This window comes from Clostridium sp. (genome assembly GCF_051656525.1).
Taxonomy (GTDB): Bacteria; Bacillota; Clostridia; order Clostridiales; family Clostridiaceae; genus Clostridium.
The window spans coordinates 1-51,006 of the sequence record NZ_JBOGCC010000315.1 but is presented as its reverse complement, the minus strand read 5'-3'; the positions used below and the strand labels follow the sequence as shown (position 1 = coordinate 51,006).

General features: G+C 28.9%; 44 protein-coding genes. 7 read left to right on the top strand and 37 right to left on the bottom strand.

Features of this window, described 5'->3' with window-relative positions:
* Both ACRDDY_RS15845 and yjeM read right to left on the bottom strand, forming a co-directional pair.
* A partial coding sequence (locus ACRDDY_RS15845) for a BMP family ABC transporter substrate-binding protein (protein ID WP_438565906.1) occupies window positions 1-310 on the bottom strand: 310 nt, incomplete at its 3' end.
* Window positions 311-728: 418 nt separating this feature from the next.
* The gene (gene yjeM / locus ACRDDY_RS15840; RefSeq protein WP_438565908.1) at window positions 729-2,297 is read right to left on the bottom strand and encodes a glutamate/gamma-aminobutyrate family transporter YjeM; all 1,569 of its coding nucleotides are present in this window, start codon (window positions 2,295-2,297) and stop codon (window positions 729-731) included.
* Window positions 2,298-2,891: 594 nt separating this feature from the next.
* Here yjeM and ACRDDY_RS15835 point away from each other — a divergent pair.
* Window positions 2,892-3,863 (top strand): hypothetical protein, encoded by a 972-nt coding sequence (locus ACRDDY_RS15835; protein WP_438565905.1) that lies wholly within the window; start codon window positions 2,892-2,894, stop codon window positions 3,861-3,863.
* Between the two features lie 56 nt (window positions 3,864-3,919).
* On the opposite strand, the gene ACRDDY_RS15830 is transcribed toward ACRDDY_RS15835, so the two are convergent.
* Genes ACRDDY_RS15830 through kdpF form a run of 5 tightly spaced genes read right to left on the bottom strand, consistent with a single transcriptional unit; the run spans window position 3,920 to window position 9,603 of the window.
* Window positions 3,920-5,083, bottom strand: coding sequence for a universal stress protein (locus ACRDDY_RS15830; protein WP_438565904.1), 1,164 nt, complete (start codon window positions 5,081-5,083; stop codon window positions 3,920-3,922).
* Between the two features lie 46 nt (window positions 5,084-5,129).
* Entirely contained in the window at window positions 5,130-5,726 is a 597-nt protein-coding gene (locus ACRDDY_RS15825; protein WP_438565903.1) for a potassium-transporting ATPase subunit C, read from the bottom strand.
* Between the two features lie 10 nt (window positions 5,727-5,736).
* On the bottom strand, window positions 5,737-7,809 hold the full coding sequence (gene kdpB, locus ACRDDY_RS15820) for a potassium-transporting ATPase subunit KdpB (protein ID WP_438565902.1): 2,073 nt from the start codon (window positions 7,807-7,809) through the stop codon (window positions 5,737-5,739).
* A 13-nt stretch (window positions 7,810-7,822) separates the two neighbouring features.
* Window positions 7,823-9,508, bottom strand: coding sequence for a potassium-transporting ATPase subunit KdpA (gene kdpA / locus ACRDDY_RS15815; protein WP_438565901.1), 1,686 nt, complete (start codon window positions 9,506-9,508; stop codon window positions 7,823-7,825).
* Between the two features lie 17 nt (window positions 9,509-9,525).
* Window positions 9,526-9,603, bottom strand: a complete 78-nt coding sequence (kdpF, locus tag ACRDDY_RS15810; protein ID WP_438544292.1) for a K(+)-transporting ATPase subunit F — start codon at window positions 9,601-9,603, stop codon at window positions 9,526-9,528.
* A gap of 472 nt (window positions 9,604-10,075) precedes the next feature.
* Between kdpF and ACRDDY_RS15805 the strand changes: the two genes are divergently transcribed.
* On the top strand, window positions 10,076-11,350 hold the full coding sequence (locus tag ACRDDY_RS15805; RefSeq protein ID WP_438565900.1) for a DUF4317 family protein: 1,275 nt from the start codon (window positions 10,076-10,078) through the stop codon (window positions 11,348-11,350).
* A gap of 51 nt (window positions 11,351-11,401) precedes the next feature.
* On the opposite strand, the gene adhE is transcribed toward ACRDDY_RS15805, so the two are convergent.
* The 10 genes from adhE to cdaA form a co-directional block, all read right to left on the bottom strand.
* Window positions 11,402-14,038, bottom strand: coding sequence for a bifunctional acetaldehyde-CoA/alcohol dehydrogenase (adhE, locus tag ACRDDY_RS15800; RefSeq protein WP_438565907.1), 2,637 nt, complete (start codon window positions 14,036-14,038; stop codon window positions 11,402-11,404).
* 455 nt (window positions 14,039-14,493) lie between these two features.
* Window positions 14,494-14,640, bottom strand: a complete 147-nt coding sequence (locus tag ACRDDY_RS15795) for a YfgJ family double zinc ribbon protein (protein ID WP_438565899.1) — start codon at window positions 14,638-14,640, stop codon at window positions 14,494-14,496.
* Between the two features lie 83 nt (window positions 14,641-14,723).
* On the bottom strand, window positions 14,724-16,103 hold the full coding sequence (locus ACRDDY_RS15790) for an MATE family efflux transporter (protein WP_438565898.1): 1,380 nt from the start codon (window positions 16,101-16,103) through the stop codon (window positions 14,724-14,726).
* 165 nt (window positions 16,104-16,268) lie between these two features.
* The gene (gene glmM, locus ACRDDY_RS15785) at window positions 16,269-17,615 is read right to left on the bottom strand and encodes a phosphoglucosamine mutase (protein WP_438565897.1); all 1,347 of its coding nucleotides are present in this window, start codon (window positions 17,613-17,615) and stop codon (window positions 16,269-16,271) included.
* 93 nt (window positions 17,616-17,708) lie between these two features.
* Window positions 17,709-18,023: a YerC/YecD family TrpR-related protein gene (locus tag ACRDDY_RS15780; protein WP_438565896.1), complete on the bottom strand. Its 315-nt coding sequence runs from the start codon at window positions 18,021-18,023 to the stop codon at window positions 17,709-17,711.
* A 237-nt stretch (window positions 18,024-18,260) separates the two neighbouring features.
* Complete coding sequence (buk, locus tag ACRDDY_RS15775; RefSeq protein ID WP_438565895.1) at window positions 18,261-19,328, bottom strand: butyrate kinase; 1,068 nt, start codon at window positions 19,326-19,328, stop codon at window positions 18,261-18,263.
* Between the two features lie 20 nt (window positions 19,329-19,348).
* A complete protein-coding gene (gene ptb, locus ACRDDY_RS15770; RefSeq protein ID WP_438565894.1) occupies window positions 19,349-20,257 on the bottom strand; it encodes a phosphate butyryltransferase in 909 nt (302 codons plus the stop codon).
* 273 nt (window positions 20,258-20,530) lie between these two features.
* Window positions 20,531-22,126, bottom strand: a complete 1,596-nt coding sequence (locus ACRDDY_RS15765; RefSeq protein WP_438565893.1) for an FAD-dependent protein — start codon at window positions 22,124-22,126, stop codon at window positions 20,531-20,533.
* A gap of 9 nt (window positions 22,127-22,135) precedes the next feature.
* On the bottom strand, window positions 22,136-23,458 hold the full coding sequence (locus ACRDDY_RS15760) for a CdaR family protein (protein ID WP_438565892.1): 1,323 nt from the start codon (window positions 23,456-23,458) through the stop codon (window positions 22,136-22,138).
* Window positions 23,428-24,279, bottom strand: coding sequence for a diadenylate cyclase CdaA (cdaA, locus tag ACRDDY_RS15755; RefSeq protein ID WP_438565891.1), 852 nt, complete (start codon window positions 24,277-24,279; stop codon window positions 23,428-23,430). The genes ACRDDY_RS15760 and cdaA overlap by 31 nt, the downstream gene beginning before the upstream one ends.
* A 167-nt stretch (window positions 24,280-24,446) precedes the next feature.
* Here cdaA and ACRDDY_RS15750 point away from each other — a divergent pair, with 167 nt between their 5' ends.
* On the top strand, window positions 24,447-25,442 hold the full coding sequence (locus tag ACRDDY_RS15750) for a hypothetical protein (protein WP_438565890.1): 996 nt from the start codon (window positions 24,447-24,449) through the stop codon (window positions 25,440-25,442).
* Between the two features lie 61 nt (window positions 25,443-25,503).
* Window positions 25,504-26,124, top strand: coding sequence for a cell wall hydrolase (locus tag ACRDDY_RS15745; protein WP_438565889.1), 621 nt, complete (start codon window positions 25,504-25,506; stop codon window positions 26,122-26,124).
* 74 nt (window positions 26,125-26,198) lie between these two features.
* Here the strand turns inward: ACRDDY_RS15745 and ACRDDY_RS15740 are convergent, their stop codons facing one another.
* From ACRDDY_RS15740 to ACRDDY_RS15730, 3 genes are all read right to left on the bottom strand, one after another.
* Window positions 26,199-27,644, bottom strand: coding sequence for an NADP-dependent glyceraldehyde-3-phosphate dehydrogenase (locus tag ACRDDY_RS15740; protein ID WP_438565888.1), 1,446 nt, complete (start codon window positions 27,642-27,644; stop codon window positions 26,199-26,201).
* 181 nt (window positions 27,645-27,825) lie between these two features.
* Window positions 27,826-29,394 (bottom strand): nitrite/sulfite reductase, encoded by a 1,569-nt coding sequence (locus ACRDDY_RS15735; protein WP_438565887.1) that lies wholly within the window; start codon window positions 29,392-29,394, stop codon window positions 27,826-27,828.
* 346 nt (window positions 29,395-29,740) lie between these two features.
* On the bottom strand, window positions 29,741-30,715 hold the full coding sequence (locus ACRDDY_RS15730; RefSeq protein WP_438565886.1) for an ROK family protein: 975 nt from the start codon (window positions 30,713-30,715) through the stop codon (window positions 29,741-29,743).
* A gap of 287 nt (window positions 30,716-31,002) precedes the next feature.
* Here ACRDDY_RS15730 and ACRDDY_RS15725 point away from each other — a divergent pair, with 287 nt between their 5' ends.
* Window positions 31,003-31,959: a DUF4003 family protein gene (locus tag ACRDDY_RS15725; RefSeq protein WP_438565885.1), complete on the top strand. Its 957-nt coding sequence runs from the start codon at window positions 31,003-31,005 to the stop codon at window positions 31,957-31,959.
* Between the two features lie 64 nt (window positions 31,960-32,023).
* Here ACRDDY_RS15725 and ACRDDY_RS15720 read toward each other — a convergent pair whose 3' ends face one another.
* On the bottom strand, window positions 32,024-32,950 hold the full coding sequence (locus ACRDDY_RS15720) for a DMT family transporter (protein WP_438565884.1): 927 nt from the start codon (window positions 32,948-32,950) through the stop codon (window positions 32,024-32,026).
* Between the two features lie 151 nt (window positions 32,951-33,101).
* Between ACRDDY_RS15720 and ACRDDY_RS15715 the strand changes: the two genes are divergently transcribed.
* Window positions 33,102-33,671, top strand: coding sequence for a helix-turn-helix domain-containing protein (locus tag ACRDDY_RS15715; RefSeq protein ID WP_438565883.1), 570 nt, complete (start codon window positions 33,102-33,104; stop codon window positions 33,669-33,671).
* A gap of 66 nt (window positions 33,672-33,737) precedes the next feature.
* Here ACRDDY_RS15715 and iadA read toward each other — a convergent pair whose 3' ends face one another.
* The 11 genes from iadA to ACRDDY_RS15660 all read right to left on the bottom strand — a co-directional run bounded on the left by iadA (window position 33,738) and on the right by ACRDDY_RS15660 (window position 45,003).
* A complete protein-coding gene (iadA, locus tag ACRDDY_RS15710) occupies window positions 33,738-34,910 on the bottom strand; it encodes a beta-aspartyl-peptidase (RefSeq protein WP_438565882.1) in 1,173 nt (390 codons plus the stop codon).
* 56 nt (window positions 34,911-34,966) lie between these two features.
* Entirely contained in the window at window positions 34,967-35,497 is a 531-nt protein-coding gene (locus tag ACRDDY_RS15705; RefSeq protein ID WP_438565881.1) for a chromate transporter, read from the bottom strand.
* A gap of 3 nt (window positions 35,498-35,500) precedes the next feature.
* Window positions 35,501-36,031: a chromate transporter gene (locus ACRDDY_RS15700; RefSeq protein WP_438565880.1), complete on the bottom strand. Its 531-nt coding sequence runs from the start codon at window positions 36,029-36,031 to the stop codon at window positions 35,501-35,503.
* 126 nt (window positions 36,032-36,157) lie between these two features.
* Window positions 36,158-37,774 carry a phosphoenolpyruvate--protein phosphotransferase gene (ptsP, locus tag ACRDDY_RS15695; RefSeq protein ID WP_438565879.1) on the bottom strand — a complete coding sequence of 539 codons (1,617 nt, stop codon included), beginning with the start codon at window positions 37,772-37,774 and terminating at the stop codon, window positions 36,158-36,160.
* Between the two features lie 14 nt (window positions 37,775-37,788).
* Entirely contained in the window at window positions 37,789-37,920 is a 132-nt protein-coding gene (locus tag ACRDDY_RS15690; RefSeq protein ID WP_438565878.1) for a hypothetical protein, read from the bottom strand.
* 333 nt (window positions 37,921-38,253) lie between these two features.
* Window positions 38,254-39,297 carry a ribonucleotide-diphosphate reductase subunit beta gene (locus ACRDDY_RS15685; RefSeq protein ID WP_438565877.1) on the bottom strand — a complete coding sequence of 348 codons (1,044 nt, stop codon included), beginning with the start codon at window positions 39,295-39,297 and terminating at the stop codon, window positions 38,254-38,256.
* Window positions 39,298-39,310: 13 nt separating this feature from the next.
* The gene (locus ACRDDY_RS15680) at window positions 39,311-41,533 is read right to left on the bottom strand and encodes a ribonucleoside-diphosphate reductase subunit alpha (protein WP_438565876.1); all 2,223 of its coding nucleotides are present in this window, start codon (window positions 41,531-41,533) and stop codon (window positions 39,311-39,313) included.
* Window positions 41,534-41,824: 291 nt separating this feature from the next.
* Complete coding sequence (locus tag ACRDDY_RS15675) at window positions 41,825-42,181, bottom strand: arsenate reductase family protein (protein WP_438565875.1); 357 nt, start codon at window positions 42,179-42,181, stop codon at window positions 41,825-41,827.
* Between the two features lies 1 nt (window position 42,182).
* Complete coding sequence (locus ACRDDY_RS15670; protein WP_438565874.1) at window positions 42,183-44,096, bottom strand: sensor histidine kinase; 1,914 nt, start codon at window positions 44,094-44,096, stop codon at window positions 42,183-42,185.
* Entirely contained in the window at window positions 44,074-44,757 is a 684-nt protein-coding gene (locus ACRDDY_RS15665) for a response regulator transcription factor (protein ID WP_438565873.1), read from the bottom strand. Before ACRDDY_RS15665 ends, ACRDDY_RS15670 begins: the two co-directional genes overlap by 23 nt.
* Window positions 44,758-44,844: 87 nt before the next feature.
* A complete protein-coding gene (locus ACRDDY_RS15660) occupies window positions 44,845-45,003 on the bottom strand; it encodes a hypothetical protein (RefSeq protein ID WP_438565872.1) in 159 nt (52 codons plus the stop codon).
* A gap of 335 nt (window positions 45,004-45,338) precedes the next feature.
* Here ACRDDY_RS15660 and ACRDDY_RS15655 point away from each other — a divergent pair, with 335 nt between their 5' ends.
* The gene (locus ACRDDY_RS15655; RefSeq protein WP_438565871.1) at window positions 45,339-46,196 is read left to right on the top strand and encodes a YitT family protein; all 858 of its coding nucleotides are present in this window, start codon (window positions 45,339-45,341) and stop codon (window positions 46,194-46,196) included.
* A 106-nt stretch (window positions 46,197-46,302) separates the two neighbouring features.
* On the opposite strand, the gene ACRDDY_RS15650 is transcribed toward ACRDDY_RS15655, so the two are convergent.
* From ACRDDY_RS15650 to rpsI, 5 genes are all read right to left on the bottom strand, one after another.
* Window positions 46,303-46,869 (bottom strand): Fe-S-containing hydro-lyase, encoded by a 567-nt coding sequence (locus tag ACRDDY_RS15650; RefSeq protein WP_438565870.1) that lies wholly within the window; start codon window positions 46,867-46,869, stop codon window positions 46,303-46,305.
* A 12-nt stretch (window positions 46,870-46,881) separates the two neighbouring features.
* A complete protein-coding gene (locus ACRDDY_RS15645; RefSeq protein WP_438565869.1) occupies window positions 46,882-47,724 on the bottom strand; it encodes a fumarate hydratase in 843 nt (280 codons plus the stop codon).
* Window positions 47,725-47,855: 131 nt separating this feature from the next.
* Window positions 47,856-48,542, bottom strand: a complete 687-nt coding sequence (locus ACRDDY_RS15640) for an N-acetylmuramoyl-L-alanine amidase (RefSeq protein ID WP_438565868.1) — start codon at window positions 48,540-48,542, stop codon at window positions 47,856-47,858.
* 137 nt (window positions 48,543-48,679) lie between these two features.
* The gene (locus tag ACRDDY_RS15635; RefSeq protein WP_438565867.1) at window positions 48,680-50,299 is read right to left on the bottom strand and encodes a Na/Pi cotransporter family protein; all 1,620 of its coding nucleotides are present in this window, start codon (window positions 50,297-50,299) and stop codon (window positions 48,680-48,682) included.
* A gap of 270 nt (window positions 50,300-50,569) precedes the next feature.
* Window positions 50,570-50,962, bottom strand: coding sequence for a 30S ribosomal protein S9 (gene rpsI, locus ACRDDY_RS15630; protein WP_438565866.1), 393 nt, complete (start codon window positions 50,960-50,962; stop codon window positions 50,570-50,572).
* Window positions 50,963-51,006 lie beyond the last annotated feature (44 nt).

Here is a 51,006-nt window from a genome sequence, read left to right as displayed (position 1 = left end):
ATTTATATCCTGGTGTTACAATAAATTTGTTTCCAGCGTCATATATGTTTCCAATTTCTTTTATATAGTCTGCATGTGTTTGTCCTGATGGTTTTAAATATTGATTTTCAATTCCTAAATCCTTCTTAGCTTGTTCAATACCTTCCCAAGTTCCTTGGTTAAAGCTTTTGTCATCAATAGTTCCAACATCTGTAACCATTCCAACTTTTATACTAGCTTTTTTCTCACCTTCTGATGCTCCTCCACAACCTGCTAAAACACCTGTTGCCATAAGTAGTGTCATTGCTAATGCCAATGTCTTCTTTTTCATTATTTTTCCCCCTCTAAATCCCGATTGTTTGCTATACACATACAATCAACCTTTTTGTTCTTTTATTATTTGACAAATTTATTATACTATCAGTTTCCATTTTATTCAATATATATGTTTCTTTTTCCATTTTTATAATCTAATTAATTTTCTGTATTGTTACATATTCTAATTTTATATTTTTAATTTATTTTTCCTTATTTTGTATTAAATCATTACTTTTCCTTCCACTTTAATATCATTTTGCTAATTTAAAACCTTTTATTTGAATTTAAATAAATTAATTCCATTTATTACTTTTTTATTTTTTTCACTTTTGAATGAAAATAAAAAAATCCTACCTCCATAGACAGCTAAATTTTAAATTTAACTTGTCTACTTCAGTAGGATTATAATAAATTAGAATCGTTCTAATTTATTAAACTAAACCTTTTTTTCTTCTTCTTAAATAATTCTGTGCTAAGAAGAATCCTATTAATCCAAATATTATTGGACCTGATACTATCCATATACCTTGTTGATAGTTATGTTGTAAAAATGGTTGAATTATAGAGAATACTATAGAAAATATTAATGCTATAAGAGTTATACTTCCTACAATAACACCCCATTTTTTATTAAAGAACTGATATTCTTTCCCTATATTATCATTTAACTTAAATTTTATATATGCAAATACTATAAATGCCCATGGTATCGCTGTTGTTATAGTAACCATAAATGTTAAGTTATTATAAATTGTATTTGCAACATTTCCTCCAAATCCTATTAAAAGCATTGCTCCAATAATTATAGCTGCTTGTATATATAATGCATTTGCTGTAATTCCAAATTTATTCTTTTTAAGAATAAATTTAGGTAACATCCCCTCTGGAAGTCCTTCAAATACTTGCTTAATTGGATAGAATAACATTAATGGTAAGTTAAGCATAGCTATAAAACTAACCCATGTTGTAATTCTATTAACCCATTCTCCTAAAGCCAAAGAAGCTGCTGGAGACATTCCAAGTTCTCTACCTAACATATAGAATTGTTGTTGTACCATATAAATTGCATAGTTAAATAAATTTACATTTGGATTGCTAAATGCTGCTTTCCAGTTTATTGCCATTCCTGAAATAACAACTATTGCAATGTATAAAACTGCTATTATAATTCCTGATAAAATCATTGCCTTTGGAACATTTTTCTTAGGTTTGTCTACCTTATCTATAAGTCCACCACTAGCTTCCATTCCACCTAATATAAAAATAGCAAATACTAAGAATGCAAGTGCTGCGATTGGAGTATCATATGATTTATTAGGTCCCATAAATAAAGAAGAAATTCCGTGATAATTTAAAGGTTGTGCAAAGTGTGCTCCATTTAAGAAAAATACTAAAAGCCCACCCCCTAAAATTATTATATGCATAAGAATAGTAACAAGCATTGAAATATTAGTTAATTTTGCAATAGCTTTAATACCTCTTCTACAGAAAAATACTATAACTAAAAACCAAATAATACCTATAATTGCTGTAGTCCCTGTATTACTTAACCCAAATAATCTCCATGATTCAGATTCATCTTTTCCAAAAATCATTGTTGAAAAAGTGATACAAATCGAGCTTGTACTAAACCACCAAATAACTGCTGAAATATACCAAAGGAATACTCCAACTGTACTAAATCTTAATCCAACTGAATTTTTCATCCATGAAAAAATTCCACCTTTTTCTTGATGAAATGCTGAACTCATTTCAGATACTATAAAAGTATATGGAATAAAAAATACTACAACTCCAATAACTATGTAAGTTATTGCTGCATAGCCCATCTGATAATAGACTTGTTGTCCATTTCCTAATCCATAACATGTCATGAAAATCATTGCCACAAAGGACCAAAAACCAACTTTAGCTACCTTATTCTTTTTATTCTCATCTCCTATTAAGTTTTCTTCTATTTCTTCTGCGTACTCACCTTTATTTAAGCTAGCATCTTTCATTGCATTCACCCTTCCCTCTTTATTTTACGAATATTAATTTCATTTTCTTTTTTTTCGTTCAGAAACTTCTTAATAAAATAATATCGTTTTTATACATTTTTCTCAACTTTTTAAAGATTAACTTTTTATTAAATAGGGTGTTAAAATATTTTTATTTTAATTTTTCAAATGCTTTTTTAATACTTTTCTTAAAAAAACCTATTCATTTTAAAAAAAAATTAATCATAAAGAGCATTATCATCCCTTTTTTTAACTATTTATCATTTTTACTACTTCATTTTTTTTTAACATTTAAATGAAGTCATCTTTTCCTTTTCTTTCATTTTTCTATAAAAATATCTATTTTTGTTTTTTATTCATCTACAAAATGCAATTTATCTATTTAATTTTTGCATTTATATTTTACGAATGAATTGTATTAAAATACAACTTATCATTCTATTTATTTAGCCTTTTTATTTAAAAATAAAACTCTAAAAAATAATAAGTTACAAATTTGTAATGTAAAAAATGGAAAATGTAACCTTATATTCAAGGGGTATTAAAAGTTTTTTGATATTATAAAAGCATCTTATAAAGAAGAGAGATGAGTAAATGAAAAAAGCTATAATCACTATTTTAATAATAGGAATATTAATAGTAATCGGAACCTGTTTCTTTACTAGTAGTAAAGAATTAACTGTTCAAACTACTAAAAACAAATCACCTATAGTAGATGAAACTACAAACCATAATTCTAATAAGCCCTTAGAAAATCAAAATTCCCAAAATAGCACTAATAATCTAAATACTACTAATAATAGCAGCAGTAATAATAAAGCTAGTACCAGTTCTTTAAATAAAAACGAAAATTTAATTACACAAATAGAAAATGAAGGAACAGGAAATTTTGAAAATATCGAAAATGTGATAGAAAGCGGAGGTTATATTCAAGGTATTATTTCAGGATATCCAAACCTTGCAATTACTAATATTCATAGACAAGGTAAAGCTATGGTTGGTACAGGATATTACCAAAATAATTTAAATGCACCAAATACTTATTATATAGTAGATCTTGGTAACGGAAATTATAAATTTTATGAGTTTTTCAATGGGCAAAACGTTGCTATATCAAACGTGCAGTTTAACAAACCTTACGGAACATATCAAGGTAGCCTAACTGTAGTAAATACTGGGGGAAAAGTACCTTGTACCTTTATGCTAATTAAACCACAATCTCCAGCTCCCTTTGGTAATTCCCCTTACTATGTAGGTGAAATAAATGGAACTAAAGTTACCTTGATGCAAAATATAGGTGAATATCTAATGGATGAACATTATGCAGGAGATAATAATACTTTTTACTTACAAGATTTAAATGGAGCCATTCCAGCTCCAATTAATAAGTATGTAAATAATGGTACTACCGTATTAACAGAAACTTACAAAGACCAAGTAACAGGATACTATTGCATCAATTACTCTGGTAATAAAGAAAATTTTGATGGTGTTTATATCCAAAAAACTCAAAATGGATATGGAAATCCAGAAAATATATCTTTTACAGGAGTAACAACACCTTAAAAATAGGGATCTCTAAAAGAAGTTTAAAACTTCTTTTAGAGATCCTTTTTTCTTTTTTATTCTATCTCATCTATATATGGGATTACTCTGACTTCTACATTTGGTGCTTCTGATAGTACTTTACTTATAGTTGAACCTCTAAATAATGTTTGAAGTCTTCCTCTTCTACTATGACCTAGTATTATTTGTGTAATTCCCTCTTCATTTGCAAAGTCTACTATTGCTTTTGATACAGATGGACTTTCTTTTTCTACTATTATTGCATCAAGATTTTTTGCAAGTTCCTTATGAGATTCTAAAGTCTTATCTACTTCTTGCTCTTTAAATTCTCTCTTTGCAATCATATTTGTACAATCTACGATTAATACATATAAGTTACATTTATATCTTCTAGCAACTCTATACGCATGTCTTATAAGTCTTGAACTATTTGGATTTGAGCTTATACAAACTAAAACTTTTTCATTTATTTTTATTGTATCTTTAAATTCTCTATTTTTTTTAAGTATTGTTAAATCATCATCTATTTCATTTGCTGCTTCTCTAAGAGCAAGTTCTCTTAATGCTATTAAATTACTTTTCACAAAAAAGTTTTCTAATGCTCTTTGTACATTTTCCTTTTTATAAATCTTATAATCTTTAAGTCTTTTTATTAACATTTCTGGTGGTAAATCTATAACCATAATATCATCCGCAATTTGTAGCATTCTATCTGGTATAGTTTCTCTAACCTTTACATTTGTTATATCTGCAACCATATCATTTAAGCTTTCTATGTGTTGGATATTGACAGTTGTTATAACACTATATCCTAAATCTAAAAGTTCTAATACATCTTCATATCTTTTCTTGTTTTTACTTCCCTTAATATTAGTATGTGCTAACTCATCTACAATAACCCACTTAGGATTTCTTTTGATTATATTTTGAAGGCTCATTTCCTCCATTTTTATTCCTCTATATTCCTTTTTATCTCTATCAATAATTTCTAAATTTCCTACTTGATCACAAGTCTCTTTTCTTCCATGATACTCTAAATATCCAATTACTATATCTTCTCCTGATTCTAGCATTGCATTTCCTTCTTGCAGCATCTTATAAGTTTTCCCAACTCCTGGAGAATATCCTAAATAAATTTTCAATTCACCTTTATCATTTCCTTTATTTTGTCTATTCCTATGAAATTCCTCTATTCTATAATCAGTAATCTTACTATCCATATTTTATCCCTTCTAAAAAAGACAACCTTAAAAGGCTGCCTTCTTTTTATTTTATTAAATTTCCAGCTTTCGCAACTTTTAAGTTTAATTCTAATACATTTATTAATGTTTCTCCATTTGGAGAATCTTTTTCTTTACTTTCATTAATAAAGTTTGTAAGTTGTTCTTTGCTTATTCCTGTATGCTGTGCTACTCTGTTAATTTGTACTTCAGCACCTTGTATTGTAATATCTGGATCTAATCCTGATGCAGATTGTGTAAATAATTCTGCTGGTAATTCATCTCTTTTTATAGTTGGATTTTCTTTTAAGAACTTATCAACTTCCTTATTTACTTCATCTTTAAGTTGTTTTGATTCTGGCGACAATGCTTTATCTCCTGATTCTGGTACAATACTTTGATTATTTTTAGTCATATTATATTTTATTGTTGATGGTCTTCCGTGGAAATAATTAGGATCATTATTAAAATCTTGTCCTATATATTTTGAACCAACTACTTGTCCATTTTCATATATTAAACTTCCATTTGCTTCTTTATGTGCTGCAACTTGTCCTACACCTGTCATAACTAAAGGATAGATTATTCCACAAAGAATTGCAAAAAATATTGTTATCTTTATACCTATTTTTATATGCTTCATGTCTATCCTCCTACATTATTCCTAGCATTCTTAATAATGGTGTTATTATCATATCAATTATTTTGATACCTATAAATGGTGTTATAATTCCACCTACACCAAAAATTAAAACGTTTCTAAGTAATAATCTTTCTGCTTTCATTGGTCTATATTTTACACCTTTCATAGCTATTGGTATAAGTATTGGTATTATTATTGCATTAAATATCAATGCTGATAATATAGCTGATGCTGGTGAATGTAGATGCATAATATTTAAAACTTTCATTTGTGGTATTGCTGTAATAAATATAGCTGGTATTACTGCAAAGTATTTTGCTATATCATTTGCAATACTGAATGTAGTTAATGCACCTCTTGTAATTAAAAGCTGTTTACCTATTTCAACTACTTCTAATATTTTAGTTGGGTTAGAATCTAAGTCAACCATATTAGCTGCTTCTTTTGCTGATGTTGTTCCTGTATTCATTGCAATCCCTACATCTGCTTGTGCAAGTGCTGGAGCATCATTTGTTCCATCTCCAGTCATTGCAACAATTTTCCCTTGCTCTTGTTCTTTCTTTATAACTGCAATTTTATCTTCTGGTTTACATTCAGCTACAAAGTCATCAACTCCAGCTTCTCTTGCAATAGTTTCTGCTGTTAATGGGTTATCTCCAGTACACATTATTGTTCTAATTCCCATTTCTCTCAGTCTTGCAAATCTTTCAACAAGTCCAGGTTTAACTGTATCTTTTAAATAAATAACCCCATAAACTTTATTGTCTACACAAACTGTTAATGGTGTTCCACCATATTTTGATACTTGTTCAACTTTTTCATCTAAGTCACTAGGTATATCTCCACCTAACTTTTCAACAAAAGCTTTTATAGCTGAACTTGCACCTTTTCTTATTCTAGTTCCATCTTTTAAATCTACTCCACTCATTTTAGTTTGAGCCTGGAACTCTACAAATTCCATTCCTTTATAATTGTCTATGTTATCTGTTATTCCTAATTTTTCTGCTAAATCAACTACTGATTTTCCTTCTGGCGTTGTATCTAAAAGTGATGTAATAAGTGCTTTCTTTATTAAGTCATCTTTAGATACATCTCCTACTGGTAAAAAATCAGCTGCTAATCTATTACCAAATGTTATAGTCCCTGTTTTATCTAATATCATTACATCTACGTCCCCACAAGACTCTACAGCCTTACCTGACATTGCAATCATATTAAATCTTGTAACTCTGTCCATTCCTGCTATTCCTATTGCTGATAGTAATCCTCCAATAGTTGTTGGAATTAAACAAACTAGAAGTGCAACTAAAGTTGCTACTGAAATTTCTACATTTAAATATCCTGATAGTGGATATAATGTAACTATAACTACTAAGAATATTATTGTTAATGATAATAATAATGTACTAAGGGCTATTTCATTAGGCGTTTTCTTTCTTTCAGCTCCTTCAACAAGCTTAATCATCTTATCTAAGAAAGACTCTCCTGGAGTAACTGTTATCTCTACTTTAATCCAGTCTGAAGCAACTCTTGTCCCTCCTGTTACTGATGCAAAGTCTCCACCTGATTCTTTAACTACTGGTGCTGATTCTCCTGTTATAGCACTTTCATCAACTGATGCAATACCCTCTATAACTTCTCCATCATTTGGAACTAAATCTCCAGCCTCAATTAAAATTATATCTCCCTTTTGAAGTTCATCTGCATTAACTATTTTATAACTACCATCTTCATTTAATAGTTTTGCTTTTGTATTTTGTTTAGTTTGCTTTAATGTACTTGCTTGAGCTTTTCCTCTTCCTTCTGCAATAGCTTCTGCAAAGTTTGCAAAAAGAATTGTTATAAATAATATAACTGCTACTATAAAGTTATATATTCTTATAGCTCCACTAGCATTAGTGTGTCCAAATAAATTTGGGAAAATTGCTAATAAAAGAACTATTACAAATCCTATTTCAACTATAAACATTATTGGATTTTTAATCATATTTCTTGGATCTAACTTTTTAAATGAATCTTTAAAAGCTTTTCCTACTATATCTTTACTTAAAAGTTTCTTTTTTTCTACTTCTTTCTCACTCACAACTTTCACCTCGCTATCCTAAAAATCTCAAATGCTCTGTTACCGGTCCAAGTCCTAATACTGGAAGGAATGTTAATGCTCCAATAACTAAAATTATTACTATTAACATTACACCGAAAATAACATTATCTGTTCTAAATGTTCCTACTGTTTTAGGTACTGCTTTTTTATTAGCAAGAGATACTGAAACTGCCAAAAGAAGTATTATAGGTGCAAATCTTCCTATTAACATAACAATTCCTGTTATTATATTAAAGAATCCACCATTATTCATGTATCCACTCATTAAAGAACCATTATTTGCACTTGCACTTGTAAATTCATAAAGAACTTGTGTAAATCCATGGAATCCAGCATGAACTCCTGCTACTGCTGCTTCCCCTGAAAGTAAGGTAATTACTGTTGAGAATAAAACTAATATAGGATGTATAACTATTGCTAATGCAATAAGTTTAATTTCCTTTGCTTCAACTTTTTTACCAAAGAACTCTGGTGTTCTTCCAACCATAAGTCCACAAATAAATACTGTTAATAATACATACATTATAATGTTTAAGAATCCGACTCCAGTTCCTCCAAATAATGTATTTAACATCATTCCAAAAAGAGCTGCAAATATAAACATTGGATTCATAGCATTTAATGCTACGTTTGTACTTCCTGTAGTAAATGTTGTGGTAATAGTACTAAATAAACTTGAGCCTAAGTGTCCGAACCTTAAGTCTTGTCCCTCCGAGCCACTCATACCTTTAGCCAGTCCTAATTTCTGCAATGCTTCATTACCATGAGACATTGAATGATACATAATAAAGAACATTCCAGCTACTAATACTAGTAATGCTACTACTATTACTACACTTTGTTTTTTATTTTTAACAGTATCACCAAAAGCTACTATAAATGAACCTGGTAATATTGTCATTGATATCATTTCAATAAAGTTTGTTATTATTGTTGGGTTTGCAAATGGATGTGCTGAATTCGCTGCAAAGAATCCTCCTCCATTTGTTCCTAAATGTTTTATAGCTTCTAAAGATGCTATAGGTCCAAGCATAATGCTTTGAAAATGTCCTGTTATAGTTTTAAAACTTTCTATTCCTTTAAGACTTTGTGGTACTCCACAAAAAATTAAAATAATTCCTATTACAATTGAAAATGGAATTAAAAGTCTTGTTAAAAATCTTGTGAAATCAACATAAAAGTTTCCTAAAGATTTTTCTTTTCCTGCAACAGTTCTGATAAATCCAGATGCAATTGCACACCCTGTAGCTGCTGAAGTAAACATTAAAAATGTTATAACTATCATTTGAGTAAAGTTTGAAACCATACTTGCACCTGCATAATGTTGAAGATCTGTATTTGTCACAAATGATGCTGCTGTATTAAAAGCTAAACTAAAGCTAAAATTCTTGCCATGCTTTAATGAATTAAATATTGGAATAAATCCTTGTATCTTCAATATAATGAATCCAAATAAAAACATGAAGAAATTACTTATAAGCAACGCCTTTACATATTCCTTAAAACTCATATTGTCTTTCTTAATTCCACATATTTTATAAATACAATTGTCTATTTTATCAAAAAAGCCACTTGTCTTATATTTTCTAAAATTTATAATATTAGAAATATATTTCCCTACAATAGCTATTAAGACTATAAACACGACTAAAAATATTATTAATTGTAGTGCTACCAATTTTTTCTCCTCCTAAGTTAAAATTTATCTGGATTAAATAATGCATAAAATAAGTATCCAAATATTAATATAACGATAATTCCTAGTAATATCATAATTTACTCCTCCAAAGTTATACTTAATCTCTATCTATTAGATTATATCTATAATAAATCAACTTTCTAGGCATTATTTATTACATTTCCTTGAATTAATTGTTTTTTATTCCCAAAGCTTTTTTCCTTTATTCTCCTTATTTTTTTGCATAATAGTATGTATATTTATTCAATATTATTATTTTTTTCTTATTTTTTAGCAATTATCAGTCTATTTTTGCAAGTTAATCATCTATTACTGCATTTTTTATACGAATATTTTATTTTCCTTGTTTTTATTTGTAAATTTTTTTCATTTTTAATAAATTTTCTTTGTATTTATAATATATTTTTTACTATTTAGACTTATTTTTACTATTATTTTTATAGTTTTTAAATAATAAAAGATATATGAAATAAAACCTTTAACTAAACGAAAAAAAATATTATACTTATTTAATGAGAAAATTTATGTAAACCTAGGGGGCTTATTATGAGAAAAAAAGATATACTAGAACTAAAAAAACGTTTAAAAAAAGAGCAATGTACCTTCACTAAAATGTGTGGATGCTATGTTAATGGAGAAAAAAATATTTTATTTAACTTTAGAGAAACCTTTCTAAATTTAGATGAAGATGAATATTTTAAATATTTAGAAATAGCTAAAAAAGTTCTTTCTGGCACTATTGGAAATAATATTTTAGAGTTAAACTTTCCTCTTAATGAGGACTTAGTTAATGAAAAACAAGTTTCATTAATTACACTTAAAAATAGTGGCTTAAAAGATGATTCCCTTTTAGAATCATTTTATCAGTCTATTATAGATAGTTATGATTATACTGGAAACTTTCTAATACTTGTCTTCCATGATGCATATGATATTATAACTAAAACTAAGGATAATCTAAAACTTGATGAATCAGATGAAGTTTATGAATATATCCTTTGTGCTATATGCCCTGTTTCATTATCTAAACCTGGTCTTAGATATTTTGAAGAAGATAATTCAATTAAAGCACGTATTCGTGATTGGGTAGTTGAAATGCCTACAAATGGATTTGTATACCCTGCATTCATTGACCGTAGCGCTGATGTTAGTTCATTAATGTATTACACTAAAAATGCAAAAGAACCTCATTATGAGCTTATGGAAAATGCTTTAGGCTGTGCCTCAAAGAAAACAGCACTTATTCAAAAAGAAGCTTTCCAATCAGTAATTATAGATTCACTTCCTCCTACTGAAAAAGATGTAGATAAAGTATTTATGGAAGTTCAGGATAGTCTTAATACTGTAATTGAAGAATATAACTCAATTTATGATGATACAGATGCTGAACCAATTTCCTTAACAAAAGAAAAAATTCAAGAAGTTTTAATTCAAAGTGGAATTGATGAAGAAACAACAGTTAAAATTGAAAAATCTTTTGATGAGAATTTTGGAGATGAAATTCCTTTAGCAGAGAGCCTTTTAGATCAAAAGCTTCTTAAAGCTCATGAACAAAAAAGAAAAGAAGAAAGACTTCAAAAACAAGTAGAGAATCTTCAAGAACAACTTGAAGAAGCTAAATCAGAAATTGCTTTAAGTAGTGAAGAAACTGATACTTTAGAAGAATCTGATGAAAAGCCAAGCTACGATGTTGTTCTTCATGTTAAACCCGAAAAGCTTCCTCAAATCAAATCTGAAATAATTGATGGGCAAAAATGCATCATTATTCCTATAAATGAGAATGAGCAAACTACAGTTAATGGTAAAGATGATTTAATTTAATAAATTAAAAAGGAAGTTCAAACTTTGAACTTCCTTTTCTATATCTTAAAACTATTTATTTTTCTTTTTAGATTTTTCAGCCTTAACTTCTGGTTTAACTTTCTCTCCATAATATGAATTGATATACATTTCTTTTATCTCTCTCATTAATGGATATCTTGGATTAGCACCTGTACATTGGTCATCAAATGCTTGCTCAACCATTTCGTCTAATGTTTCTTTGAACTTAACTTCACTTACACCAGCTTCTTCAATAGTTTTTGGCATATTAACTTTAGCTTGTAATTTTTCTATAGCTTTTATTAATAATTCAACTTTTTCTTCATCAGTATTTCCACCTAATTGTAAATGATCTGCTATTTTAGCATATCTCCATGCTGCATTTGGATATTTGTATTGAGCAAATGCTGCTTGTTTAGTTGGAGCATCTTCTGCATTGAATCTAATAACTTCTTTCATAACTAACGAGTTAGCCATTCCGTGTGGTAAGTGATGGAATGCTCCTAATTTATGAGCCATTGAGTGATTAATTCCTAAGAATGCGTTACTGAATGCCATACCTGCCATACATGAAGCATGAGCCATTTTTTCTCTAGCTTTAACGTTAGTCATACCTTCATTATAAGCCTCTGGTAAGTATTTGAATACTAATCTTATAGCTTCTAAAGCCATTCCATTAGTGAATTCTGAAGCCATTATTGAAACATAAGCTTCAACTGCATGAACTAATACGTCTATACCAGCACAAGCTGTTAATCCTTTTGGAGATGTCATCATTAATTCAGCATCAACGATAGCCATATCTGGAGTTAACTCGTAATCAGCTAATGGGTATTTTACTCCTGTAGTTTCATCAGTAATAACTGCAAATGGAGTAACTTCCGATCCTGTTCCTGCTGAAGTTGCTATTGAAACCATCATAGCTTTCTCACCCATTGATGGGAATTTGTATATTCTCTTTCTTATATCCATAAATGTCATAGCTAAGTCATGGAAATTAACTTCTGGGTGCTCATACATAACCCACATGATTTTAGCAGCATCCATAGCTGATCCACCACCAAGTGAAATTACAACATCCGGCTGGAAGCTTGCCATTTCAGCGGCACCTGCTCTAGCACATCTTAATGTTGGATCTGGTTCAACATCTGAAAATATTTTGAATTGGATTCCGTTAGCTTCTAATATTTCTGTAACTTTATTAGTGTATCCCATTTCAAATAATACTTTATCTGTTACGATAAATGCTTTCTTTTTACCCATTTCTCCTAATTCATTTAAGGCAACTGGTAGACATCCATATTTGAAGTAAGTTTTTTCTGGAACTCTGAACCAAAGCATATTTTCTCTCCTTTCAGCGATACTCTTAATATTAATTAAGTGCTTAGGACCTACGTTTTCTGAAACTGAGTTTCCTCCCCATGATCCACATCCTAATGTTAATGATGGTGCTAATTTGAAGTTAAATAAATCTCCAATAGCTCCTTGAGCTGCTGGCATATTAATTAATGTTCTTGCAGTTTTCATTCTTTCACCAAAAGTTAATACTCTGTCTCTGTTAACTATTTGATCTGTGTAAAGAATTGAAGTATGACCCATACCACCTAATTCAATTAATCTATCAGCTTTATTTAAAGCATCTTCAAATGATGTTGCTTTATACATTGCTAATACTGGAGATAATTTTTCATGTGAGAATGGCTCTTCTAATTCAACTGAAGTAACTTCTCCAACTAAAACTTTAGCTGATTCTGGAACTTCTACTCCTGCCATTTTAGCTATTTTATAAGCAGATTGACCAACCATGTCAGCATTTAATCCACCTTTTTCATTTAAGATTACTTTTCTTACTTTATCTATTTCTTCACCTTTTAAGATGTAAGCTCCTCTTTCAGATAACTCTTTTTTAACTTCATCATAAACTTGCTCTAAAACAACGATTGATTGTTCTGATGCACAGATAACTCCGTTATCAAAAGTTTTTGATAATAATATTGAGTTTACAGCCATTTTTATGTGCGCTGTTTCATCTATAATTGCTGGAGTATTTCCTGCTCCAACTCCTAAAGCTGGTCTTCCTGATGAGTAAGCAGCTTTAACCATCGCTGGTCCACCTGTTGCTAATATTATATCTGATTCCCTCATAACATTTTGTGATAATTCAACTGATGGTACATCTATCCATCCAATTATTCCCTCTGGAGCTCCTGCTTTTACTGCAGCTTCTAAAACAATTTTAGCAGCTTCTATAGTAGAATTTTTAGCTCTTGGATGTGGTGATATTATTATTGCATTTCTAGTTTTTAAAGCTATTAAACATTTGAATATAGCTGTTGAAGTTGGATTAGTTGTTGGAACTATTGCTGATATAATTCCAATTGGTTCTGCAACTTTTGTAATACCTGCTGTTTTATCTTCTTCTAAAACTCCACAAGTTTTTAAGTTCTTATATTGGTTATATATATATTCAGCAGCAAAGCTATTTTTTATAACCTTGTCCTCTACGATTCCCATTCCTGTTTCTTCAACTGCCATTTTAGCAAGCTTAATTCTATTATGGTTAGCTGCTAAAGCTGCTTGTCTAAATATTTCATCAACCTGTTCTTGGCTAAACTTTGCAAATTTTGCTTGTGCTTCTCTTAGTGCCTTAATTCTTGCTGTTAATTCTTGAGCATTTGTAACTTTCATCATTTATTACTTCCTCCTAATAATCGGTAATTTATATTAATTTTAGTAAATATTTCTTGTTAATTTTGAGACTCTATTAAAAATTAATCTCTTTTGTTATTTTTTTAACTTGTCCTTGATTTTATTCTACTTGATTGTTTATTTTTTGTCAAACTTTTTTTTGAAAAAAAATTTTTTTCTATGTTCTTCTAATTAAATCTTTTATTATTCACTTATTATTCATCTCTAATTAATTTTTTCAACATTAACTTCTTTATTTTGACATCTATTACTTATTATAACTAGGTAATTTTTAACTTTAACTAAATTCATTCAAAAAACTTATAATTCTTTCTTTTCTTAACTTTGTTAAAATAATAACATATATAAGGATTATTATCTATACTTTTATTAAAATCCATTTATATCTTAAATAAAGAAAATGCTAATCTTATATTACAGATTAGCACTTTTTTTTATTTATCTTCTTTATTTTTTGATTTTTCAGTTGAAATAGCTTTACTTGAAATTAACTTTTTACATTTATCGCAAAAGTATCCTGTTGATCCACAGCCTTGAATACATTCAAGTTCACTTCCACACTCTGGACAATAATATATCATTCTCTTCACCTCTATCATTTATTTTTTTATATCACATATTTTAGAGCTTCTTTTCTTATTTGTCCATTAAAAATATTTTTCTTTTAGCTAATTCCTATCTTCTCTCCTATTTCACTTTCTGTTACTTCTTTATTTTTTATATATTTATTCTTATAAAAAGCATATGCAAGTTGGGTTGTCATAAGACACCATATTATTGGTTCGCAAACTATAACTCCAAAGTATCCAAGCTTTGGTATAAATAATATAACAAATAGTATCTTTCCTAGAAACTCTATAACACTTGAAAATAAAGGTAGCACCTTTTCTCCTATTCCTTGCAAAGAATTTCTTAAATTTAAAAGTACTCCAAGTACAGGATAAAATGCAATATTAATTATAAGATATTGTAAGCTATTTTCTAGAAGTTCCTTTTCATTTGATCCAGTTACTATTTTTATAACAATTTCACCTAATAAAAATACTGCTCCTAAAGCTACAATACCCCACACTACTGATATCAGATTTGTATATTTTACCCCTTTTTTTATTCTTTCTCTTTGATTAGCTCCTTTATTCTGTGATACAAAAGTTGCAAGACTTATTGCTAATGCACTTACTGGAATCATTACAATTCCACCTATTTTCCTTGCTGCTGTATGTCCTGCAATAATCAAATGTCCAAATCCATTTATAGCAGTTTGTAATATAATCGTCCCAGTTGAAACTATTAACATCATAACTCCCATAGATAAACCTTGTCCTAATAAATCTTTATATAATTCTCTATCTATTTTAAAATGTTCTTTTCTTGGAATTAATATAGGACATTTCTTTAAAATATAAATAACACAGGCTCCTCCAGCAATCACTTCTGCAATTATAGTTGCAACAGCAGCACCTTTAATTCCCATATTAAATTCTGTTATTAATAATATATCTAATATAATATTTAATATTGCTGACACTACTAAAAATACTAATGGTGCTATACTATTACCTATTGCTCTTAAAAGGCTTGCACTTAAATTATATATAAATATAACTCCAACAGATATTCCTATAACAAAAATATATGAATATGCCTCGTCAATAATATTTACTGGTGTATTTAGTAATTCTAATAATGGATATAAAAATAATATTGATATAGCCATGACTACTAAAGTTATTATAGCTCCAATAACCAATGAACCTGCAACTGACTTTTTTATTTCCTCTTCATCATCAGCACCGTAAGCTCTTGCAGTTACAATACTTAAGCCATTTCCAACCCCTAAAGCAAATCCAATAATCATCTCATAAATAGCAGCACTTGCACCAATAGCACCAAGTGCCATATCTCCAAGATAATTACCCACAATCATGATATCAACAGTATTATAAAGTTGCTGAAATAAATTAGATATAAAAATTGGAACTGCAAAAATAATCAGTCCTTTCAAAATACTTCCCTTCAATAAATCCACATTACTCTTAACCATATTCTCCTCCTCAAAATTTTACTACCACACCTCCTTATTATATATAAATATCCTATTTAGGTAAATATAGGATATTAACTTTAATTTTATTCCCTATAAGAGTTGCTTGCAACTCCTCCTAATTTTTAACTCTTAATAAAAAAGACTGCTTTCGCAGTCTTTTTTCTACTTACATTTAGCTAATATCATATCTACTAAATTATGTGCAAGTTTATCTATTTCTTCTTGATTTTCTCCCTCAAGCATAACTCTTACTAAAGGTTCTGTTCCAGATGGTCTTATAAGAACTCTTCCTTTTCCATCCATTAAAGCTTCCATTCTTTCAATTTCTGCTTTTATTTCTGCATCTGTTAAGTAAATATCTTTTTTATTATTTGGTACTGTTGCATTTACTAATACTTGTGGAAGTTCTCTCATTATTGAACAAAGTTCATTTAATGTTTGACCACTCTTTTTAACTACTGCTGCAACTTGAAGTGCTGTTACAAGTCCATCTCCAGTAGTATTATTTTCTAAGAATATTATATGTCCTGATTGCTCTCCACCTAGTGAATACTTTTCTTTAACCATTTCTTCAAGAACATATCTGTCCCCAACTTTAGTTTTTATAGTTTTTATTCCAAGATTTTTACAAGCAATATCAAGCCCTAAGTTACTCATAACTGTAACTACTAATGTATCATCTTTTAATCTTCCAATTTCTTTTAAATGCTTTGCACAAATTGCTAAAATGAAATCACCATTTATAAGATTTCCTTTATTATCAACTGCTAAACATCTATCTGCATCTCCATCAAATGCAAATCCCATATCACATTTTTTTCTTACAACATAATCCATTAATTCTTCTGGATGTGTTGAACCACAATTTTCATTTATATTTGTTCCATCTGGATTATCATTAATTACAAATACTTCTGCTCCTAGATCTCTAAACGCTTGAACTCCTGCTGCATATGCTGCACCATTTGCACAATCTAAAGCTACTCTAACACCATCTAAGCTAAAAGATGTTGTATTTTTTGCAAATTGAATATAATCTTCTAACGCCTTTGCTTCTACTCTTTTTCTTCCTATTTTTGAACCTACTGGACTTGGTACGCCCTCAAATCCACCTTCAATTATAGCTTGAATTTGATCCTCTAAATCATCAGATAATTTATATCCATTTCCATTAAAGAATTTAATTCCATTATATTCAACTGGATTATGTGAAGCTGAAATCATTACTCCTGCATCTGCTCCATATTCTCTTGCTAAATGTGCTACTGCTGGAGTTGGAATTACTCCAAGTATTATAGCTTCTGCTCCTACTGATAAAATTCCTGCAACTAATGCAGATTCAAGCATATCTCCTGATATTCTTGTATCTTTTCCAACTATTATCTTAGGTTTATGTGCACCTTCAGTTAAAACATATGCTCCTGCTCTACCTAAATTATATGCAAGTTCAGCTGTAAGTTCAGAGTTTGCTATTCCTCTAACTCCATCCGTTCCAAATATTCTACTCATGTGATTACCTCTTTCTTAGTTATTTCAAATTATTTCACTATATATAGTATATATATTATATTATCTTTTGACAATATTTTGAACCTTTATAAGTTATTTATTCTTTTTTTGCTTTTTTTCTAATCTATTTAAAACAATTTTATAACCTTCTGCTCCATAGTTATATGCTCTATTTACTCTACTAATAGTTGCAGTGCTCGCACCTGTTTTTTCTATTATGTCCGTATAAGTTTTCTTTTTTTTCAGTAACTGTGCAACGTGGATTCTCTGTGCTAGTGATTTAATCTCATTTATAGTTGCTACATCTTCAAAAAATTTATAACATTCTTCAATATCCTTAAGTTCTAAAATAGCATTAAACAATAAATCAAGCTCATCATTTTTCAATTTAGAATCTAATATGCTCATATCCTCATCCTCCACCTCTTACTTTTAGATTAATTATACCACCATACTTTCATTCTTCACAACTTTATCTCAATAAAGAAAATCTTAAATTTTCCATAATTTTTAACTTTTTTATATTTTCTCAAAAAAAAGTTTTGTTAGAATATTTCTAACAAAACTCTTCTTAATTAAGCTAAAATCTTCTTACAAATTCCTCTTAATATTTTTATTTTATAATCTTTTAATTCTCAATTCCATCTAATATCTTTGTACTTTTTCTTCTCCATCAAGAACTCTTATAGCACCTTGTGCTAATGCTAACAGTTCATCTTCTCCTGGATAAGCCTTTACTTCACCAATAAATGAAACTCTCTTAGTTATATCTCTAACAACTTCTTCTGAGTAAGCAATTCCTCCAGTTAAAATTATTTTATCTACATTTCCTTCTAACACTGTAGCCATTTCACCTATGCATTTAGATACTTGATATATAAATGCATCATATACTAATTGTGCTTTCTTATCTCCTTCTGAAGCTGCTTTTCTTACATCTCTCATATCATTTGTATTTAAGTATGCAACCATTCCACCCTTACCTACAATTTTGCTATATACTTCCCTTTCAGTATACCCACCTGAGAAACACATTTTTATTAAATCCCCAACTGGAACTCCTCCAGCTCTTTCTGGTGAAAATGGACCATCTCCATCTAATGCATTATTAACATCTACAACTCTTCCCATTTTATGAGCTCCAACTGAAACTCCTCCACCCATATGAGTTACGATAAGATTTAAATTCTCATATCCTTTTCCACTTTCTTTACCAAATCTTTTGGCTACTGCTTTTTGATTTAAAGCATGGAATTTACTTTTCCTTGGAAGTTCTGGTACTCCTGAAAGTCTTGCCACTTCTTCTAATTCATCAACAACAACCGGATCTACTATAAATGCTCTAACTCCTACTTCTTTAGCTATTTCATTTGCTAATATTCCACCTAAGTTTGAAGCATGCTGCCCTTGTACTCCATCTTTTAAATCTCTTATTAATTCTTCAGTTACTTCATAAGTTCCACCTGGAATTGGTTTAAGCATACCGCCTCTTCCTACTACTGCACTTAATTCTTTTATATTAAAATTCTTTTCTTTTAATACATTTAATATAACTTCTTTTCTAAATCCTAATTGATCAAATATAGTTTCATATTTAGCTATTTCATCAGATGAATGTCTTAAAGTTTCTTCTAAAATTTCCTTTTCATTTTCATAAACACCTATTTTTGTAGATGTTGATCCTGGATTTATTATTAATAATTTATATGCCATTTTATATTCCTCCACTCCTACTATTTTAATGATTCTGATACTAATGCTGCTAAGGCAATTGAATTTACTTTTGTTTCAAATGAGTCCGCTCTTGATGTTAATATAACTGGTGCTGATGTTCCTACTAATAATCCACCATTTCTTGATTTTGCTGTATATGTTAAGCATTTATACATTACATTTGCAGTTTCAATATTGGGTAACATTATAATATCAGCTTTTCCTGCAACTGGTCCTGTTATTCCTTTATGATGTGCAGCTTCTACTGATAAAGCATTATCTAAAGCTAAAGGCCCATCTACTACACAACCTTTAATTTGTCCTCTTTCATTCATTTTTGATAATAATGAAGCATCTATTGTAGCTGGCATATTTGGATTTACAACTTCAACAGCACAAACTGCTGCAACTTTTGGCATTGATAATCCACAAGCATGTGCAACTAGCACTGAGTTTTCTATTATTTGTTTTTTATCTTTTAATTCTGGATATGTGTTAAATGCTGCATCTGTAATATAAAGTAATCTATCAATTCCTTCTACTTCAAATACTGCTACATGGGACATAAGTTTTCCTGTTCTTAATCCAACTTCCTTATTTAATACACTTCTTAAGAATGTAGCTGTATCAACTAAACCTTTCATTACCATATCAGCTCTTCCACTTGATACAAGTTGAACTGCAAAAAGAGCTGCTTTATTAACATTTGGCTCATCTATAATTTCATAATTAGTTAAATCCATATCTATCTTTTCTGCAATCTCTTTTATTTTTACTTTGTCTCCAACTAATATAGCATCTGCTATACCTTGTTCTTTGGCTGATTTTACTGCTTCTAATACTGGTTCATCTTGTGCTACTGCAACCGATACCTTTTTTAATTTTACGCTTTTAGCCTTTGATAATAATTCATCAAAATTTTTACTCATTTTACTGCACCTCTTACTATTTTATTTATATAAACTTTCATTTTAACCTATTAATCCATATTTGGAATTTTATTTCGTTAATTTTATAACAATATCTATTAGTATTGTATCAGAAAATTTCCTTAAAATTCAAGTTTTCAGAATATTAAGATAATTTAAATTCACATTTTTTTGAAATTAGAATAATATAAACTATATTCATTACAAATGTAATACAAAAAAACCTCTTGCCTAAAAGTAAAGAGCTATGGATTTTTTTCCATAGCTCTTATCTTATATCTTCTTATATTCTTTCATTATATTTTCAGCTGCCTTAATTCCATCTACTGCTGCTGAAATTATTCCACCTGCGAAACCTGCACCTTCACCTGTTGGATATAGTCCTTCAACAGATATACTTTGAAGTTTTTCATTTCTTACCATTCTAACTGGTGCTGATGTTCTTGTTTCAATTCCAGTTAAAACTGCATCATGTCTTCCATATCCTTTTATTCTTTTATCAAATACTTCTATTCCTTCTTTTATTGTTTCTACAACATATGAAGGAAGACAATTTTTCAACTCTTTAAATTCATAACCTGGCTCATAACTTGGGGTTACATCTCCAAGCTTTGTTGACTTCTTATCTTCTAAGAAGTCTCCAACAAGTTGAACTGGTGCCTTATAATCTCCTCCGCCAAGTTCATAAGCAAGTCTCTCATAGTGTCTTTGAAAATCCATTCCTGCTAAAGGATGCGTTCCTTTAAAGTCTTCTGGTCCTACTGTTACAACTAAAGCAGAGTTTGCATTTTCTTTATCTCTTGCATGATAACTCATCCCATTAGATACTAATCTTTTCTCTTCAGATGCAGCTGCTACAACTACTCCACCTGGACACATACAAAACGAGTACACACCTCTCTTAAATTTTTCACTTTGATATACCAATTTATAATCAGCTGCTTTAAGTCTTGGATGATTTGCATAATCTCCATATTGTGATTTATTTATCATATCTTGTGGATGCTCAATTCTAACTCCAATCGCAAATGCTTTTTGTTCCATAAACACATCTCTTTTATAAAGCATCTCATAAGTATCTCTTGCACTATGTCCAATTGCTAAAATTAAATTTTCACATTTAATTTCTTTACCATTTATAATAATTTTTTCAAGTTTTCCATTACTATAAACTATGTCTTCAAGCTTTGAATTAAAAAAAACCTCTCCACCTAAACTTTTAATTTCTTCTCTAATATTTTTAACTACAACCTTTAATATGTCTGTCCCTATATGTGGTTTTCCTGAATAAATTATCTCTTCTGGTCCACCACTTTTAACTAATTCTTCTAATACATAAGAACATCTTCTATCTTTAATTCTTGTTGTTAATTTTCCATCTGAGAAAGCCCCTGCTCCCCCTTCACCAAATTGTACATTTGATTCTAAATTTAATGTTCCATTCGCCCAAAACTTATCCACAGTTTTGCTTCTTTCATCCACATCTTCTCCTCTTTCAAATACAATTGGTTTATAACCATTTTGTGCTAAAGTTAAAGCTGCAAATATCCCAGCAGGTCCAAAACCTATAACTACTGGTCTAGACTTCATTTCTTTAGTTCCGAATATAATTTCTTCTTCCTTATAATTATCTAATGTAATACTATTATCTTTTGCTTTTTTTACAATTTTTTCTTCATTATCACATTCAACTTCTACGCAATAATTAAACTTTATATTATCCTTCTTTCTTGCATCAATACTTTCTTTTAGTATTTTAAAACTTTTTATATTTTTTTCTGGAATCTTTAATTTTTTACAAGTCTTACTTTTTATAAAACTCATATCTTCATCTATAGATAATGTAATATTATTTACTCTTATAGCCATTTTTTTCTCCTATTTTTTATCATTTTTTGCAACCTTATTATCTGTTTCACTACTTATCAATTTTATAGATACATTTGGTATACTCTGTATCGCTACATTTTTGTCCACTGTTATTTTAGGTGTTACAGATATCTCTCCTGCCTCTTTATAACTGCTTAAATCTACTGTTGCAGTAAAGTCTGAACTACTTAATCCATTTATAAGACTTTCTGTACCATTTGCTGTTATATTAACTGTACTTTGATTATTCTCTAACTTTAATCCTGAGTTTATTCCTGTATAATTTATTGGTATCTCAAAATTTTTATTTATTGTTTTATTATTGTTGTCGTTATTGCTATTGTTATCGTTATTAGTATTACTATTGTTGTTATTTTCTTGTGAATTGTTAGTTGTATTCACATTTATAGATACAGTAACTGATGTATTTCCATTAGCTACTTTAATACCTTGTGGAACAACTATATTAACATTCTTCTTAGTATCTTCTGTAATTTCTGATAAATCTATTGGCGATAAATTCAAACTATTTATATTTGCTAATGCATTTTTATTACCAATGATATACGCATAATCTTGTGATAATGAAGCACTATTTAAAGTTATTCCATTTGGAAGTGTTCCTGTAAACTTAGCTTCAAGGCTTACTTTTTTCCCTTCACTAGTTTCTACTCCTATAGTTCCTTCTTTCTGACTTAACTCTACATTTTTAACTACTTGCCCATTTGCATTCAATGGTTCATATTTAAATGTCTTCGTTATTGGACCTGCTACATCATTAATAGATCCAACTAACGCTACTTGTGCAACTTGATTTACCGAACTTTGTGGTCCTGTCACATCTATTTTTTCTGATGTAAAATTTATTTTTTGCTTATATACATTAGGTGCAAAATTCACAGTTACATTTGATACTGAATCAAAAGTTTTTGTTTCTAATGCTTCTAATTTTACTTGAACTACTAAATATCCATTATTTTTTATATTTATTTGTTGTGGGTAATTTATTATTTGAACTGGAATATTATTAACACCATTTTTTAAGGCATATTCACCTAAGTCTGCTTTTATTATAAAATCACTAGGCTTTACTGAATATACTTCCTTTGATGGCCCTTCTAAATTTAAGTCCACTGTAAATTTTTGTCCTGGTACTAATGCTAAACCATAATTTTTCAATGCTTCTGTATTTGTTACTTGTACTGGTACATTCTTAAGGGTATATGTTTTAATTACTGTTTCTACGTTTGTTACATATATCCAAAGACAAAAAGATAATAGTACACAGACAAGTTTTATTATTAGTCTTTCTTTTGCAGATCCCTTATCCATGCCTTCACCTTCTCACTTGCTGATTTTCCTGTACTTTTCTTTTCCACTATTAAACTTTTTAAAGTTGTTTTTAACTTTTCTTTATCATAATTTCTAGTAAGTCTTCCTCTTATAGCTAATGATATTACTCCTGTTTCTTCTGAAACAATGATAACTATAGCATCTGAATTCTCTGATAATCCTATCCCTGCCCTATGTCTTGTTCCAAGCTTTTTATTTATGCTATTATCCTTAGTTAAAGGAAGAACACATCCTGACGCATGAATTCTATCATTTTTTATTATTGTTGCCCCATCATGAAGTGGAGTATTTACTACAAATATGTTTTCTAAAAGTGCCGAACTTACTTCTGCATCTATTATTGTTCCAGAACCTAAAACTTCCCCAAGCCCTGTATTTTGTTCAATAGCTATTAATGCCCCTGTCTTTGTTTCTGCTAAATTTTGAGAGGCCGTTACTATTTCATCAATAACTTTTTCTACTGTTTGCTCATCCCTTGGCCTTCCTGAATCATTAAAAGCACTTTGCCCTAGATGTTCAAGCGCACGCCTAATTTCCGGTTGAAATATAATAACTACTGATAACACTCCAATAGTTAATGTTTTATTTAAAATAAAATAAAGCATATTTAACCTTAATATATAGCTTATTGGTATTAGTGCTATTATAAATAAAATTCCTTTTAAAAGCTGTTCTGCTCTTGTTTCTTTTATAAGCATATATCCCTTATAAAAAATATAAGAAACAACTAATATATCTATAATAGACCAAATTGAAATATTTCTTATTGCATTTAATGTTCCTAGAAAAAAATCCTGCACTTTTTTTGTCACCCCATTCTTTATCAAGTTAAATTATACACTAAATAGTATTTCCTATGATATAAATGATACTACTTTTTTTCAAAATTTATAATATTTTATGTATAACCTTAATATAATCTTATGAGATTACTTTTTTTAGATTATGAAAAGGAGGAATTCTAAAAATGTCTGATTTCATAAATTTTATAAAAGGTATTTACAAAGAAAATTTTAAAGCGCTCTCTTTTGCTTCAATAATTATCTTAATACCTTTAATATTACTCATTATTACAAAACTTAATCCTAAAAATTCAGATTTTCGTCAATTAAATTCAATCTCTACAGAAGTTTACAAAATGAATTCATCACTCTCTTCTTGTATAGAAAATGATACTGTAAATACAGATAAATCTAAAGAAATTTTACCATTACTATCTAAAGACTTAGATATTGCTAAACAAAATGTTTTAGTTATACAACCTTCAACTAATAATGAAAAAGTAAAATCAGCTTTAGATACTAGCTTAACTTTAAATATTAATTTAGTTAAACAAGCCCTATCTATGTATTTATCACCTGATAGCGATAATCTTGAAAAAAATCTTAAGGAATACAAAGAAACCTTTTCTCTTTACATTGAAAGTTTAAAAAATCTTGATATCTACGGATTAAACAAAATTACATCTGATGAATCTATTTCATTTTTTAAAAATACCTGTACTTACTTTGATACAGTTATAAATCTAAATACATTAACAGATATAAAAAAAACATCAGAACGTAATTTCCTTTTAAAACTTTCTCCACTCCTTACTAAATTTGATTCATTAAATGAAGATTTAGCCCCTGCTATAACCAATATTAAAGAAAATAATAAATCTTTAACACCTATTTTAGAAGATTTAGATAAAAAAAAGAATATTTTTTCTGAAATTGAAGAAGAATATTATATGTTATCAATTCCTGAATCAGGTTCATTAATTTCTAATGCCCTTGAAGTATGTATTCAAGAGTATAAGCTATATTTAAATACGCTTAATGATGCTATTAATCTTAATTTAGTAGAAGCTGATAATAACCTTGCTCAAAATTTATATGACGAAGCCTTTAAATCATATAATAACTTCAATACTTCATATACTAATTTAAAGAATGAAATATCCAATTTAAAGAATAAATAGTATATTTTTTTTATTTTGGGCAATAATATATTTGGACTGGGTTGTAAAAAGGAGGTTTTTTATGAAAAAATTTTTCAGTCTTTTTTTACTAGCTATAATACTTTTAGGAGGTACTTCACTTTCTGTTTTTGCAGTTAATTTTGAATCTACAGAACAAGAAAAAATTTCTTCTAAAGTTTATAGAAATGAGTCAAAAATTAGTAAAACAGCTTTTAACCTTGATTATGAAGAAGCTATTCCATCAAGTACAGCTGTTCAAAAAGGAAACACAAAAAATGAAATAGAAGTTTTTAACCATAATGGTTCACAATTAAAAATAACTAAGGCAGACATTGATTTAATGGCTAAACTAGTTTATGCAGAAAGTCGTGGCGAACCTTTCCAAGGTAAAGTTGCTGTTGCATCTGTTGTATTAAATCGTGTTATGAGTCCAAATTTTCCAAACACAATTCAAAATGTAGTTTTCCAAAAAAATGCATTTTCATGTGTAGTCAATGGTCGTTTAGATACCCAGACAAACGAATCTTGCTATGATGCTGTTTATGAGGCAATCCGTGGAAAAGATCCAACTAATGAGGCATTATTCTTTTATAATCCATCTATAGCCACTTGTTCATGGATGAAAGAAACAGCAAAGAAAGATTCTAAAGTTATTGGTAACCATACTTTTTTTAAACAATAACTTTAAAAGTGCAGTAATTAAAATGCTGCACTTTTTTTCATTTAAAAAGCCAGTGAAAATTCACTAGCCTTTTCTTAGTTTAAGTTTATAACTGTTGCTTTTACTCTTGACATAGCTTCAATTGAATATCTAATTCCTTGAATTCCCATACCAGATGATTTAACGCCTAAGAATGGGAAATGATCTGGTCCTCTTTCAGTTTTATTATTAACTTGAACTGTTCCTACTTCTAATTTATTTGCTACATAGAACGCTTTATTTATATCTTGTGTAAATACTGATGATTGAAGTCCGTATTCTGATTCATTTGCAATTCTTATTGCTTCCTCAACATTTTTCACTCTTATAATTGGAAGTACTGGTCCAAATGGTTCTTCCCAAGCTATTCTCATCTCTTCAGTTACATTATCAAAAAGAGTTGGTGTAATCATATTTCCAATTCTTTTACCACCACATAAAAGTGTTGCTCCTTTATCGATAGCATCTTTAATTAATCCTTCAACAAAATCTGCTGCTTTTTCATCAATTAAAGGTCCTACAGTAAAATCTCCTTCTAATGGATTTCCGTAAGTAACATCCTTCATATGCTCAACTATTTTTTCAACTAATGCATCACTTACATAATCTTGAACTAAAACTCTCTTAACAGCTGTACATCTTTGTCCTGAATATGAAAATGCTCCTGATACAATATTTTTAGCTGCAAGTTCAACGTCTGCATCTCTCAAAACTATTGCTGCATCTTTTCCCCCAAGCTCCATTAAGATAGGTTTCATTTCAGTTATTTTAGAAATTCTTTTTCCTACCTTACTACTTCCAGTAAAGTTTATAAAATCAATTCCTTCATGAGTTACAATATAATCGCCAATTTCACTTCCTTTTCCTGTAATAGTATTTATAAGTCCACTTGGAACTCCACCTTCATTAAAGGCTTTAGTTAAGTACATTCCTGAAATAGCTCCTTGAGTTGCTGGTTTAAATACAACTGCATTTCCTGCCATTAAAGCTGGTGCTATTTTAGAAGCTGCTAAATTTACTGGATAGTTAAATGGTGATATTGCTAAAACTACTCCTAATGCTTCTCTTGTCACTATTGAGATTTTATCATTTTTAAATCCTGGAAATGAATCTCCTGGTAATGATTCTCCCTTAATGTTTTCTGCTGCATCTGCTGTAAATCTTATAAAATCTGCTGTTCTTTTTATTTCTGACATAGCACTTTTATTATCTTTTGCTATTTCAAAAACCATAATTTTAGCCATCTCTTCTATTCTCTCTTCCAAAAGATCTGCTACATTATGAAGAATCTTTGCTTTCTCATTTGTTGGAACCTCTGCCCACTCTTTTTGTGCTTCTTTTGCAATCTTTATTGCTTCATCTACTTCCTCTGTACTCATAGCATGAACTGAACCAACTAGTTCATTATTTATAGGTGATTTTATATCTATTAAATTTTCATTATTTATAATCCACTCTCCATTTAAAAGGTTTCCATAAACCTTCTCATCTGTATAGAACATATCTCTACCTCCGATATTAATTATTATCTAGTTACTATTATACACTAATTTTTTGAAAAATCCACACAATTCTGATAATTTCACTCAAGTTTAATATTTAAAAGATTTTCTTTATTATTTTTCACTAAATTTTTATTTATATTCTAAAAAAGGGACAGACTTTAAGTCCATCCCCCTATTTTTATACTAAATACTTACTTACTACTTCAGCAAATTTTTCTTTATTTTCTACATACCATTTTTCAAATGTTTGATTTACTGATTCTAACTCTTTATATAAATCAAATATAAAGTTTGGTATTTCATCTTCTAACATATCTCCATATATTGTTCCAAGTCCTGTGTTTCCAACTTCAAATTTTCCACCAACATGTAATTCAAAACATTTTCTTGGTGCATCATTAACTCTTTTTGTTTTTCCAGTATATCCAATCTCTCCAATTTCATGTACTCCACATGAGTTTCCACAACCTGATACATGTACTCTTGGTAATAAATCTTTAGTTATACCTTCTTCTTTTAACTTTTTAATTATCATTTCTACTAATCCTTGACTGTTTCCAATTCCTAATTGACATACTGGAACTCCAATACAAGAAATACTTTGCATAACTTTTAGTTCTCCACCCTTACCTTTTGTGAATTCTAAAACTTTATTTGCCTCATCACCATTTAAATTTATGATGTATAGTCCTTCTTCCATTGTTATTCTAAATGACACATCTTCCATTGGATTAGTTAACTCTAATAATTCGCCTAAAACTTTTGTATCTACTATACCTCTTTCTGGGTGGAAGTATACTGCATATAATCCATCTTGTTTTTGTGCTACTAATCTATTATCTACTGTTGTAGTTTTAATTCCAGCTTTTTTAATTTCTTTTGGCTCTATTGTAATATCTAAGTTTAAGTTAGCTTTTACATCTGCAAAATGCTTTTTATAACATTCTACAAATGCTTCATCTCCCATTCTCTCAGCAATATATCTTATTCTAGCTTTATTATGATTTTCATAATCACCTTCTGCTATAAACATTCTTGTCATAGCTTCTGCATGATATACAACATCCATAGGATCTACTAACTCTGGGAATTCTATACCAACTCTAGAATTTCTTCCAAGTCCTCCACCCATATATAATTTAAACATATCTTTACCATTTTCTTTTACTGCTACAAATCCTAAATCTGTTATTGTACAGTGTGGTTCATCATTAAAATCTGATGCCATTGCTATCTTAATTTTTCTTGGTAGTTTATATTGATTAACTTTTGACATAATATGCTCATTTACTTTTTCAGCATATGGTCTAACATCAAATGCTTCTTTTGGATTTACTCCTGCAAGTGGTGAAATTGCAACATTTCTTGGATAGTTTCCTCCAGATCCTCTTGAATATATTCCATAGTCTAAAGCTTCCTCCATTAAATCACAAACCTCATCAATAGTCATACCATGGAATTGTATAGCTTCTCTTGTTGTAGGATGTATCCATTCTCTCTTATATTTAACTGCCCAATCATATATTTGATTGAAATCTTCTTTTGATATAACTCCTGATGGCGTTTTTAATCTTATCATGAATTCTTTTCCGCCTCTATGTGCATATGAACCCATTCCACCAGATAATTTCTTAAATTGTGGTACTGTTAATTCTTTATTTAAGAATTTATGTCCATTCTCTCTATACTCTTTAATCTCTGCTCTTAAAACTTCCTTAAGTTCTTTACTTACTAATTCTTTTTTCAATCTAATCACCTCTATTTTAAATTTTATCCTTTTGGTTTTTATTAGTAAAATATATATCCCTTATATTAACAATATATATTTGCCTATTAATTAACCATCCGTCTTTCTTATAATTTTAACTATTCATATTATTAGATTATATAACATTTATCACACTCTTATTTTTTCAGAATTTTTAATCTTTGATAATATTAGGAAATTTTTTCGCATTTTTGCATTATTCCTCTTTATTTTTCCTTTTATTTTAAAGTTTTATCCGTTTATATTGATTGCTTCATTAAAATTTTCAAATAAAAAAACTGGCCTAAGCCAGTTTCTACAAAATTTTTAATTTTAAATCTTCTAATTATTCGTAAATTCTTCCAACTCTATCAAAATGCTCAAGCTCTGTAATAGCTAACGCTGCTGCTCCAAGCACTCCAGCTCTTCCACCAAGTTCTGCTTTTTTAACAACAACATGTTCTCTTATCGGTTTTAATGCTCTCTTTTGAAGTTCTTCATTTATTTTTTCAAAAACGATATCTCCTCCATTTGAAACTCCTCCACCTAAAACAAGTACATCTGGATCATATGAATTTGCTAAGTTTGCAAAAAGAATTCCTAAATATGATAAAGCTTCATTTAAAATATCTTGTGATACTTTATCTCCTTTAGCTGCCTCTTCAAATACTTCTTTAGCAGTTACAACATCATGATTTTTAAGTGATGTTATTGCATTACTTCTTACCGCTTCATTTGCTGTTTTAGCTATAGCAGTTCCTGATGAAATTCCTTCAACACATCCTCTATTTCCACATCCACATCTTCTTCCATGAACATTTACAGTAGTATGTCCTATTTCTACTGCATTTGAAGTGCTTCCTCTAAATATTCTACCATTTAGAACTGCTCCTCCTCCAACTCCAGTACTAGCTGTTACATATACCATATTTGTTGTTAACTTTCCTGCTCCAAATAAAAATTCTCCAAGTGTTGCAGCATTTGCATCATTATCTAAAAATACATGTGTATCGTATACATCCTTTACAGCTTTAACAATATTAAAGTTTTTAAATGGTAAGTTTGGAGTTTCAACTATAAGTCCATTCTTAACATCTAATGGTCCTGGCGAACCTATACCTATTGCTAATATATCTTTTATATCCATATCTTCTAAAACTGCACTTATAGTTCCATTTATATTCTCAACTATTTTATCTACACCTTTTTCAGCTTCTGTTTTAACTTCTTTTTCTCTAAATATTTTTCCTTCTTCATTTACTAATGCTGTGTAAATTTTAGTTCCACCTAAATCTACTCCAATATAGTATCCTTTTTTCATTACTTTCACCTCATACAAAATTTTTTTAATTCTCTTTAAAATAGTAACTTTACTTATCTTTACTTATCCATTATAAACTAGAATTACTATTTTAAAAATATTTCTGTAGATTATTCTCAATTATTTTCTATAAATTTATTAAATCTTTATAATCTTCAAAAATTTTAACTTATTTTTTACTCTTTCACATAAATTTACTAACTAAACCATCTTCAAATTCTAATATTTTGTTTCTAAACTGGATATAATAATTTTTATAAAAATTCTATTTATATTGGAGTGATTTTATGATAAATAACAAATTCATTAACCTTTTTCTAGATAATATGTTTATGCTTGATGATATTTATGGTTTTGTAAGCCATAACACTACTATTAAATTTTCTGCCCTAATTGCTACATTAAAAAATATAACTTTATCGCCATCTAATATTAAAGAAAATCTACACTCTATAAAAATTTCCTTTGATGAAGATTCTCCCTTTAGAAAAGAGCATACATTAATTTTAGCAACACTTTTAACTATAAATCCATCTATTTCATTAAAAGATGTTAACTCTACTTTTAATGAGCTTGAACTTGCTTTCTCATCAAATACATTTTTAGCTGTTTCATCTGAAGTACTACATTTTTATTATAAAAACTCCACATGTATAAATTTAATTGATACATTAAAATATACTTATAACAATTTTAAAGAACGTCATTGGTTTATAATTGGGCCTGAAGATATTAGTATTTGTTCTTTATTTGTATCGAGATTTCAAGATACACTTCAAAAAGTTAACGAAACTGAGAACTGCTATAAATATTTAGAAGAAATTAAATATTTTCCAAGCAATCATGTCCAATCACTTTCTGAGGCTCTCATATTTAGTAATTTACCTATATCTAACCGATGCCTTCGTACTGTTAAACTTCAGCAGTTATTTGAACAGAAAAATTACATTATAAGAAATGAAGCTCTACCTATCTTAGGATTTGCATCTATCGTTACAGATGACCCTGAAAAATTTACACAAAGCTTCATTTCAACTATCACTCTTTTAAATAAAAATACTCGCTTTACCACATATAAATTAAATGATACTACAAAATATATTATTTCTTTAACTTTAACAATTTTAAAATTTACTAACGACATAAATATTTTAGACCCTTTAGCAATATTTTTATTAAATATTTGTACTCATGAAACTAATTCTCTTACTGAAAATATAGCTAATAAATTTTTTACAGATTAAATTTTATCAATTTATACTAAAAAGCCATTTTAAAAATTAAAATGGCTTTTTAGTATATTTAAATTTATTTTATAAATGAATTTACAATCATCCCTATAATTATAATAATTATCCCTAATAATGAAAAACCTGTTGGAAAACTTCCATTTAAAAATATAATTGAACCTATTACTGTAAAGACAACCATTCCAGCTTGAGTTGATTCTACTGCTGCTAAAAGTGATAAATCATGTTTTGCTTTTGTAGTTGCAAAAAAGAAAGTAATAGTTGCAATAACTCCAGAAAATAACGCTAAAATTAATGCTTGAAAGAAATCCATTCCTGATAAAGTTGACTTACTACCACCAATAATAGCAAATATTATCGCAAGTGGCATACTTACTATTGCAACACCTAATGAACGTTGAAAACTATTAATCTCATCTCCACAAACTTCCATAAGCTTTCTATTACCTAATGGATATAAAAAAGCTGCTATAGCAACAGGAATAAATCCTTTTAGAATGTGTGCTAATGAAATAGTATTAAGTTCATTTAACTGCATTATAACAACACCTACTAATATAAATAATGACATAAACAATCTTTTTAATGGAATTTTTCCTCTTATTAAAGTTGTTTTTCCATTAATTGTTATAGGAATAAAAAATAAAGGTGATAAAAGTAATCCTGCTATTATAGTTATCTGCCAACTGCTTGCCACTAACCAAGATGGAGCAAAATCCGAAGATATAGTCAACAGAAAATAAAATACTATCCCTGATAAGTTTCCCCATAACATCCATTTTAAAAAGTTCTTATGTATAGATTTGAATAATGACTTAAGTTCTCCTCTAAATGCAACAATTAATAATAAAAATGGTAATGCTAATATAAATCGTAGTGAAGATGTCCACTCCCAACTTATTCCCCCTGTTCCCATAAGTTTAGTTACAACAAAAGTTGCTGAAAAAAACATTGATGATATAATTCCGATAAATATTGCTTTCATAATAAAACCTCCTCCTTTTGTATATTATAATATACTTTTTTCTCACAAATGTAAAGTATATTATTTATTTTATATAAAAAAGTATATTATAATATACTTTTTTTAAATTCAGATGTATAATAAATTATATATTAAAAGGTGGTGACATTTAATGAATATAAATGAATTAACTTCAAAAAGATTTATATCTAAAATTGGAGAATCTATAAATAAAATTCGCTGTTCTAAAAATCTTACAATCGAACAACTTGCTATTAATACAGGAATTAGCCGACTCACTCTTTCTAAAATAGAACGTGGTGAAGCTAATCCTACTATAAACATCATCTGGAAATTATGCACTGAATTAAATACAACATTAGCTGAATTAACAAATTACGAAGAAGAAATTTCCTTATCAAAAGCAAATTCTGAAAACATTCTAGAAAGTATCGATAAATCTTTTAAAATTGATTTTGTTTTTAGAGAAGAAAAAGCTCACGCTATAGAAACGTTTAGAATTTATTTAACTCCCAATAATAAGACTACTCTTACAGAAAAACATAACAAAGGGAGCATTGAGATTATTACAGTAATGGAAGGTTCTTTGTTAATAACAATCAATCAACAAGAATTTAAACTAGAAAAATTTGATTCATTAAAATTTGAAGCTGATAAAGAGCATTCTTATAAAAATCTAAGTACAGGTATTACTACATTAAATTCTATTATAAAATATTAAAGCAAAAGCTATACTAAATTATCAGTATAGCTTTTGCTTTATATTTTTATAAAATAAATAGACTTGCTATTCAAATGTCCCTTTAACTAAAACTTCTTTATTCTCTATCATTTTTTTCCCAAGTGCTATAACAGTATCTATCTCTAAAGTTTCTTTATCTAATAGAATCATATCTGCATCTTTGGTTACATCTATTCTTCCTTTATTTCCAAGCTTTAAAACTTTAGCTGGATTTTCTGTTATTACTTTTATAGCATCTTCTAAAGGTATTTTCTCAATTAAAACTGCTCTCCTAACTTCTTCATATAAACTATCAACACTACATATTCCAAGCCCTATAAGCTTTCCTTCTTCATCAAATACAGGCATACTGCCATTCCCATCAGAGGTAAATGTTATATTATCTATCGATACTCCATTATCTAATAAATATTTTAATCCTTCTGAGGCCAAAACTTCTCCCTCTTCTAAATGCAATGGATCAGCACTGGTAGTTAAATCTACATATCCTGAAACCTTTGCCCACTCAATTCCTGCATCTAAAAGTTCCTTTGTTCTACACATATGTGTTGGCGAAACTTGACTTGCTGGAATTTCACTTCTTTCAAGCATTTGAAATAAATATTCAAGTTTCCTTGCTCCACCACCTAAATGGACATTAACTATTCCTGCCTTTCCTGATAACAATCCACCAACCCTAGTTTGAGCTACTGTATTTATAAATTGATCTATTGTTGGTTGTAAACTTCTGTGATCTGATAAAGCAATTTCACCAACGCCTATAACTTCTTCAATTAAAAGCAAATCTCCCTTTATACTATCAGTCATAGTCTTTACTGGTATATCATATGAGCCTGTATAACAATATGCTGTAATTCCTTCTGCCTTTAATGCCTTAACTTTAGCTAAAAGACTTCTCATATTTCTACAAACTCCATCAGTTCCTAGACAGCCCACTGCTGTAGTAATTCCCGCACTAGTTAATTTACTTAATAAAAGTTCTGGCGTTCTTGTTCTATATCCACCTTCTCCACCTCCACCAAGAAGATGTACATGTGCATCTATAAACCCAGGTACTAATATTTTCCCTTCTGCTTCAATTACTTCTACTGTTAAAAATTCTTCTGGTACTTTTATATTCTCATAAATCCCCTCTATCTTATCACTAACTATAACAACATCCTTTTTTCCTAAATGTTCTGGTGCATAAACTTCTGCATTTTTTATAATTTTTATCATTCTTTCACATCCTAAGAATTTATTTTCAAAATTATTTTGCTCATATTTTTCAAATTTTATATCACTCCATAAATTAAAAATCCTAGCATTGCTGAAATACCTATACATAAAATTGGATTTAATTTTTTATAGAATATTAAAAAACAAATTATTCCACCAATTAATATATTAGTTATACTTAAATATGAAACTTTCGCTAAATCCAAAAATGCTTTTACTACAAGTGCAACTAAAACTGGTCTCATTCCAAGAAGTGCACCTTTTATAAATTCATTTTCTTTAAATCTTTTTAAAAACTTTGATACTATTAATACTAAAATTAATGAAGCAAGAACTACTCCAACTGTTGCAAAAACTGCACCAATTATTCCTTTTACTCGAACTCCAACAAAGGTAGCTGAATTTATAGCAACAGGTCCTGGAGTCATTTGTGAAATTCCTATTATATCTAAAAACTCCCTTGTATCTATAAAACCATTTACCTTTATTATTTCTTTTTGTATAAAAGGTAGCATTGCATACCCACCACCAAAGCTAAATGCTCCAATTTTAAAAAATACTAAAAATAATTTAATTAAAATTTCCATATGCTATCCTCTCTTTTTATTAATTATTCCACCATAAATAGCAAAAATAATTAATACAATTATAGGATTAACATTTAAAACTAATAAAATTAAAGCTATTATAAAAATTACTATATTCTTCTTATTCTTTTTAACACCTTTTGAAATACTTAAAACTCCTGCAAGCACTAATATTGGCACTCCAGCATTTATCCCTTCAAATGCTGCATTTACATATGTATTATTTCTTATTGTCATAAATAAACTTGCAACTACTAAAATAATCAAAAATGATGGAAGTGCTACTCCAAGAAGTGCTGCAATACTTCCCTTAAATCCATAAAGACTATTTCCTACAAATAAAGAGCAATTAACTGAAATTGCTCCCGGTAAACTTTGAGATACTGTTAATATATCTAAAAACTCCTCCTTGTCAATCCACTCTTTTTTATTTACCACTTCATCTTCTATCAATGGAATCATTGCATATCCTCCACCAAAAGTAAATGCTCCTATTTTAAAAAAACTTCTAAATATATCTATTAAATCTTTCATCTTCTCCCCCTATCTTTAAGAATATTTTATCATTATTTCATAATTTATTCATCATTTAGACATATTTAGGGCATAAAAAGAGACCCGCTTTAACTAGTAAAACGAGTCTCTTTATATATTTAAATCTTATTCTTGTTCTAACATTATTTTCTTAGCAGTTAAGATTGATGATGCACTCATTGAGAATTCATCTAATCCATAAGATACTAATGTAGCTATAGCTGCTTCATCTCCAGCCATTTCTCCACACATTCCACACCATTTTCCGTGCTTATGTGCTCCATCAATAGTCATTTTAATTAATCTTAATACTGCAGGATGCATTGGGTTATAAAGGTATGATACCTTCTCACTCATTCTGTCTGCTGCTAATGTATATTGGATTAAGTCATTTGTTCCAATTGAGAAGAAATCAACATGTTTAGCTAACTCATCAGCCATTACTGCTGCTGCTGGAATTTCAACCATGATTCCCCATTGGATTGTATCTGAGTATTCTTTTCCTTCAGCTTTTAATTCAACTTTACACTCTTCAACAACTTCTTTCGCTTGTTCAAATTCTTGAAGTCCTGAGATCATTGGGAACATTACAGCTAACTTTCCGTAAACTGATGCTCTTAATAACGCTCTTAATTGAACTTTAAATAATTCTTTTTTATCTAAACAAAGTCTTATTGCTCTATATCCTAAGAATGGATTCATCTCTTCTGGTAATGGTAAGTACGGTAAAGTTTTATCTCCACCAATATCAAGTGTTCTTATAACAACTTGACCTTTCATATTTTCTAAAACATATTTATAGCTTTCATATTGCTCTTCTTCTGTTGGTGCACTTTCTCTATCCATATATAAGAATTCAGTTCTAAATAAACCTACACCATCTCCACCATTAGCAATAACAGCTTTAACATCTTCAGGCTTTCCTATGTTTCCACATACTTCAATTCTTCTACCTGATTTAGTAGTTGTTTTAACGCTTATAAGTTTCTTTAATTCTTCTTGCTCTGCAATAAATTTTTCTTTTTTAGCAGTATATTCTTTAATTGTTGCTTCATCAGGATTAACTATAGCAACACCTTCAATACCATCTACTATAATAGTATCTCCAGTTTTAACTAATTCTGTTATGTTTCCTAATCCAACAATTGCAGGAATTTCTAATGTTCTAGCCATAATAGCTGAATGTGAAGTTCTTCCTCCAATGTTTGTTAAGAATGCAACAACTTTACTTCTGTCTAATTGAGCTGTATCAGAAGGAGTTAAATCAACTGCAACTACAATTGTATTGTTCTCAGTTATAGCAAAAGCATCTCCACCTTTTCCAGCTAAATTTGCTATAATTCTCTTTGATACGTCTTTAATGTCTGCCGCTCTTTCTCTCATATAAGCATCATCCATTGATTCAAAAATCATTACAAATGTATTAGTAACAGTGTCTACTGCTTTCATAGCATTTAATGAGTTATTTTCTATTTCCATAGCCATTTGGCCTGTAAACTCTGGGTCATCTAAAAGAGTTATATGTGCTTCAAAAACTTCTGCTTTTTCTGCTCCCATTTCGTTCATAGCCTTAGCTTTAATTTTCTCTAACTGTACTCGTGATGCATCTAAAGAAGCTTGTAACTTTACTTTTTCACCTTCTACATCTGTTATTTTTTCATCTGTTATTATAATTTCTTCATGCTCTTGTAAGAATACCTTTCCTATAGCATATCCTTTTGAAGCTGCGATACCTTTAATCATAGTTAAATCCTCCTCTAATTATGGATCTTATTTCTAAATCCATAAAACATCTCACTTTTACCTTGTCCGTAAAATATTATTAATAATTTATTGATAACTTTTACACGCCCAAGTAAACCTAATTTATTATAACATAAATTATTCATTTGTTAACACCTTATGAAGTTTTTTTCTTTATTATTTTTATTCTCTAGTCGTTTTTTTTAGACTTTTTCTTCATTTTTCGACTTTACTTATTTTTTTATTTTTATAGTGAAAAAGGCTACTTTCATTTCTTTTATATCATTTTTTTGTTCTTAATTTCAATTTTTAGAATATTTTTTAGTTTTTTAATAGTACTTTATTTGTTTTTGTGTTAATCTATTAAATTCATATTTATTGAATTTATTTTGAATTTTTAGAATATTTAATATATTTTTTATCAATAAATTTAAGCAAATTCTATAAAAAAAATAGAGGCTTTTTAGCCTCTATTTCCACTATAAATCATCTATTAATGTTGCTGCTTTTGCATATGCTGTTGATTTTGCTTCAAAGAAATCTGTTTTTACTGAATTTGCATCCGCTTGTCTATCAACCCACTCCGCTGGATTACTATCATACCCTCTATATAACTTTTGAAGACCTATTGCCTCTAATCTCATGTTTCCTAAATATTTAATATAATCCTCTATAAGCTTCTTATTTATTCCTTGAACTCTATCACCTATTACATAATGACCCCATTCAATCTCATTATCTACACCAGTTTTCATCATTAATCTAAGCTCTTCTTGTAATTCCTCTGTAAATAACTCTGGCTCTTCTTTTTGAAGCTCTCTTATTATACTTCTAAATAACCAAAGATGAGTATTTTCATCTCTATTTATATATCTTATTTCCTGTGCTGAACCTGGCATTTTCCCATTTCTCTCTAAATTATAGAAGAACATAAATCCTGAATAGAAATAAATTCCTTCTAATATATAGTTTGCCATTATAGTTTTTATAAGATTTTGTTTATTGGGAGTCTTTAAAAAATTATTATAAAGTTCCCCTATAAATTTATTTCTATTTAAAAGAATCTCGTCATTTTTCCATTGGTAAAGAATTTCATTTCTTTTTTCTGGTGAACAAATTGTATCAAGCATATAACTATAACTTTGTGAATGTACAGCTTCTTGGAATGCTTGAATTGTAAGACAAAGATTTACTTCACTTGCTGTTATATAATTATTTATATTTCCTAAATTTGCTGTTTGTATAGAATCTAGGAATATTAAAAATGAAAGTATTTTATCATATGCTGTTCTTTCTTCATCAGTTAATCGTTTATAGTCTTTTAAATCTTGTGCTAAATTAATTTCTTCTGGTATCCAAAAGTTATTCATTCCCTGTCTGTACCAATCTGACACCCATGAATATTTCATATTATTAAAATCATTTAAGTTTGTTGTATTCCCATTAATCATTCTTTTTTTTGAAGTTTCAGTATCTCCAAATTCATTAAATAATGGTTTTTTATTTATATCAAATCCACTCATCTAAATCATCCTCCTAAGCCGAACAGCTTTCACAATCACCAACAGTTAGTGATTTACTTCTTACATAATATATTGATTTAACTCCTGCCTTACAAGCTTCTATATAAAGGTTCATTATCCCCCTCATTGTATAGTTTGTTGTAATATAAAGGTTAAATGACTGTCCTTGATCTATATGTCTTTGTCTAACACCATTCATTTGAACACACCACGTTTGGTCTATATTATATGCTGAGTTATAATACCAATAAGTCTCATCTGAAAGTCCTGGTGCTGTTTTAGGTGTAATACTTCCCTTTTTCTCCTCAAGCCAAAATCTTGACATTACAGGGTCTACTCCTTCTGATGTTCCTGCAAGCGTTGCTGTAGAACCATTTGGCGCTACTGCTAATAAATATCCATTTCTCATTCCATATTTATTTATTTCTTCTCTTAGGCTATTCCATCTTTCTGACTTATATTCTCTTAACTCAAAATATTGTCCATTATCCCAATCTGAACCCTCAAACTCTTTATATCTTCCCTTTTCTTTTGCTATATTCATACTAGCTTTTATTGCATAATAATTTATATTTTCATAAACTCTATCTGCAAATTCTCTATGTGCTTCATCAGTAAAATGAATTCTATTATTTACAAGCATATGATGATACCCTGAAGTCCCAAGACCTACTGCCCTATATTTTTTATTAGTTACTTCTGCATAAGGTACTGAATAATAATTTAAATCTATAACATTATCCATTCCTCTAATTTGAGTTTCTACAACATACTCAAGCTCTTCTTCTGAATTTACATCAACATTTCCTAAAACTACTGATGATAAATTACATACAACAAAGTCTCCTGCTATTGTTTTTTCAACTATAACTGTATCCCCATTTTCATCAATTATTTCAGTTTTTTGAATATCCATAGGACTCATATTTTGCATTATCTCTGTACAAAGGTTTGATGAATATATCATTCCTTTATGCTTATTAGGATTCATTTTATTTACTGTATCTCTATAAAATGCAAATGGTGTTCCTGTTTCTGCTGCACTTTTTATAATCATTCTTACTATATCTTTAACCTTCATAACTCTTTTTTCAAGTTTTTCATTGGCCACACATTCATAGTATCTTTTTTCCCACTCTTCTCCATAGAAATCTTCTAATGAATATCCCATTTCATTTTTAATTTCATGTGGACACATCATATACCAATCTGCTTCTATATCATTTTCTGCAAGCTTCCAGAAAAGGTCTGGGTAACAAAGTCCTGGGAAAATATCATGAGCTTTTTTTCTATCATCTCCATTATTTGTTCTTACTTGTAAAAACTCTGGCATATCTTTATGCCATGCATCAAGCCAAATTGCAACTGAACCATTTCTAACTCCAAGTTGATCTACTGCAATTGCTGTATCATTAAATAATTTAACCCAAGGAATTATTCCTCCTGATGCTCCTTTAAATCCTCTAATTGGTGAACCGAGTCCTCTAATCTTACCTATATAGATTCCCATTCCACCACCAAACTTAGATACTTCTGAAAAGTTATCTAAAGACTTGTATATCCCCTTTAAGCTATCATTAACTGTATCTATAAAGCATGAACTTAATTGATAAAAAGGCTTTCTTGCATTTGCCATTGTAGGAGTTGCCATTGTAGCTTTTAATGAACTTAATACATCATAAAATCTTTTTGCCCAGTACAATCTATTTTCTTTTTTTTCTGGAATTGCTAAATGCATTGCTATTCCCATAAACATTTGTTGTGGTAATTCTAAAATTTCTCTATTAAAGTTCTCTACTAAGTATCTTCCTGCTAGAAGTTTAATTCCGCTATACGTAAAAAGAAAATCTCTCTCTGGTTTTATTTCTTTTTCAAGTTCACTTATATCTTTCTCTGTATAATTCTCTAAAATATACTCTCCATATAATTTATCATCAACTAAGTTTTTCACAAAGCTATACAGATTTTTATATAATTCACTATTATCTTTTAAATCTCTATTTTCTCTTACCTTATTATAAAGCTTTTCTACATATAATTTAGACGCTATATCTTGCCAGTTAGGTTCCATATCTGTAGTTAATTCTAATGAAACTTGTATAAGAGATTCTTTTATATCATCCTCTGTCATTCCCTCTCTTATTATTAATTCCATTTTCTCTATTAAAACGTCCTCACTGTAAGTTCCATATTCATCTTGTATATCTTTTATAGCCATTTTACAAAGTTCTTTCATAGTGTGCACCCAAGCCCCTTTCAACAATATATAGTATGGTTATATTGTATTTTCTCCAAAGCAATACAATATATTGACTAACTTATTATAGTTTTAATCTAAGATTATGTAAAATATTAAAGTTTTAATTTGGACTTAAAAAGTATACTTTATATAATTAAATCTTTAAATATCTCCTTTTTTTAATAACATTTATCTTTTGACAACTATATTTTTCCACTAGTATTTTTTATTAATCAGAATTTAAAAAAGAAACTTCAAGCTTCCTTTTTTTGCTTGAAGTTTCTATACTTATTTTATAGTTTCTTCCCACTCTACTTCTTTAAATCCAACTAGTACTTTTTCACCTATTATTAATAATGGTCTCTTTACCATCATACCATCTTTTGCTAAGATATCTAAAAGTTCATCCTCTGATAATACCTTTACCTTATCTTTCATTCCCTGTTCTCTATAAAGAACTCCACTTGTGTTAAAGAATTTTTTAATTTCATACCCACTCATTTCAAGCCATGCTTTTAACTCTTCTTTTGTTGGATTATTTTCTTTTATATCTCTATCTTCAAAATCTACACCTTTCTCAGTAAGCCATTTTTTAGCTTTTCTACATGTTGTACATTTTGGATATTCTATAAATAATGCTTTCATATTATTCATTCTCCTTTATATTTTTTTCCATTTGTTCTTCATTTATCTTATTTATAAATTCATCTCTCTCAGTTGCGAAAGGAAGAAATACATAAATTTTAAATAAATCACCATCTCTTTTTATTCTTGTTGTTCCATTATGAAGTTCTACTATACTTTTAGTAATTGCAAGTCCAAGTCCTGAACCTTCAACTGATGATGTTCTTGATTTATCTGCTCGTGCAAATCTTTCGAACATTTCATTTTCATCAAAGTCCATTTCATAGTTTGCTACATTTTTAAATGATACTAAAACTCCATTTTCTTCTTTTATTATTGATACATATACTCTTGTATTTTCCATAGAGTATTTTAAAGAGTTTATAACAATATTTTCAATAACTCTTGATATCATTATTCCATCAAGATCCATTATTATCTCATCCTCTTCACATTCTACTTTAAATTCAATATGTTTCTCTTCATATATTGATGAATATTCTCCTATCACTTGATATATAAGTGATGTTATATCAATCTTAACTTTTTCTAAAACTATTTTCCCAGAATTTATTTTTGATACTTCAAATAAATCTTCAATAAGACTTTTAAGTCTACTAGATTTTTGCTCTAAAATTTTCAAGTATTGTTGTTTCTCTTCTTCTGATACTTTCTTATCTTGAAGTATATTTACATAATTTATTATTGATGTTAGTGGTGTTTTTAAATCATGAGATACATTAGATATAAGTTCCGTCTTTAACTTTTCATTATACAGTGCTTCTTCAACAGCTATATTATATCCATCTTTCATCTTATTTATATTTTTTATAAGTTCTCTTATCTCAGTTCCACCAACTTCTCTAACTGTATGATCAAAATTTCCATCATTTATTATTTTTAATGAATCTCTCACCATTCCAATTTCAATATTTCTTTTTACCGAATACATTACTCCTATCATTGGCATTAAAACAAGTACAATACTTCCTTTAAACGGATATGCTCCAAAGAATTTAGCTATCACATTATTCTCAGTTCCACCTATCGCTAGTAAATATAAGTATACTATATAAAATATAATGCTTAAAATAATACTTATTATTAAAGTTCTTCTAGGTCCTCTATATTTAAATGCATATTTAAATATATAGATTATGTCTCCAATAAAGTTTCCACTTATCTCAACTTTCCCCTTAGCATCCATAAGTATTATTATTAATTTTACTAATAACAATATATTTACAAATAAGCTTATTGTAAATAACAGTAAGTCATCTATTGCACTATTTACAGCCGGTGTAAATGTTGATTGTGGAGTATAATATACTTCTTCAAATTGTTTAAGAATTTTGGTTGAATATGTAACTAATCCATCTTGAACACTATTATTATATAAATTTATATTGTTACAGCTATATATTATTACTTTTTGCCCTCTATATTTTTCACTTATTGCATCATACATTTCTTTTTCACTTAATTTATCTGTCCCTTGTAAAAACGGGTCGTTTGAAAAAATTCTTCCATTTGCTTTATCTCTAATTATAAAAAATATATTGCTGGGTATAACTTGGCTTTGAGTACCACTACCTATTAAATCATTTGGCTTTGTATATAAATTATCATTATATAACTTTGTTCTTATGGCTTCTATCTGTCCCGGTGAATCCGTAAGTAACTTTCCTAAACTATCTGTTTCATTATATAAATTTTGACTTATAACTTTAACATCTTGCTTCAATGAGTTTTCATAAAAATTCTCTCTATTTAAAACTGCATTAATTGCACCAGTTCCTTCTGCCGTTGATGGACTACCAATATACCCTATTGCTACTTCAACATTAATTACTGTTAATACCACTAATAAAATTACTTCTATTAACCATAAAGTACTAAAATATTGCTTTATGTTACTTTTCAATTTTGTATCCAATTCCCCATACCACCTTTATATATTCTGGTTCCTTGGTATTTATTTCTATTTTTTCTCTAATTCTTCTAATATGCACTGTTACTGTATTCTCACTCTTATAGAAAGGCTCTTCCCACACCTTTTCATATATTTCTTTTATAGAAAACACTCTTCCAAGGTTTGATGCGAGTAAAACTAATATTTTATATTCTGTTGCTGTAACTTTAATTTCTTCATCTCTTACTGTTATTTTTTTAGCCACTGTATCTATTTCCAAATCTCTTACCTTTATAAAATCTTTACTCTCAATTGATAATGGACTTTCATATCTTCTAAGTTGTGATTTTACCCTTGCCACTAATTCTAAATGATTGAATGGCTTTGTTATGTAATCATCAGCCCCTACATTTAGCCCTAATATTTTATCTGAATCTTCTCCCTTTGCTGAAAGCATTATTATTGGAATATTATTATTTTCTCTAATTTTCTGACATGCCTCTATCCCATCCATTTTTGGCATCATTATATCTAAAATAACCAAATGTATATTCCTTTCCTCTATAATTTCCAAAGCGTCTATCCCATTACTTGCATTGTAGACTTGAAGCTTTTCTCCTCTTAAATATATATTTATTGCATCTCTTATTTCTTTCTCATCATCTACTACTAATATATTAAACATAATGTATCATCTCCTTTACTATTTATCTTAACTTAATTTATTTAAAATTAGTATCTAGTTTTGTTACAAAATTCTTAACTATTTACTTTATGATATAGTTGTTTCCATTTGTGGTTTATTATTTATATTAGCATTATTCCTATGCTCTTTCATATAGTTAAATAATACACATAGAACTACTATAACTAATATTACTAATATTATCTTTTTGTATTTTTCATTCCCTGGTAACTTTATCCTAAACATCTTTCTTACCTCCCAATATCATATTTAAATATTATCATATTTTAAGAAAAAGTGGTTGTCTTTTAATTTATAATATAGCCACCTTAAAAAATATCTGGAAATTTTATTTTATCTTATAATTTTTTTATGCTTTAAACATACTAAATTTTTATCCCATACTATATTCACGTAATTCATTAAATTTACTATTATATAAAAGATTTATACCTTTAAGTCTATGTTTTTAACTTATTTCACCGTTTTTTCGTCAATTTCTCCTATTTTTAAAGGTTAACTTCTATTTACTTTTTCTATATAATTATGTTGACTTTTAATAAACTACATAGGAGATTTTTATGAACAAATTTTTTAAAAGCAAAGATTTCTTTTTAGATGTATTCTTCATCTTTATTGGATGTCTTCTTGCTTCTTTAGGGGTAAATCTATTTTTAACTCATGCTGGACTACTTAGTGGTGGTGCTACTGGACTTGCATTAATAGTACAATATCTTGCAAATGTTCCTGCTGGTATTACTGTATTTGTAATTAACATACCACTTTTTATACTCAGTTTAAGAAAACTTAGCACTTCATTCACTGTATATTCTGGGATTGGAATGCTCTCTCTATCCTTATCTCTTATAATAACTAAACCTTTATCTACGTTAATAAATGTTAATGATGTACTATTATACTGTCTTTATGGTGGTGCGCTATGTGGTGCTGGATATGGAATAGTTTTTTTAAGAAACGGATCAACTGGTGGAACTGATATTATAACCATGTTAATACGTAAAAAATATTCTAATTTTGAAATTGGTAAACTTGGTTTTATTCTAAACTGTATTATCGTTATTGTTGGCGCCTTAATTTTTGGATTACCAAAAGCACTCTATACACTACTTTCAATTTTTGTTCAAGGTCTTGTATTGGACAAGGTTCTTAGAGGTCTCAATAGTCGAAAATTGATGCTTATTTTAACATCTAAAGAAAAAGATGTTGTGGAATTTGTTCTTAAAGATTTAAATAGAGGCGTTACTTCTCTTCCAGCTGAAGGAGAGTATACTCATGAAAAGAAAAAAATGCTTTATTGCATTGTTACTACACGAGAAATGCTATCACTTAAAAACAAAATTTACTCAATTGATTCATCAGCATTTATTACCATAATGGAGATATCTGAAGTTCGTGGAAAAGGCTTTAAAAATATATAAACTTACTCTCTTTCAGATTTTACACAATCTTTTTATTCTAATTAAAACCCAAATAGAGTTAAATTTTCTATTTGGGTTATTTTCTACAAATTTTATTTTAAGATATCTATCTACCTTCTTTTTTACTCTTTAAATACTCATCTCTTCCTATTTCATATAAATTTCTTCCCATACTATCTATAATAACTGTAAGTGGCATATCTTTTATTTCTAATCTTCTTATTGCTTCTGCTCCTAAATCTTCATATGCAACGATCTCTGCTTTCCTTATACTTCTAGCAATTAATGCAGCAGCTCCACCTATTGCTCCAAAATAAACTGCTTTATTTTTCACAATAGAATCTATTACCTCCTCATTTCTTTTTCCTTTTCCAATCATTCCTTTAAGCCCTATATCTAAAAGTCTTGGAGAGTATGCATCCATTCTATAACTTGTCGTAGGTCCTGCTGATCCTATTGCATATCCAGGTTTTGTTGGAGATGGTCCTACAAAATATATAGTTTCATCTTTTATGTTTATAGGTAATTTTTCTCCCTTATCTAAAAGTTCTACTAACCTCTTATGTGCTGCATCTCTTGCTGTATATATCACTCCACTTAATAATACCGAATCTCCTGCTTTAAGATTTTTTATTTTCTCCTCTGTTAAAGGTGTTTTTAATCTTATCTCCATGTCTTTCTCCTCCTATATGATGCATTCCTTATGTCTTGTTGCATGACAGCTTATATTAACTGCTACAGGTAATCCGGCTATATGAGTTGGTAATACCTCTATATTAATTCCAAGCGCTGTAGTAAGCCCTCCAAAGCCTTGTGGACCTATTCCAAGTTTATTAATTTCTCTTAATAGTTCCTTTTCTAATTCACTATAATATTTTGACTCACTTTCCATATTGATTGGTCTAAGTAATGCTTTCTTAGCTAAATATGCTACTCTATCAAAAGTTCCACCTATTCCTACTCCTACAATCATAGGTGGACATGGATTAGGACCTGCCTCTTCTACAGTCTGTAAAATAAATTTCTTTACTCCTTCAATTCCATCTGATGGCTTAAGCATTGCAATCCTACTCATATTCTCAGAACCAAACCCTTTAGGTGCCACTGTTAATTTCACTTTATCTCCTACCACAATATTATAGTAAATCATAGCCGGAGTATTATCTTTTGTGTTTACTCTATCAATTGGATCTTTAACAACTGACTTTCTTAAATATCCTTCCTCATACCCTTTTCTTACTCCCTCATTTATAGCATCTTCTAATAATCCACCTATAAAATGCACATCTTGCCCTATCTCTACAAAAACACATGCCATTCCTGTATCTTGGCATATTGGAATTCTTTCATCCTTTGCTATGTTAGCATTCTCTATTATATTTTCTAAGATTTTCTCTCCTATATTACTTTTTTCTAATTCCTTAAATTTTATTAAAGATTCATTTACATCATCACCTAAATAATAATTAGCATTTATACATAACTCTTTTATCTTCTCTTCTACAAGACTAACATTAATCTCTCTCATCATCTATCACTCCTTAACATATTCTTCAATTACTAGTTTAATTATTTTAGAATATTTTTACAACTATAAAAATTTCATATTCATCAATAAAAAATACCTTTAAAGATATTTTATCTTCAAAGGTATTTTTATTACTCTTTAGATTCTTCTTTATAATATTTTTCTATGCCTACTGCTACTGCTTCTGCTAATTTTTTTTGATATTTTTCATCTTTCAAATTTTTTTCATCATCTTCATTTGATATAAATCCACATTCTAAAATCACATTTGCTCTCTTATTTCCATCTTTCAAAATAAATAAACCATTCTTTGCATCCTTCGGAATTCTACTATTATCATTTTGAACATTATCTTTTATCGAACCTTGTATACTTAATGCTAGATTTTTACTCTTTTTATTACTTGCATGCCAAAGCTGAGCTCCCTTGCATGTTTTATTACTAAACTTATTTTGATGAATTGATATAAATACATCACACTTCGTTTCCCTCTTCTTTTTACATCTAATCCATAAATCATCTTTTTTTCTCTTAGACAATGCTTCATCTGTTTCTCTTGTTAACTCTACTTTAAAGCCTTTTTCTTCTAAAGCCTTTTTTAGCTTTAATGAAATTTCTAAATTTAATACTTTTTCTACTGTACCATTTTGAGATGATGCACCACCGTCACCACCTCCATGACCTGGATCAATAAGAATAACTCTCTCAAGTCCATCCTCATTGTTGTACTCATTCTCATCAATAGCAAAAGCTGTCATACTCATTCCTATTGTAATAAAAATTAATACTATTACTAATTCTTTTATAATCTTTTTCATAGGCACTGCTTTTAAATAATTTATTTCTATCTACAAATTATTTAAACAGTCACCTCCCTCCAAATATTATTCTTAATTTAGTATTCCTAATCATCTCTCATTTAATACAAAAAGTGAAGCTTTCGCTTCACTTTTCACTAAATTGCATTATTTTCAATAACACTTTCTGCTATATTAGTTGCATGATCTCCAATTCTCTCAAAGTTACTTATTGCATCTAAGAAAATTGCACCAGCATATGCATTACATTTTCCTTCATATAATCTTTTTATATGTTTATCTCTATAATTCTTTTCTGCTTTATTTATTCTTTCTTCTAATGGAGCTATACTATTAGCTTTTTCAACATCTCTATTTTCATAACTATCAATGGAAATTTGTAATGCCATCTTTGTATAATTATATATCTCTATCAAATCTCCTATAGCCTCATCAGTATACTTTATATTCTCTTCTATCTTTTGTGTTGCTAATTCAACAAGATTTTGTGCATGATCCCCAATTCTCTCAATATCATTTACTATATGAAAAGTAGATGCTACTATTCCTTTTTCCTTATCGGATAAATCACACTTTGATAGCTTAACTAAATAACTTGTTATTGATTCTTCTAATACATTTATTATCTTCTCATTATCATGAACCTTCTTAATTAACTCTTCATCACCTTTAACAAATGCATCCATAGAAATTTCTAAATTATGCTTTGCTTTATTAGCCATTCTTATAGTTTCTTTTATAACTTGTCCCGCTGCTATAACTGGTGTTTCTAATAATCTATCATCAATATATTTTGGTCCTACCTTTTCAATCTCATCATCTCCAGGTACTAATTTATTAACAATAACTATTAACCAACCTCTAAGTGGTAACATTACAAGTGTATTAATTATATTAAATACAGTATGTGAGTTTGCAATTTGTCTTTCAACATCTCCAGGACTCATTTTTGTAACCAATGTTCCAAGCATTCCTAAGAAAGGTAAGAAAATTACTGTTCCACCTACATTAAATATCAAATGTAGTAAAGCTGCTTTATGAGCTGTTCTATTTGTTCCAACTGTTGCTATCATAGCTGTGATACATGTTCCTATGTTACATCCAAATAATATTGGTAATGCCATTCTTATGTCTATTACACCTGAACCTGCAAGTGCTATAAGTATTCCTGTAGTTGCTGAAGAACTCTGAAGAATTGCTGTTATAGCTGCTCCTGCAATAATTCCTATCCACCAGTGCTCCGCTACTTGTGATAAAATTTGAGCAAATATTGGCGATGATGCAAGTGGTTTTACTGCATCACTCATAATTCCCATTCCCATAAATAGAATACCAAAACCAAGTACAATATTCCCAATCTCTTTTCTCTTCTTAGCTTTTGCGACCATTATTAAAGCAGTTCCTGCAAAAACAAATAGTGGTGCAATATCATCTAGTTTAAATGCTACTAATTGAGCTGTTATTGTTGTACCAATATTAGCTCCCATTATAATTCCAACTGCTTGTGATAAATTCATTAGTCCTGCATTAACAAAACCAACTACCATCACTGTAGTTGCACTACTACTTTGTACAACTGCTGTTACTGCTGCTCCAACACAAACTGCAACAAAAGGATTTGAAGTTACTTTTTCAAGTATCTTTTTTAAACCTTCTCCTGCTGCATTTTCTAATCCATCTCCCATTAGCTTCATTCCATAGATGAATAATCCTAATCCACCCATTAAAGTTATTATAGTCATGATTGTAGAATTCAAAACAACGTCCCCCGTCCATATTTTATATTTAAATTATTCAAATTTTATTAACCTTTTCTTCTTTAGTGTACATCATTTTTTATCATTTGTTAATAATTATAAAATATTTTTAACCTACTTTTAACATAACTATCCTTTAAATTCCATTTCTTCCTTTTATAAAACTTTCTAAAATTAATTACCTTATGAAATACTATCTTTAATTTTATATTTTTAGATATAAAAAAAGAGCAGAATACATTCTGCTCTTCATAATAAAGTTCCAACAAATTATCTTTTTGAGAATTGTGGAGCTCTTCTTGCTTTTTTAAGACCGTATTTCTTTCTTTCAACCATTCTTGGGTCTCTAGTTAAGAATCCAGCTCTTTTTAATTCTGATTTTAAAGCCTCATCAGATTTAACTAATGCTCTAGCAACACCATGTCTGATAGCTCCAGCTTGACCTGTGAATCCACCACCGTGAACATTAACTAATACATCAAATTTATCTTTAGTTCCAGTTAAAACTAAAGGTTGGTTTAAGATAACTCTTAAAGTTTCTAATCCAAAATAGTTTTCGCTGTCTCTATTATTTATAACTACTTTACCATTTCCTGGTACTAGTCTTACTCTTGCAACTGATTTTTTTCTTCTACCAGTTCCCATATATTGAACTTTTGCCATTTTTATTCCTCCTCCCGAGCGTCTATATAATTAGTACTTTAATT

Excerpts from the sequence above, each read along its gene's own strand:
- kdpF (WP_438544292.1), bottom strand. The coding sequence starts at position 9,603 with ATGATATTACTAGGAATTATCGTTATATTAATATTTGGATACTTATTT.
- ACRDDY_RS15700 (WP_438565880.1), bottom strand. The coding sequence starts at position 36,031 with ATGAAAGATTTAATAGATATATTTAGAAGTTTTTTTAAAATAGGAGCA.
- yjeM (WP_438565908.1), bottom strand. The coding sequence starts at position 2,297 with ATGAAAGATGCTAGCTTAAATAAAGGTGAGTACGCAGAAGAAATAGAA.
- ACRDDY_RS15730 (WP_438565886.1), bottom strand. The coding sequence starts at position 30,715 with ATGAAAAAAGGATACTATATTGGAGTAGATTTAGGTGGAACTAAAATT.
- ACRDDY_RS15690 (WP_438565878.1), bottom strand. The coding sequence starts at position 37,920 with ATGAATAATTTATGTTATAATAAATTAGGTTTACTTGGGCGTGTAAAA.
- ACRDDY_RS15750 (WP_438565890.1), top strand. The coding sequence starts at position 24,447 with ATGTCTGATTTCATAAATTTTATAAAAGGTATTTACAAAGAAAATTTT.
- ACRDDY_RS15655 (WP_438565871.1), top strand. The coding sequence starts at position 45,339 with ATGAACAAATTTTTTAAAAGCAAAGATTTCTTTTTAGATGTATTCTTC.
- ACRDDY_RS15795 (WP_438565899.1), bottom strand. The coding sequence starts at position 14,640 with ATGATATATTATTGTCCAGAGTGTGGAAGTGAACTTGAATGTATTCAA.
- ACRDDY_RS15650 (WP_438565870.1), bottom strand. The coding sequence starts at position 46,869 with ATGGAGATAAGATTAAAAACACCTTTAACAGAGGAGAAAATAAAAAAT.
- adhE (WP_438565907.1), bottom strand. The coding sequence starts at position 14,038 with ATGAAAGTTACAAATGCTCAAGAATTAACAGCAAGAATTAAGGCACTA.
- ACRDDY_RS15665 (WP_438565873.1), bottom strand. The coding sequence starts at position 44,757 with ATGTTTAATATATTAGTAGTAGATGATGAGAAAGAAATAAGAGATGCA.
- ACRDDY_RS15640 (WP_438565868.1), bottom strand. The coding sequence starts at position 48,542 with ATGAAAAAGATTATAAAAGAATTAGTAATAGTATTAATTTTTATTACA.
- ACRDDY_RS15745 (WP_438565889.1), top strand. The coding sequence starts at position 25,504 with ATGAAAAAATTTTTCAGTCTTTTTTTACTAGCTATAATACTTTTAGGA.
- buk (WP_438565895.1), bottom strand. The coding sequence starts at position 19,328 with ATGGCATATAAATTATTAATAATAAATCCAGGATCAACATCTACAAAA.
- ACRDDY_RS15685 (WP_438565877.1), bottom strand. The coding sequence starts at position 39,297 with ATGAGTGGATTTGATATAAATAAAAAACCATTATTTAATGAATTTGGA.
- ACRDDY_RS15780 (WP_438565896.1), bottom strand. The coding sequence starts at position 18,023 with ATGAGCATATTAGATTCTAAATTGAAAAATGATGAGCTTGATTTATTG.
- ACRDDY_RS15760 (WP_438565892.1), bottom strand. The coding sequence starts at position 23,458 with ATGGATAAGGGATCTGCAAAAGAAAGACTAATAATAAAACTTGTCTGT.
- ACRDDY_RS15765 (WP_438565893.1), bottom strand. The coding sequence starts at position 22,126 with ATGGCTATAAGAGTAAATAATATTACATTATCTATAGATGAAGATATG.
- ACRDDY_RS15825 (WP_438565903.1), bottom strand. The coding sequence starts at position 5,726 with ATGAAGCATATAAAAATAGGTATAAAGATAACAATATTTTTTGCAATT.
- ACRDDY_RS15645 (WP_438565869.1), bottom strand. The coding sequence starts at position 47,724 with ATGAGAGAGATTAATGTTAGTCTTGTAGAAGAGAAGATAAAAGAGTTA.
- ACRDDY_RS15660 (WP_438565872.1), bottom strand. The coding sequence starts at position 45,003 with ATGTTTAGGATAAAGTTACCAGGGAATGAAAAATACAAAAAGATAATA.
- ACRDDY_RS15740 (WP_438565888.1), bottom strand. The coding sequence starts at position 27,644 with ATGTTCTATACAGATGAGAAGGTTTATGGAAACCTTTTAAATGGAGAG.
- ACRDDY_RS15725 (WP_438565885.1), top strand. The coding sequence starts at position 31,003 with ATGATAAATAACAAATTCATTAACCTTTTTCTAGATAATATGTTTATG.
- ptb (WP_438565894.1), bottom strand. The coding sequence starts at position 20,257 with ATGAGTAAAAATTTTGATGAATTATTATCAAAGGCTAAAAGCGTAAAA.
- ACRDDY_RS15675 (WP_438565875.1), bottom strand. The coding sequence starts at position 42,181 with ATGAAAGCATTATTTATAGAATATCCAAAATGTACAACATGTAGAAAA.
- rpsI (WP_438565866.1), bottom strand. The coding sequence starts at position 50,962 with ATGGCAAAAGTTCAATATATGGGAACTGGTAGAAGAAAAAAATCAGTT.
- ACRDDY_RS15790 (WP_438565898.1), bottom strand. The coding sequence starts at position 16,103 with ATGGTTAAGAGTAATGTGGATTTATTGAAGGGAAGTATTTTGAAAGGA.
- ACRDDY_RS15705 (WP_438565881.1), bottom strand. The coding sequence starts at position 35,497 with ATGGAAATTTTAATTAAATTATTTTTAGTATTTTTTAAAATTGGAGCA.
- ACRDDY_RS15830 (WP_438565904.1), bottom strand. The coding sequence starts at position 5,083 with ATGGATAGTAAGATTACTGATTATAGAATAGAGGAATTTCATAGGAAT.
- ACRDDY_RS15720 (WP_438565884.1), bottom strand. The coding sequence starts at position 32,950 with ATGAAAGCAATATTTATCGGAATTATATCATCAATGTTTTTTTCAGCA.
- ptsP (WP_438565879.1), bottom strand. The coding sequence starts at position 37,774 with ATGATTAAAGGTATCGCAGCTTCAAAAGGATATGCTATAGGAAAGGTA.
- iadA (WP_438565882.1), bottom strand. The coding sequence starts at position 34,910 with ATGATAAAAATTATAAAAAATGCAGAAGTTTATGCACCAGAACATTTA.
- glmM (WP_438565897.1), bottom strand. The coding sequence starts at position 17,615 with ATGAGTAGAATATTTGGAACGGATGGAGTTAGAGGAATAGCAAACTCT.
- ACRDDY_RS15835 (WP_438565905.1), top strand. The coding sequence starts at position 2,892 with ATGAAAAAAGCTATAATCACTATTTTAATAATAGGAATATTAATAGTA.
- ACRDDY_RS15805 (WP_438565900.1), top strand. The coding sequence starts at position 10,076 with ATGAGAAAAAAAGATATACTAGAACTAAAAAAACGTTTAAAAAAAGAG.
- ACRDDY_RS15715 (WP_438565883.1), top strand. The coding sequence starts at position 33,102 with ATGAATATAAATGAATTAACTTCAAAAAGATTTATATCTAAAATTGGA.
- ACRDDY_RS15680 (WP_438565876.1), bottom strand. The coding sequence starts at position 41,533 with ATGAAAGAACTTTGTAAAATGGCTATAAAAGATATACAAGATGAATAT.